This window comes from Mesorhizobium sp. WSM4850, from assembly GCF_055811735.1.
The window spans coordinates 1-55,058 of record NZ_JBVVPV010000036.1 but is presented as its reverse complement, the minus strand read 5'-3'; the positions used below and the strand labels follow the sequence as shown (position 1 = coordinate 55,058).

The window sequence follows — 55,058 nt, the reverse complement described above, 5'->3', positions numbered from 1 at the left end:
GGCCGCGTTGATCATCGGGCCGATCTCAGTGCCGTCGTCGGTCCCCGCGCCAACCTTCATCCGCGTCACGCGCTGGCTCAGCTTTTCGGCGAAAGCGTCGTAAACGCCTTCCTGCACGAGAATCCGGTTCGCGCAAACGCAGGTTTGACCGCCATTACGGAACTTGGATACGATCACACCTTCAACTGCGTTATCCAGATCGGCGTCGTCAAAAACGATAAAGGGCGCGTTGCCGCCAAGCTCCAGGCTCAGCCGCTTGATGCTGTCGGCCGCGCCACGCATGAGCAGCGCGCCGACGCGGGTCGAACCGGTGAACGAGATCTTGCGCACCGTTTCGTTGGCCATCAGCTCTTTGCCGATCTCGCCCGGCATGCCGGTCACGATGTTGATAACGCCTGCCGGGATGCCCGCCCGCTCCGCCAGGACACCGAGCGCGAGCGCCGAAAAGGGTGTGAACTCCGACGGCTTGATGACAACCGTGCAGCCGGCGGCCAGCGCCGGTGCTACTTTGCGCGTGATCATCGCGTTGGGGAAATTCCACGGCGTGATGATGGCACAGACGCCGACTGCTTCCTTGAGAACCAGAATGCGTCGATCGGCGGTGGGTGACGGAATGGTCGAGCCACCGATGCGGCGCGCCTCCTCCGCAAACCATTTCACGAAAGATGCGCCGTAGCGGATTTCCGCCGACGCCTCGGCAAGCGGCTTACCCTGTTCCAGCGTCAGCAGAAGCGCCAAATCCTGTTCGTGCTGGCGAATGAGGTCGTGCCATCGCTCCAGCAATCTCGCACGCTCGGCATGGGTCGTCTTCTTCCAGCTTTTGAATGCCTCGGCCGCAGCAGCGATAGCGGCCCTGGTGTCGTCGCCGCCCATATCGGGAACGCTGCCAAGAACGGCCAGGGTGGCAGGGTTGGTGACCTCGACGGCGGCCTTTGTATCCGCTTCCCGCCACACACCGCCAATCAACGCCTGCTGGCGGAACAGGTCCGCATCGTCAAACGTGCCAATCTTGGTTATCGCATTCATGGTCTTTCCTCTGCCCTTTCAGCTCAACGCCGCAAGCACGGCTTGCGTGATTGTTTCAGTCCGGTCCTTGCCTGCGATCGTGCCAATGCCCCGCGCGGTTATGGACTCGATTGCCGACATCACTTCTGCCGCAGCATGCCCCTCGCCCAGATGCTCGAGCATCATCGCACCGGACCAGATCGCGGCGATCGGATTGGCGACACCGAGATGCGCGATGTCGGGCGCCGAACCGTGGACCGGTTCGAACATGGAAGGCGCACTGCGATCGGGATTGATATTGGCGGAGGCGGCGTAACCCAGCCCGCCCTGAATGGCCGCTCCAATATCGGTGAGGATGTCGCCAAACAGGTTCGAGGCGACGATCACGTCGAGGCTTTCCGGCGCCAGCACCATGCGGGCGGCAATGGCGTCGATGTGGTAGTGCGAGACCTCGACATCGGCATAGTCCTTCGCCACCTCACGCGTGACCTCATCCCAGAAAACCATGGAATGCTTTTGGGCGTTGGATTTGGTCACGGATGCGAGCTTCTTGCCGCGCGCCAGCGCCTGTTCGAAACCGAAACGCATGATCCGTTCGACACCGGCACGCGTGAAGATTGACGTCTCAATCGCGACCTCATTGGCCGTGCCGGAATGCACGCGCCCGCCGGCGCCGGAATATTCGCCTTCCGTATTCTCGCGAATGCACAGGATGTCGAAACCATCGGAGCGGAGGGGCCCCTGAACGCCCGGCAACAGCCTGTGCGGCCGTATGTTGGCGTACTGCGTGAACCCTTTCCGGATCGGCAGCAGCAGTCCGTGAAGCGATACTGAGTCGGGTACTTCCGCGGGCCAGCCTACAGCGCCGAGATAGATCGCATCGAATTTTCGGAGTGTCTCGATGCCGTCTGGCGGCATCATTGCGCCGGTTTCCAGGTAGTAGGCGCACGACCATGGGAAGCGTGTGCCATCAAGGGCGAAACCGCCCCGTTTGGCCGCGGCCTGCATCACCTGCCATGCCGCCCCGGTCACGTCCTTGCCGATGCCGTCGCCGGGGATGAGCGCTATGTCATAGGTCTTCATCGATCGAGGTCCTCATTCGCACTAGCGGAACCATAGCGGACCGCGTGCCGCATTTTTCGTCGAGAATGAGCGGCCCGACAGCGTCGAATCGCGTCGGGCCGAACTTGGATAGTCGATTGTTCTGGAACCGCCGCGCGCTCTACTCGGCCGTACCTTGAGCACTGAACTCAGTCGTAAACGCAGACGTAGATCTTGCGCACGGTCTCGATCGTGCGCCAGACACCCACGAAACCGGGCTTCATCACGAAACTGTCGCCGGCGCGGTAAGTCTTGGTCTCGCCGCCCTTCTCCTCGATTTCGATGAGGCCCGAAAGGATATGGCAAAACTCGTAGGTGGTGCCCTTGATCGAATGCGTCTCGCCGGGGGTGGCTTCCCAGACGCCGGTCAGAACCTTCTCACCTTTCGAGGCATCCTGCGCCCAGCTCTTGAAGGATGGAGTGCCGGAAATGAGCCGCTCAGGCAGCGGCAATGCCTCCTTCGGCGTGAAGGCGGGATTTGTGTCAATCGTGGTCAGCAGTGACATGTGGGTCTCCTGGTTAGTAGCCGAGTGTCCGATCGATGAGGCCGATCAGTTCTTCGCCGGCGCGGTGGCGCCGGACGTTGTCGACGGCGGCTTGCGCCGCCGTATGTGGTTGTGTCACCGAGGCAATGTGCGGCGTTATCATCACCTTCGGATGCGACCACAGCGGATGGTCTTCCGGGAGCGGTTCCGGATCAGTGACATCAAGCATCGCCGCGGATACGTGGCCTCTGTCGAGCGCGTCGATCAGCGCGGCCTGGTCGAGTTGCGGACCCCTGCCGACATGCAGCAGGCGCGCCCCTGCTGGCAGCAAGGAGAAGAGTTTTGCATCGAGAATGCCGCTGGTTTCCTGCGTCAGCGGTAGCAGGCAGACGAGAATATCCGTCTGCTTCAGAAAGCGGGGCAACTGATCGGCGCCGTGAAAACAGGTGACTCCCTCTATCCGCTTTTCGCTGCGGCTCCACCCGGCAAGCGGAAACTGGAATGGCTTCAGGCGCTCGATAGCCGCCTGCGCCAGCATGCCAAGACCAAGAAAGCCGACCCGGCGCTCGGCCGCCTGTCGAGCGGCAATCGGCTGCCAGAGGCACCTTTTCTGCTGCTCGAGATAGGCGGGCATCTCCCGGTGGAGCGCCAACACGCCAAGCGCGACGTATTCCTGCATCATGCGGATGATGCCGTCCTCGACCATGCGCACCAGCTTCACATGGCTCGGCACGACGTCCTGCTTGAACTGGTCGACGCCGGCTCCGATCGAAAACAGCACTTCCAGATTGCGATAGCGGGAGATGTCGTCCGGCACCGTCCATGTGATGAGATAGCGCACCTTCTCCGGCTCCATCTCCTCGCCGGAATGGAAGAATTCCAGATCCGGGAGTTCGCGCGCGAAGATCTCGCGGAACACCGCGGCACGCGCCACATCGGAATTGAAAAGGAATGCCATGGAACCCGCCTCTAGTTCACGCCGCGAGACGCGCGCCGAGATCCTCGATCATGCTCTGGCAGGCAGCAAGCTCACCGATCTCGATGTATTCATTGGGACGATGCGCGCGGGAAATTTCGCCAGGGCCGCAAATGATCGCATCGATACCGGCCTGCTGATAAAGTCCGGCCTCGGTGCCGTAACTGACCGCTGTGAGCGGCTCCTGCCCGGTCAGCTCGGTCAGAACGGCCGCCAGCTTGCTCCCATCCGCCGGCGCAAGGGCAGGATAGGAACTCAACTCGTGCCAAGCCACCTCGAAGCCGCTGTCGCGTAGATCGAAAAGCCGTGCTTTGACCGGCTCGAGCAGGGATGCCGGAGAAACGCCCGGCACGGCACGCACCTCGATATCGGCTGTGCAGTGGCCAGCGATGATGTTGACGGCTTGTCCACCGGCGATGACGCCCACCTGCAAGGAAGAATATGGGGGCTCGAAATTGTGATCGAGCGGGCCGCCGGCGAGGGATTGGCCGTATGCCACCGCGTGCGTGATGACGCCGGCCATGGCGTGCACGGCATTGAGGCCGAGATCGGGGCGTGACGAATGACCGGATCGCCCGATCACCTCGAGCCGCGCGGCGGCCTTCCCCTTGTGCGCGCGCACAGGCTGCATCCGGCTCGGCTCGCCGACAATCGCGCCAAGCGGCCTCTCGCATAGGCTCGGCAACGCAGCCAAGAGATGCGGCACACCACGGCACCCCGCCTCTTCGTCATAGGAGAATGCGAAATGAACTGGCTGCCGCAGGTTCATTGCCGCAAGTCCTGGCAGCGCGGCCAATGCGCAGGCGAGAAAGCCCTTCATGTCGGTGGTGCCGCGGCCGTAAAGCCTGCCGCCCTCGCGACGCAGGACGAACGGATCGGAGCTCCATTCCGGCTCGCCGGCCGGCACGACATCCATATGTCCGGAGATGACGTAGCCCCGACCGGCACGCGGGCCGACCGTGACGAACAGGTTGGACCGGTCGCCCTCGGGACCGGGCAGAACCGTCACCTCGGCTCCGGCTGCCTGACAGTAGTCGCGGATCCAATCGACGATCTCACCGTTTGGCGTGCCCACAACTGAGGGAAACGCAATCAGGGTCGCGAGGATTTCTTCCACGTTCATGGCTGTCCGCTCTGCTTGCACACTGTAGGTTGCGACCAGCCTATCCCTGAGCAGCAGTGTTCCCTGCCGAATCGCGTCGTGCTTTGGCTGAAGATTGCGAAAAAACGCCTCGAACCAGCGAAACCTGCTGGCGTTCCCGTGTAATGCTGCTGCAAATGAGGCCTGTCGCAAACATGGCTATCGGCGCCAGGATTTAACACCGCGTGCCCTGGGCATTCGTTGAAAGACATTCGTTGAAGGAGCGGATCGACTGAGATGCAGAGATCAGTACGCCTGAAATCCTTTGAACTGGTCGCGCGAGACATCAATGATGTCGATGTTGATCTGCTGCATGCACTGTCGATTTCGGTCCGCTGGCCGCATCGCCCAAAAGACTGGGATCTGTTGCGCCGCGCCGGCCACGGCATCGTCGCCGTTGACGGAATTGGGCGCGTCTTCGGAAGCGCGATGTGGTTTCCCCAAGGGGACGATTTTGCCACCATCGGCCTGGTGATCACGACGCCTCGCGCACAGGCGCAGGGAGGCGGCCGATGGCTCATGGACCAGGTCCTCGAGCAGTGCGGGGATCGCAATCTGGCCCTGAATGCCACCCATGCCGCCTATCCTCTGTATGTGTCGCTCGGCTTCACGAACGAGGCGATCGTCTACATGCGCCAGGGCGAGATCCCACAAAAACTCCCGCCAATGCCAGCTCCGGATGGTGAATTAAGTGATCTGCCCAGCGGCAGACTTCGCGAGATCACCGAACTGGACGCGCGCGCATTCGGGACCAACCGTGCAAGGCTGCTTGCGTTGCTCTCGGAGGATGCCTCGATCGCCACTTTGAGTCGCGGCGGCGAGGTCGTTGGCTATTCCATGTGTCGCGAGTTCGGGCGCGGCCATGTGATTGGTCCCACAATAGCCCGAAACGACCAGGACGCGGTCCACCTCACAGCCGTCCATCTGAACAAGCTGGCAGGTCGATTCGCCCGCGTCGATACGCGCGAGAAGGATGGCGTGTTTGCCGAGTTTCTGCAGCAGAGCGGCCTCGGCATTGCCGAGACCGTGACGACGATGTCCAAAGGCCGCCGCTTTCTGAACCGCGAAAGCAACGGGCCCTGGGTCTATGGATTGGCCAGCCACGCCTGGAGCTGAATGCAAGCACGCTATCGCCGTCAAGCAGCAGAGGTGCGGGTTCGCGTTGCGCAACGCGATCTGAACGAAGCTTGTCGCCCAACGGGCCCTACGCCCTCACAACGACTCCAGCGCCCTGGACATGCGTTCGAGCCCTCTGCGCAACAGCGGACGAGGGCAACCGACATTGAGGCGAATGAAGCCTTCACCGCCGGGCCCATAGACGCGCCCGTCGTACAAATTGACCCCGGCTCGGTCGACGAAAAAGCGTTGAACGCCTCCGACCCTCCGATCGAGCCCGCGCGCATCCAGCCACACCAGGAAGGAAGCGTCCGGCCGCATCGGTGTGATGCCCGGCAGGCGATCCTCGGCGAACTTGAGGACGAAATCGACATTGCCGCCGATGTAGCGCGTCAGCTGATCCAGCCAAGGCGCGCCGGTGCTGTAGGCGACCTCTAGCGCCAGCCGTCCAAAGAAGTTGGCATTGACCATGAACGATGCCTGCATGGTAGCCAGAAGCGCCTCGCGCCGCTGCTTGTTGACAACCGACACGGTTGCGGAGGGCACGCCGGCCAGATTGAAGGTCTTCGTTGGAGCCGTGCAGATGAATGACTTTTCCGCGGCATCCTCCGAGAGGGACGAGAAGACGATGTGCGGGCGATCCGACAATCTGATATCGCAATGGATGTCATCGGATATGACAAGGATGCCGTAGCGCTCGCAGACATCGTTCAGCGCCGTCAATTCCCCGCGCGTCCACACCTTTCCAGCTGGATTGTGCGGATTACACAACAGGAAGGCCTTGGCGCCGGCTGCCAGTTTCGCGAAGTTCTCCAGGTCGAGTTCATATCGGTTATCCTGCAACCTTAGCCTGTTGACCAGCAGCTTCCTGCCGTTCCCCTGAATCACTTCGAAATAGGGCGAGTAGATGGGAGACTGCACGATCACCCCGTCCCCGGGCTTCGTGAAGGTCCGAAGCATCGCGGCTACCGACGGCATGATCGCAGGCGCCGGCAGCAGCGATTCCAGTGCCGGCGACCAGCCGTGCCGACGCGCGAACCATGATTGCACAATCTCGTAGTGACGGGGGTCGCGGCGGGTATAGCCATAGATTCCATGGTCAGCCGCTTCGCGTAGCCGCGCGATGACGGTTTCAGGCGCGCGAAAATCCATGTCCGCGGTCCACAGCGAAAGCAGATCTTCGCCCTCGACCCGAGGCGAGAATTCGTCCCACTGATTGGCCCATTTGACTGACCCAAACTGGTGGCGATCATAGATCCTGTCGAAGTCGATCATTCCAACATTTCTTTCCGCAACCGTCGGTTGCGATGCATCTACACACGTCATTGCCTGGTTTCCGGTGTGGTTTTTGCCGCTCGCGGCTGCTCGAACTTTTGGCGGGCTATTAGAGGATTTGCGCCGCGTGCCTCGCTGCTGAAACTGCCTGTCGCACATCCGCTTCCTAGCTCTTGTGGCCGCGCGCCAACGCGCGCTCCATCGACTGCGAGTACCGGGACATTCCGAAGCAAAAAATCCAGTAGACCAGCCCGGCGAAAAGATAGCCGGTCGAGGAGATCGTCGGCCCGGCCCAGTTCGGATCGACTCGCGCCGTTTCGACGGCTCTCAGGAAGTCCGCAATGCCGACGATCGCTACCAGCGTCGTGTCCTTGAACAGCCCGATGAAGGTAGAGACGATGCCTGGGATAACGATAGTGAGCGCCTGCGGCAGGATGATCAGACGCATCATGGTGAAATAGCTGACGCCGAGCGCCTTTGCCGCCTCATTTTGCCCCTTCGGGATCGCCTGAAGGCCTGCGCGCACCACCTCGGCCATGTAGGCCGACGAGAACAGCGCTATTGCAATCAGCGGACGCAGCAGCCGATCGGGCGTCAGATAGTCGGGGACGAAGAGCGGCATCATGAAATTCGCCATGAACAGCACCGTGATGAACGGCACACCCCTGACGACCTCGATGAAGATCACACACACTGCCCTGACGAAGGGAAGCTCCGATCGTCGGCCAAGCGCGAGAAGCACGCCGAGCGGCAGCGAGAAGACGATGCCCACGATCGACATGAGCAGCGTGATCAGCAGCCCACCCCACAAGACGGTATCGATGACCGGCAGATTGAAGGACGCGACACCGCGCAACAACGCGAAGGCGACGACCGGGTAGGCAACAAAGAACAGCATAGCCGCCACGTTGCGCCGCGGCGCCCGTTTCCACAGCAGCCAGGCGATCAGCACGGCGCCGATCGCCAGCGTCAGGTCCACCCGCCAGCGCTCGGAAACCGGATATGCCCCGTAACGGAAATAGTCGAATTTCTCGACGATGAACGGCCAACACGCGCCCTCAGGGTTGGCGCGGCATTCTTCCTGTCCGCCGGCCCAGACTGCATCCAAGACTGTAAAACGCACGAACTGATGCAAAAGCCATGCGGCGAGAACTGTGAAGCAGATCGTCAGAACGCCGGAGAACGGCGTCGAGAACAGGTTCTTTCTGATCCAGGTCGCCGGGCTCGGCCGGATTCCACAAGGCGGCGCCATAGGCGGCAGAAGCGGAGCGCTAACGAGGTGCGGATGCAGGGACTGGCCGCTCATGCATCACCTCTCGACAATCGCGAAACGTTGATTGAACGCGTTCATGGTCATCGACATGACGAGGGAGATCGCGAGGTAGACCGACAGCGTAATCGCCATCACCTGGACGGCGGCGCCAGTCTGGTTGAGCACCGTTCCCGCGAAAACCTGAACGAGATCGGGGTAGCCGATAAACACGGCGAGTGAGGAATTCTTCGTGAGATTCAGGTACTGGCTGGTCAGGGGCGGTATGATGATGCGCAGTGCCTGCGGAACAATGACCAGGCGAAGCGTTTTGCCCGGCGCAAGCCCGAGCGCATGGGCGGCTTCGGTCTGGCCTTTCGGCACAGCCTGGATCCCGCTGCGGACAATTTCCGCGATAAAGGAAGCGGTGTAGACGGACAGACCGATCAGAAGAGCCGCGAACTCCGGATAAAGCTGGTGTCCACCGCGGTAATTGAACCCTTTCAACTCTGGCGTCACGAACGACACCGGCGAACCGACCAGGAGGAAGACGATCAGAGGCAGTCCGATCAAGGCAGCGAGGCTGACCCAAAGCACGGGCAGCTGCTTTCCGGTGCGGTTCTGTGCGCGTCTGGCGTAGGACCAAAAAGCGACGCAGAAGAAGCTGGCCGCCAAGAATGCAAGTCCCACGGTACCTGCTCCTGCGTAGAGCTGGATTTCCGGAATGATGAGACCGCGATTGTTCAGATAGATGCCGCCGGGGAGTTCGATCGACGCCCTCGGCGCAGGCAGCGCTTTCAGGACTGCATTGTACCAGAACAAAAGCTGCAGCAATAACGGGATGTTGCGTATGATCTCTACATAGGAGGCCGCGACTTTTGAAACGATCCAGTTCGGTGACAGACGGGCAATGCCGACGACAAAGCCCAAGATTGTGGCCAGGACGATTCCAAGCAAGCTCACATAGAGCGTGTTGACCACGCCCACCCAGAACGCTTGGCCGTAGGTGGAGAGCGTGTCGTAGGGGATCAGCGTCTGATTGATGTCAAAGCCGGCGGCCTCGTTCCAGAAGCCGAAAGACAGCGGAATCCCGCGTGCCCTCATGTTCGACGCAGTCTGAACGGCAATGCCCACGGCCAAAGCCAGCAGGCTGGCCGCTAGCAAAAGTTGATAGATGACGCCGCGGACCTTGGCGTCGTGCAGGGACAGGCTCCTGCGCGAGGGCGCGGCGAGCAGCACGTCGGACATGACCCTGTTCCTGTGTTGATGTGGACTTAGACGCCGGCGCAATCGCTGGCGTCTTGTGGACCAACCCAGCCTAGCGGATCGGCGGGGCGTACTGGAGACCGCCCTCACTCCAAAGAGCGTTCAGGCCGCGCTCCATCTTGAGCGGCGAGGCCTTGCCGATATTGCGATCGAACACTTCGCCATAGTTGCCGACCTGCCTGATAACGTCCACGGACCAGGTATCGCCAAGCCCGAGATCCTTTCCGAGGCTGCCCTCCGCTCCGAGCAGCCGGCGAATGTTCGGGTTGTCCGACGACTTCATTTCATCGACATTCTGCTGGGTTACGCCCAATTCTTCGGCTGCGACCATGACAAGGAGCGTCCATTTGGCCACGTTGAGCCAATGATCATCGCCCTGCCGCACGGCTGGCCCAAGCGGCTCCTTGGAGATGAGTTCGGGAAGCACGATGCTGTCGTCGCCCTTCGCCATGCGCTGGCGCGATGCATTCAAAGTGGACGTATCGGCGGAGAGGACGTCGCAGCGACCTTCGTCGTATGCCTTTACGACGGCTTCTTCATCGGCAAACCCGACGGTCGAGAATGTCATCGAATGCGACCGGAAGTAATCGGCGAGATTCAATTCTGTCGTCGTGCCCTGGGTGACGCAGATGGATGCGCCATCCAGATCCTTGGCCGAACCGACGTTCTCCGCTTTGCGGACCATAAAACCCTGGCCATCGTAGAAATACGTGCCCGCAAAAAGTATTCCGAGAGACGTGTCGCGCGATGATGTCCAGGTTGCGTTATGTGCGAGTATATCGATCTCGCCCGACTGAAGCGCGGTGAACCGGTCCTTCGGCGTAAGCGGAATGAACCTTACCTTCTGCGCATCGCCCAGAACCGCTGCTGCAACAGCGCGACAATAGTCGACCACGAACCCGGTCCATTTGCCCTCATTGTCTGGAAGGCTAAATCCGGCCGTCGCTGAGTTGGTTCCGCAGGTCAGAACTCCGTTCTTCCTAACATTGTCGATCGTCGCGGCGGACGCGTTGGATACAACGAGCCCTACCGCTGCTCCGACCAGACTCTTGAGAATTGCTCGCATCTTGGTTCCCCTTATTTTTTGTGGAGCACAAAGGTTGCGCAGGCCTCATTATTGGTCAAATTCATTCTCGTCATGTTGACTATGAGGTCTGCTCATACAATGGCTGCACTCGTAATGGTTTCAGCCGTGTGTCTCCTGTTTATTTCTTCTGTTCTCTCTCAGAAACAATTTCTCTCTTTTTAATCTGTGACTCAGAGTAGATGTTTGAGAGAACTTCTTTGAGCCAGATCGTCCCTGGGTCCGTGGCCATCTGCGGATGAAGGAGCAACCACGCGCTCACGTTTGGGATCGGCAGGGGCGGCGAAAGGAGAGTCACTTCACTCGCTTTATCAAGGATTTGGAGGATTCCGTCACCACAATGAGCAACAAGTTCGGTGCCTCGCAAGACCCACGGAAGTGCCAGATAATTCGATATCGTCGCGACCACGTTCCGCCGCAAACCAAGCTCCTTGAGCGCGGCATCCGCAAGTCCGCTGGAAACACCATCGGCGGAAACCTGCAAGTGAGACGCTGACAGATATGTCTCCAATGACATCGCCGAACTTGCGATTTGGCTGCCGCTCCAAACTGCGCAGAAGAGACGATCCTGGCCCAGTTCGATCTTCAAAAGGCTTGGGTCATCCTTGATCACTGCTCCAGTCAATGCACAGTCGATCTGTCGAAGATGAACCGAGGACGGGATATCGAGCCCGTTCGCTGGAATAATATTCAAGGTGGCACCGGGCGCCTGCCTGGAAAACTCCCGCAGAAGACGGGGTATGATTATCATCGCATGGTAGTCGGTGAGTCCGACACGAAAGTTCCGCCGCGTGGTTGCGGGATCGAAAGTTTGATGGCGATCAATCGAGGCTCGAATCGTTGCCAATCCGGCCGAAATGTCTGGCAGAAGCTCAACCGCGCGCGGGGTCGGCCTCATAACGCCTCCATCGCGCGTGAACAGCTTATCGCCGAAAAGGTGCCGCAGCCTGGACAAGGAATGGCTGATCGCAGATTGCGTTCTTCCCAATTCGCATGCCGTACGCGTGACGCTTCTTTCGCGCATCATGACGTCGAACACGCGCAGCAAATTCAGGTCGAGGTCATCGAAGCTCATGAGCCGAAAAGGCCTTGGTTTTTCATCATGAGACGAGAACGTCCACGTGGCGTTCGAACACGCAATCCTCGTTCCGCTTCTGGCGCTGGTCCATCCGTTCAGCCACAACGCTTCCTAAGCCGCTCGAGTTCGGGCACATCGACCTGGGTCACTGCGCTGATTGCAATGACTTTCTCCGCGCGGAGCCTGGACAACTGCCGCGAGACGGTCTCGATGGTCAGCCCGAGAAAATCGGCAACGTCACCGCGCGTGAGCGGCAGAATAAACTTGCGGCCCTTCTGCTCGCTGTCCGCTGAGGGATCGAGGTGCGTGGCGATGAGATAAAGGAAGCTGGCGACCTTCTCGGCAGCCGTCTTCCGCCCCAGCGTGACCATCCATTCGCGGGCTTCATCGAGTTCCCTGAGCGTCTGCTCCATCAACCGACGCTCCAGTTTGGGATTCGCCGCGATCAACCGTTCCAGACCGCTCTTCGACACGCGGCAGAGATCGACGTCGGACGCAGCTTCGGCAGTTACGGCACTGTCAGGCGTGAAAAGTCGCCCGAGGAAATCCGGGGCGAACTGCAGCCCGACGATCTGCTGGCGGCCGTCTTCCAGCACCTTGGTCAGCTTGACTACGCCCCGCATTACATTCGCATAGGACTCGACGGGCATGCCCTCCGCGGCGAGTTCCTCTCCGGCAGAATGCCGGGCCAGGCGCGTGTGGCGCGAAAGCGCAACAAGCGCGGCCGAATCGAGCACGCCGCACATTCCCTTGTGCCGGGCCTCGCAGCTCCGGCAAAGCACGGGAATGTCGGAGTTGTGTATGTCCTTGCGGTTCGTGTCCATGGCGCTGTCGGGAATATCGGACACTCCGGCGCCGAATGCCAGCGTGGCGTACACAAGGTTCGCATATTGCCGCAGACGCAGCCGATCCAGAGACTCGTCCGCAGGTTTGATCCATGTCAAGAGAGCTCCGGCCGTTGCCGGATAACGCTGGCGCAAGGGAGGCGCCTGGTTCTTCTGGGCAATTGACAGAGGGTTCGACCGAAGCGGAGATAGCCCTGCCAACGCAACCCCGACGTACACGTACCTGATCCAGGAACTGAAAGGCCTGATCCAGGAACTGAAAGGAAAGAGTCGGGATTTGGGAGGATAGCATGGGCGAGGTTCTACCCGGTCATCATGCCGACCGCATACAGGCCGCAATCATTTCGGATGCCGCTGCGAAGTCGGCGCTGGTCGCTTCATGGCGACGCTCGTCTAGGTTGCACAAGCTCGATCCAACCGATCCCAAACCGCCGCGATACCTGACTGAAGCCGAATTTATCGATGCCAGGCAACGGATCGAACCGCTGATCCGAGCTGCCCAATCAAGCCTCGACAGACTCTACCTGGCGGTGGGAGGTGTTGGATGCTGCGTACTTCTCGCTGACCGTGAGGGCGTGCCGGTCGAACGACGCGGTGCACCTGCGGATGACGAGACGTTTCACAGCTGGGGGTTGTGGACAGGCTCGGTCTGGAACGAGGAGAGCGAGGGCACCAACGGCATCGGCACCTGTCTTGTCGAGCAGCGCGTGCTGACGATCCATCGCGACCAGCATTTTCACACGCGCAACACAGCGCTGAGCTGCATCACCGCGCCCATCTACGATCACGAGGGAGACCTCGTCGCCGCCCTCGACGTGTCTTCCTGCCGGGCAGATCTAACCGAAGCCTTCGCCAATCTTATTTCGGTGGCCGTGGTCGACGCCGCGCGACGCATCGAGGCGGAGAACTTCAAGATGGCATTCCCGAAGGCGCGCATTCTGCTCGCGCCAATAACCGACAAAGGTTCGGGCGGGCTGGTCGCGGTCGATGCGGACGACCTTGTGGTCGGCGCGACCCGCTCAGCGCGACTGGCGCTGGGAATCACGCAAAAAAGCCTTCGCAAGCCGCTCCCCGCGGCCGATCTGCTTGGCGGGGCGCGGAAGGTCACCGAAGCCCTCGCCGAGGCGGAGCGCGGGGCTCTGCAACGGGTGCTGGCACGGACAGATGGAAATGTCTCGGCCGCGGCCGCAGCACTTGGGATCAGCCGTGCGACGCTCCACCGGAAGCTCAACCGCCTCGATCTCCATAGATCGCACTGATCTTTTCGAATCCCGGCATGACTGTCGCAGTTCTGCGACACGTCCTGCGGGTCCACTGTCCTCACCATCGTGACAGCGAGCGGGCAGATGCGGCAAGTCTTTCCGCCGAAGCGCCGCATCCCGCGGCGTTGTTTCGGGAGGTTGATATGAACAAGGTTGAATTCTCACGCTCCGTCAAGGCGCCCTTCGACAGGCGTTACGGCAATTTCATTGGCGGCAAATGGACCGAGCCGCTGTCCGGCAAGTATTTCGAGAATTTCTCGCCGGTAAACGGTCAGCTTCTCTGCGAAGTCGCCCGTTCCGACTCCAAGGATATCGAGGCCGCGCTCGACGCGGCCCATGCTGCCAGGGACGCATGGGGCCGCACCAGCCCGGCCGAACGCGCTTTGATTCTCAATCGCATTGCTGATCGCATGGAGGAGAACCTCGATCTCCTCGCGCGCGCCGAGACCTGGGACAACGGCAAGCCGATCCGTGAGACGACCGCCGCCGATCTGCCGCTGGCCATCGATCACTTCCGCTACTTCGCCGGCGCGATCCGCGCCCAGGAGGGCAGCCTCTCCGAGATCGACCACGACACCGTTGCCTATCACTTCCATGAACCGTTGGGTGTCGTCGGCCAGATCATCCCGTGGAACTTCCCGCTGCTCATGGCGGTTTGGAAACTGGCCCCCGCGATCGCGGCCGGCAACTGCGTGGTTCTGAAACCCGCAGAGCAGACCCCGGCGGCGATAATGCTCTGGGCGGACCTCATCGGCGACCTGCTGCCGCCGGGCGTGCTCAACATTGTCAACGGCTTCGGCCTCGAGGCAGGCAAGCCCCTCGCCTCCTCCAACCGGATCGCAAAGATCGCCTTCACCGGCGAGACGACCACTGGCCGGCTGATCATGCAGTACGCCAGCCAGAACCTGATCCCGGTAACGCTCGAGCTCGGCGGCAAGTCGCCCAACATCTTCTTCCAGGACGTCACCGCCGAGGACGACGATTTCTTCGACAAGGCGATCGAGGGTTTCGTCATGTTCGCACTCAACCAGGGCGAGGTTTGTACCTGCCCGAGCCGGGCGCTGATCCATGAAAAGATCTACGACCGCTTCATGGAGCGGGCGCTGAAGCGCGTCGAGGCGATCGTCCAGGGCGACCCGCTGGATCCGGCGACGATGATCGGCGCGCAGGCCTCGTCCGAGCAGCTCGAGAAGATCCTGTCCTACATCGACATCGGCAAGCAGGAAGGCGTAATAGCCGCCGGCGAGATCGCCCGGCAGCTCGTTGCGCGCGCCGCCAGTGAGCACTTCGGCCGTCAAGCCGACGGTGTTCAAGGGTCACAACAAGATGCGCATCTTCCAGGAGGAGATCTTCGGGCCGGTGGTTTCGGTGACAACTTTCAAGGACGACGACGGGCCTTGTCGATCGCCAACGACACGCTCTACGGCCTCGGCGCCGGCATCTGGAGCCGCGACGCCAACCGGCTCTACCGCTTCGGCCGGGCGATCCAGGCCGGCCGCGTCTGGACCAACTGCTACCACGCCTACCCGGCGCACGCGGCGTTTGGCGGCTACAAGCAGTCCGGCATCGGCCGCGAGACCCACAAGATGATGCTCGACCATTACCAGCAGACCAAAAACATGCTGGTCAGCTACAGCCCCAAGAAGCTCGGCTTCTTCTAAGGACTGCCTCACGGGGCGCGGGACGTTCCCGCGCTTCGCTTTCCGGAGGAGGATGGAATGCACGACAAGGTGAGCGCCACGCCGGCGGCGCTGGAGTTCCTGGCGGAGATCATCGCCGAGCATGGGCCGGTGCTGTTCCACCAGTCGGGCGGCTGCTGCGACGGTTCCTCGCCAATGTGCTACCCCCAGGGTGATTTCGCTCTGGGGGACAGCGACGTATTGCTCGGCGAGATCGGCGGCGCGCCGTTTTACATCGGCGCGGCGCAATACGACGCGTGGAAGCACACCAACCTCGTCATCGATGCTGTGCCCGGACGCGGTGGCATGTTCTCACTCGACAACGGCAGGGAGAGACGCTTCCTGACGCGGTCCACGGTGTGCCAGGTGGGAATCTGAATTTCGAGCACCAGCGGACGTCCAGCCTCGGCCACACTGGACGGGAGATCGTCGCGGATCGGACCGTTCTCGCAGCCTACATAGCGGTTACATTGGGAGCTGTCCTGCGGGTCGCGGCGCCGTTGGCAGGAGACTGGCACGCGCACTTACTGATCTGCGGCGGTGCGCTGTGGAGTGCCGCCTTCCTGCTGTTCGCCATTCGCTATGCGCCTGTCCTGTGGGGGCGCAGGGCCAACGCTTGAGATGGGCGGATACTCCGAGCTTCGAAAGCAAATGACGTCATCCATCAACCGTCGTGATCTACTTAAGGCGCACGCGGAGCCGCTCGCGGCGGCGTCGGCCGGGATCGTTCTCCCGGCCACGGCGCAGCCCGTTCCCGGTGGCGTCGAATCCGGGCCTAGTGCGTCACCCGCGCCTCGCCCGAACGCTCAGCCACCGATCATTGGGCTTTCCGATGCATCGACGTATCTCGCTGACGATCCAGCCGGCGTCTGTGAGTGCGGACCGCAGGGCAGGCTCGCGCCAGTACGTCTCGACGTAGCGCCGAGGCGCTGCAGCGCAGCCGTGTGTGGACACATCCTCGCCATCGCCCTCTCTAACCGAGGCGTGCAGTCGACCACCGGGCCGGGTTGCCTCGGCAAGCCGTCCAAGCACCGTGCCGAAATCCTCGCGCGCGACGTGAATCAGGCAGGCACAGGCCCAGATCCCGTCATACGGCGTGCCGGGACGCTGCGGGTCGGCCAGGTCTTCGGTCAGCGGGTCCAACAGGTCGGCCTCGAAGCCACTCTCGCGAAGCAGTTCGACGAAACCCTTCGAAATGTCGGTGCGCCGGACGCTGATCCCCCGCTTCTCAAGCTCAAGGGCATCTCGCCCGCCACCGCTTCCGATCTCCAGCACCCTGCCAGAGCCACCCAGCTCGGTCACGAACGCATCGATCTCGGTCGCGACCCATTCTGGCATCGCCGCGGCCTCGGCAGCGTACTCCGCCGCGACCGCATCATAGGACCGCACGGTATCCCGGTCGGTGCTCATCCTGGCGCTTCTCCTTCAAGACAAGAGGCTCGATGAGCGAGAGGCCCATAAGCCCGTGGAAGTTGTCACCGAGGGACATTGATCTGAGACAACGACGATTGTGTGCGATGCGCGCATTGTGAGACCTCGATGAGGAGTTCCGCCATGATAATTCGACAACTATCCCTCGCCCAATGCACCGCCCTGATTTCTGAGAACCGGCTCGCGCGGCTCGCCTGCTCGTCCGGTAACCAGCCCTACCTTGTGCCAATCTACTACGCCTACGACGACAGATGCACCTATTCCTTCACTATGCCGGGCCGAAAGCTGGACACCATGCGGGGCAACCCTCAAGTGGCGCTTCTGGTCGAAGAAAAAGGTGAGGCCCGTTCCTGGAAGAGCGTCGTCGCCGAAGGCCGCTTCGAGGAGTTGCCCGACCGCATTGACATCAAACGAGAGCGCGACCGGGCCTGGTCCCTGCTCAGCCAGCACGCCAACTGGTGGGAACCCGGCGCGCTGAAGCCCGTCATTGCACCGCTCGTCGACCATGCTTCGCACGTCTTCTTTCGAATCCATGTCGAGCGGATGTCCGGGCGCGAGGCCCATGAGAAATGAGGCGGGGCGGTGGATGCGCGTCGACGTCGAGCGTCACAGGAGCTGCTCGACCGGCAGGGCGAACGCTTTCCTGACGGCTGTCCCAGTGCGGTTGGCGCCAGACGCACTATCTAATCAAGACAAGCAGCGTCATCCGGCCAGCGTCATCCGGCGCGGCAGCTGCCACGAAACCAAAATGGGAAGCGTTCAAGCAATAGCAGTCCCGTCACGGCTCCGCTTGAACGGCTCTCTCTCTGGATCACGTTCGGCGCTGGTCGCGCTTGTAACCTAGGCTAGGAAGGTAGCCCAACGTCCTGGATGCGAAGCTTCGCGGATGAATTAGGCAGGCCTTCGCAAGAGATCAGCAACGAGGCTTGGCGCGGCCTCCGGCCGCTCGCCGTTCTGCAAGAGCCGCCGGTCCTCCTTGGAAAGGAAGACCGGCGGACGAGGTCGGCGAAGTCGTGGCCCGGGTGGCAGCGGCCATATCGCCGCGACGTTTCCTCCCGGATCGCGGGATCGTGGTTCGGCGCGCCTTGGTGCCAAGCCTGCCTGTCCGCTCGGTCCATCACTTACGTCTCCTTGACGCGGCCCCCGCCGTCCGCGCCAATTCGCGTCTGTTGACCCGCGCTACCTGGCCGCCACGGCCTGGCCGAAGAGTTCGGCGAACACGGCTTTGGCCTTGCCGGTCTGCTTGACGGCCTTGGCTGCGTCGAGGTTGACCGGCTGGCTTACCTCGATCAGCGCGACCATCCCCATTCCGTAGTGCGGCGCACACTTGACGCCGTAGACGCCTTCCTTGTCGAGCGTTACCGTGAAGACCTCGTTGAACTTGCTCTTGAAGGCCTCGGCGCCTTCCGGGAGCATGCCTTTGATCGTTTCCACGTTGTGGCCCTTGTCGGTCGGCACGAAGCGAATGGTGTCGCCGGGGGCGGCGCTGACGAAGTCGGGTTGGAACACCATCGCACCCTTCTCGCCCTTGTTCAGCATCGTGACCTCGATTTCGGCTGCGCCAGCCGCGCCTGCGACCGCAACCGCCGCGCCTAGCGCCAGCGCTGCGATGAGCTTCTTCATTTTCCTGGTCCTTTCCTGGTATGCGGCTCCATTGCCGTTGAAGGCTTTATAGTGCGTGACGCCAACAGGCAGTTTGCGCTGGCGCAAATAGCCGCTAGAAATCGAACAGGAGCGAGGAGGCCACGTCCTTCTTCCTGCTCCTGTCGGGTCATATCCGCGTCGTCCGCACCTCGCCCGAAGGGCATCAGGTGATCGCTCGATACATCACCGAGGGTGAACTCTTTGGCATCGCCATCGCCATGGGCAGGACGACCTATCCGGCGTCCGCGGTCGCGGCGGTTGATTGCGTCGTCCTCGCCTGGCCCAATTCCGCGTGGGCAGAACTGCAATCGCGTTTCCCGACGTTCGGGGCCAGTGCCTACCGCACGATCGGTTCCCGCCTCCAGGAAACCCAGGCGCAGGTCATGGAGATGTCGACCCAGCAGGTCGAGCAGCGCATCGCCCACGCGTTGCTGCGTATCGTCAGCCAGTCCGGACGAAAGACGCCAGAAGGGATCGAGATCGACTTTCCAATCACGCGTCAGGACATCGCGGAGATGACCGGAACGACGCTGCATACGGTCAGCAGGCGGCTCAGCGCCTGGGAAGACCAGGGTATTGTAAGGAGCGGGCGCCAGAAGGTCACCGTGACTACCCGCATGCGCTCATGCTGGTGTCTGAGAACAGGCGCAAGGGGCCGGCTGCATAGCGCCGCCGTCACGTCGCTGGCAGGAAAAGGACGCGTTCAATACGAGCTTTGTAGAAAGGGAGTAAACCGGGGTTCTGATAAAGTTCCCACCGTCGATTCTCGTCGAAAGCCGACTTCTACGAAACGGGCCAGGTGAATATTGGCCAACTCCGGACGCGTTCTCGCAAACTTTGATCTGGATCAAGGCGCATTCAGCAGCGAGCGGCAATCGACATCAGCCAACGTTTGGAATTCCAATGATCTCGGTGACAGATCCGCCATTTTGCCAACTGCCTCTCCAGGTGGAGCGTGCCGCACGCGGCGCATGCGGTTCAAAGCGCCGCGATGCCGCCACCGAGGACGGCCGACGGCGCGTTCGCAAGCGGATCGCTGCTTATCGCCTCGAGAAGTTCCTGGGAGAAGGATTCCAGGTCGACCCGATGGGCGTGGCATGCGTCGGCGACCGTATGGAAGATTCCGATCGGACAGCCGATGCAGAGCATTCTGTTTCGGATCATCACCCTTATGGTTGCCGGCCATCGCCGCATGATCTCGTCGACCGTCATATCGGGATCGATGGTTTCAGGTTGGTTCACGATAGTCGTCTCCAAAGAAGGCCATCTAAACCGTCCGCCTCGCCCGGAACTTTGCGCAGGCGCAAACAAATGGCGGAACGAGCGGGCTGGGACGAATTGAGCGCTTGCCGTGCGGAAGTCAGGCACCTAAAAGTAGCAGACACAATACCACTTTGTGTGCTGCGATGAATTCTGCTGTTTACGATCGCGCCCGCCCGCAGGCGGAAATGCCGCTGTCCCACCCGTTGGTCGACCGCGGGTTCATTGCCGCGCTTGTCCGCGATTTCTACGTCCGCGTCAGGTCGGATACTCGCCTCGGACCAATCTTCGCTGCGGAAATCCACGGCGACTGGGAACCGCATCTGGAGAAGATGACCGACTTCTGGTGTTCGGTCATTCTGAAGAATGGCGCGTACAGCGGCCGCCCCGTGCCTGCGCACCTTAAGCTGAAGCAGGTGCGCGAGGAGGATTTCGACATATGGCTCGGTCATTTCCGCAAAACCGTCGAAGAGCGATGCCCGCCTGAGGTAGCCGAAGTGTTCGTCGACCGCGCCGAAAGGATCGCGCGGAGCCTGAAGGTCGCCATGTTTTTCCGGCCTGATCGCCCGACCGCGGGGGCGACGGGATGATAAACGCGGAAGGGCAGGCTTTTCCCGCCGAGACGACGGCTTTCCTAGCGTGGGCGGGCATGCTCGCGCTGACGTCGCATTTTCGTCTAGCTGACAGCCTGCTAGGGTGGGTTCTTTCTGCGATGAGAACCAGGAATCCGCGGGATGCGTCTCACCTTTCAGACGGACTATGCGCTCAGGATGCTGATCTACCTGGCGGTCCACCGGGAAAGACCGTGCCGAGTGACCGACGTGGCCGCGGCATACGGGATATCACGCAATCACCTCCTGAAAGTGGCTTTCAGGCTCGGGCGACTGGGTTATCTCACCACGGCTCGGGGGCGCACCGGCGGCATAGCGCTCGCCCGGCGGCCGGAGGACATCAACTTGGGTGAGGTCGTGCGGCACATGGAAGACGACTTCGCTCTGACGGAGTGTATGCGCAGGGATGGCGGCTTGTGCGTCATATCCCCTGCCTGCCGGCTCGAGGGCGTCGTCGTCAAGGCGCTGCAGGCGTTTCTCGCTGTCTTCGACGGCTGTACTCTGGCTGACATAGCCGCAAACAGATCCGAACTGGTGGAGTTGTTTGAAATGCACAGAGTTTCTGGGGAAGTTGCCTGAGCGAATGCCGTACCTGGAGGGAATGCATGATATCGAACCTCAAATCCTCTGAACGGCAGTACGCCTTGCTCATCGCGGTGGCAGTAGCGCTCGCGGGTCTGGCCATGGCCGCCCTCGGACGCTCGGACACTCTCGGGGTGCACGGCGTCATCGTCATGCTTTTCGCGGGCGTCGTAATCTACCTCCTCATGTCGTCGTTCTACGGCGCCGAACCGACCGAAGACCGAGCAGTCTCCTATTACGACGATCCCATCAAGGTCGGGATCGTGCTGTCGATGGCCTGGGCTGTCTTCGGCATGTTCATGGGCGTGTGGGTGGCCGCGCAGCTCGCCTGGCCAGACCTCGCCTTCGATGCGGCCTGGTCCAGCTTCGGGCGGCTGCGGCCCACGCATACGTCCGGCGTCATCTTCGGGTTCGGCGGCAACGCGCTGATTGCGACCTCTTTCCACGTCGTGCAGCGCACGTCTCGGGCGCGGTTGGCCGGCCAGATAAGTCCTTGGTTCGTGCTTCTCGGCTTCAACCTGTTCTGTGTTCTGGCCATTTCCGGATATCTGCTCGGTACCACCCAGTCGAAGGAGTACGCGGAAGCCGAGTGGTATGCGGACTTGTGGCTGGTGATCGTCTGGGTGACCTACTTCATTCTTTACATCGCCACGATCGCGCGTCGCAAAGAGCCGCACATCTACGTCGCCAACTGGTACTTCATGGCCTTTATCCTGGTCGTGGCCATCCTGCACATCGTCAACAACCTCGCGCTGCCGGTGTCGTGGGGGCACGCCAAGAGCTACACGATCTGGCCGGGCGTGCAGGACGCGATGGTGCAGTGGTGGTATGGCCACAACGCGGTTGCGTTCTTCCTCACCGCAGGTTTTCTCGGCATGCTCTACTACTACCTGCCGGTCCGTGCGCAGCGACCGATCTTCTCCTACCGTCTCTCGATCCTGAGCTTCTGGGGCATCACCTTCTTCTACATGTGGGCGGGTTCCCACCACCTGCACTACACCGCGCTCCCCCACTGGGTGCAAACGCTCGGCATGACCTTTTCCGTGATGCTTCTCGTGCCTTCGTGGGCATCCGCGGGTAACGCGCTGCTGACCCTCAACGGCGCCTGGCACCGGGTCCGGGACGATGCGACCCTGCGATTCATGATGGCCGCGGCAGTCTTCTATGGGCTCTCCACCTTCGAGGGTTCGTTCATGGCGATCAGACCGGTGAACTCTCTCTCGCACTACACTGATTGGACAGTCGGCCACGTCCATGCCGGAGCCTTGGGCTGGGTCGCGCTCATCACCTTCGGCTCCGTCTACACGCTCGTCCCGGCGCTCTGGAAACGCGAGCGGATGTATTCGGCAGCGCTCGTCGAGGTCCATTTCTGGCTCGCCATCGCCGGAACGCTGATCTACGCCTTCGCGATGTGGAATTCCGGCATCATCCAGGGGCTGATGTGGCGAACCTATACCGACGAAGGCGCTCTCGCCTATTCGTTCGTCGATTCACTGGTGGCGATGTATCCATACTATATCGCCCGCGCCTTCGGCGGACTGCTGTTCCTGCTGGGCGCGCTGGTCGGCTGCTACAACATCTGGATGACGGTCCGTATGGTGCCGCTCGCGGCAGCCCGTGAGACCGACGCACCCGTCATCCCCGCCGCAGTACCGGGAGAATGACGGATGCCTGAACTCTTCCATCGCAAGCTCGAGCGGTCCGCGATCCTCTTCGTACTTGGAATAATAGCTGCGGCCAGCGTCGGCGGCATCGTCGAGATTGCTCCCCTGTTCACCATCGACGAAACCGTCGAGCAGGCGCCCGACATGCGGGTTTACACCCCGCTGGAGCTCGCGGGCCGCAACATCTATGTCCGTGAAGGCTGTTACGCCTGTCACAGTCAGATGATCCGCACCCTGCGCGACGAGGTCGAGCGCTACGGTCCGTATTCGCTCGCCGTGGAATCCCAATACGACCGGCCGATGCTCTGGGGGTCGAAGCGGACCGGACCCGACCTTGCGCGTGTTGGGGGAAAATATTCGGATTTCTGGCATGTCGCACATCTGACGAATCCACGCGACGTCGTGCCGGAATCGAACATGCCCGCCTATACCTGGCTTGCCCGCACGACGCTGAAGACGGACGACCTGCCGCAGCATCTGGCGGCCCAGCGGGCACTCGGCGTACCCTATACCGAGGCGATGGTGGAAAACGCTGCCCGCGACGCCTACGGGCAGGCGACCCCCGACACTGATTTCTCAAGCGGGGTGACTGAGCGGTATGGTGACAAGACCCAGGTGAGCGCATTCGACGGCGTCACCACACACGTCACCGAGATGGACGCGCTGGTGGCCTACCTGCAGGTGCTGGGCAGGCTGACGGGAGCCGCGTACGAGGATACGGCGGCGCCGGAAAAGAAGCCGGACCCGGAAAGCTGACGGGAGGACCGATGATGGATTTCGACCACGACACGCTCGTTGCCCTGTCCAAGAGCTGGGGCCTTTTCTACCTGATGGGCTTCTTCCTCTGTGTCGTTGTCTACGCCTTCTGGCCGTCCAACCGAAAACGTTTCGACAGGGCCAAGACCAGCATCCTCGATCGGGACGACAAGCCATGGAAGTAAGCGAACGCGATCCCGCTACCGGCCGCGAAACGACTGGCCACGAGTGGAACGGCATCAAGGAATTGGACACGCCGGTCCCGCGCGGGGTCCTGATGTTCCTGATCGTCACGCATATCTGGGCGCTCGCATGGTGGTTCCTTGTGCCGGCATGGCCGTTGGGAACGACATACACCAAAGGGCTTCTAGGCGTTGATCAGCAGACGACGGTTGAAGCACGGGTGATTGAAGGCCAGCGCGAGCGCGCCGCCTGGACGGCCCGGCTCGAATCCGAACCTTACGACGCCATCATGGCGGACGAAGCTCTGATGCAGACCGTCCGTCACACCGGGCAGCAGCTGTTCGGCGACAACTGCGCCGCCTGCCACGGACGCGACGGCAAGGGCGGCGCGAACTATCCCGATCTCACGGACGACGACTGGCTGTGGGGCGGCGGTCCCCAGCTGATCGAGCAGACGATGCGCGTCGGCATCAACACCGCCCATCCCGAAAGCCGTATCGGGCAGATGCCTGCTTTCGGCCGCGACGACATGCTCGACCGGAACCAGGTGCGCGACGTTGCCGCCTATGTCTACTCGCTGACAAATCCCGACACCTCGACACCGCAGAACCTCGGCCGCATCAACGCCGGCAAGGAAGTCTTCGTGACGACATGCGCGGCCTGTCATGGCGAGAACGCGCAAGGCAATCGCGAGGTCGGAGCGCCGAACCTGACCGACGCGTACTGGATCTACGGCGGAAGCATGGACACCATCATCGCTTCCGTCCACGGTGGCCGGCAAGGCCACATGCCGACCTGGGACGAGCGGCTGACCACCGCGGAAATTCGGACACTTGCGCTTTTTGTCCATGACCTGGGGACGCGCCAGCCATGACCCCCCGCAGAAGCACTCGCCTTCCCGGCGGATGGATCCTCTGGTTGCTCGTCCCGGCGGGGCTGCTGCTCTTCGCCGGCGCCAACGCGCATCTTGTCTACGTGGCGTTCCAATCGCAGCCGGACTGCGTGGCGCACGTGAAGGATACCAGCGACGGCGGCGGATATCGCGCCGCCAAGTCAGCCTGCTGAAGGAGAAAGACATGGGCGAGGCCGACGAATCCTACTGGCTGCTGAGCGAGACATCCGGCATCGGGGAAACCCGGGATCCCAAGCTTCAACGCCACCTTCCGGTCCTGGAAGGATTGCGTTGGCTCGCTGAGGGCTGGCGCGATTTCTGGACCCGCCCCGCCTCCAGCCTCGCTTACGGTGTCGGCGTTTTCGTGCTTTCGGTGGCGTTCGTGTGGACCCTCGTCGAGTTCGGTCGCGACTATATCCTGTTCCCATCGCTTGCCGGCTTCCTGATCGTCGCACCGTTCCTGGCGATCGGGCTTTACGAGAAGAGCCGCGCGATCGGCGAAGGCCGCGAAATCGGGCTTGCTTCGATGCTTCATGTGCGACCGAGAGCGGGCGCGCAGATCTTCTTCACGGGCCTGCTTCTCTGTCTCCTGATGCTGCTCTGGATGCGGGCGGCGGTTCTCCTGTGGGCGCTGTTTTTTGGCGTGACGGCGTTTCCGGGCCTCGACAATGTGATCGGGATACTGATTGGCACGCCGTCGGGATGGGCGATGTTGATCATAGGAACGGCGATCGGCGGTCTGTTCGCATCCTTCGCGTTTTCGATCAGCGTGTTTGCCGTTCCTATGCTGCTTGACCGGCGCGTCGATGCTCTGACCGCGATGGCCACGAGCATGAAAATGGTGTGGAACAACCTGCCGCCGATGATCGCCTGGGGTGCCATGGTGCTCGTGCTTTTCGGCATCTGCGTCGCCACTGGCCTTATCGGCATGATCGTCATCTTCCCGCTGCTCGGACACGCGACATGGCACGCCTACCGGGCAGTGGCCCGGCCGGAGGCCTGATCGATGAGTTGCTGCGCGCCGGGATCCGAGGCGGCCCTGATGATTGGGCCCGGGCGGCGCGAGATCGTCTCGCAAGAGGTGGTCTTTGCGAGCCGAGATCTCGACGATGGTACGATTCAGACGGACTTTTCCGTCCCTCAGGTGCATTGCGCAGGCTGCATCGGCGCGATCGAAGGCTTGCTCAGCCAAGTCGAGGGCATCGTTTCCGCACGGGTGAACCTGACCGCAAAACGTGTCGTAGTGAAGTGGCGGCGGGACGGCGCCGTGCCGCCGATGATCGAAACGCTTCGAAAAGCCGGTTACGAAGCAACACTCGCCGAGCCTGAGAACGGAGACGGCGATCCGGAGATGGGCCGCTTGCTGCGCGCCACGGCCGTTGCCGGCTTCGCCGCCATGAATATCATGCTTCTTTCCGTCTCGGTCTGGTCGGGAGCGGACGCCGGCACGAGGCACGCATTCCACCTGATCTCCACGGCCCTCGCGTTGCCGACGCTGGCCTATTCGGGCCGGATTTTCTTCGCTTCCGCGTGGAGCGCCCTGCGCGGCGGCCGGACGAACATGGACGTGCCGATCAGCGTCGGCGTGCTGCTCGCATTCGGCCTCAGCGCATACGATACGGTGACGGGCGGAGCCCATGCTTACTTCGATGCGGTGACATCCTTGCTGTTCTTCCTGCTGGCTGGACGCGCTGTGGACCAGGCGATGCGCGGACGCGCTCGCGAAGCGGTCAGGTCGCTCGCGCGGATGATGCCGCGAGGCGCCACGGTGCTCACGCCCGATGGCGAACGCGAATATCGCGACGTATCCGCTATCCGCAGCGGCGAGACTGTCCTTGTTCTCGCGGGAGAGCGCGTGCCGGCCGATGGCACCGTAATTTCCGGAAACGCCTCGCTCGACCTGTCGGTTGTGACGGGCGAGTCCGCCCCGGAGTCGGTCCGACCGGGGGCCAGCGTGCTGTCGGGATCGCTCAACCTCGACGGGCCGCTGACGTTGCGTGTCGACCGACCTCAGAAAGAGTCCTTCCTTGCTGACATGATGCGGTTGATGGAGGCTGCCGAAGGCGGCCGCGCCCGTTATCGGCGCATCGCCGACCGGGCCGCCTCGCTTTATTCGCCGGTGGTCCATCTGCTTGCCTTCGCCACCTTTGCAGGGTGGATGATCACCACCGGAGACTTGCACCGATCACTGACGGTGGCGATCGCCGTCCTCATCATCACCTGCCCATGCGCGTTGGGCCTGGCCGTGCCGATGGTCCAAGCCGTCGCTGCGCGGCGTCTCTTCGCTCTCGGTGTGACCCTCAAGGACGGCGCGGCTTTGGAACGGCTGGCCGAAGTCGATCACGTCGCACTGGACAAGACGGGTACGCTCACCTCAGGCCTGACAAAAGTGGCGTCTTTCACGGTGCCGGACGACGAGATCGAAGCGGCCTCCGCGCTTGCCCGGTTCTCTCGGCATCCTGCCTCGCGAGCGGTGGCGGCGCTGCATCCGGCCGGGCAGGCTGCCGTCGAGCAGATTCGGGAGGAGCCCGGAAACGGCATCGAAGGCACGGTCGGCGGCCGCGTTTACAGGCTCGGCCGCCAATCTTGGGTCGACGCCCGCTCCACTGCCGGTTCCGCCTCGGCCGAAGCCTGGTTGTCGGCTGACGGCCGCGTCCTCGGCGCGTTCCGGATTTCCGACAGCCTCCGTCTCGGAGCCGCCGCCGCTACAAAGCGCCTGCGCAGTCTCGGCCTCGGCGTCGAGATCCTGTCCGGAGACGTGGAAACGGAGGTAAGGAAGGTGGCAGGCATGCTCGGCGTAGCAGCAGCCACTGCCGGGATGCTTCCTCGCGACAAAGTCGCGCGGTTGGAAGTCCTGCGCGCGCAGGGCCGCAAGGTGCTGATGGTCGGTGACGGCCTCAACGACGCGCCCGCATTGGGAACGGCTCACGTGTCGATGGCGCCCTCCTCGGCCGCGGACGTCGGGCGCAACGCGGCCGATCTCGTGTTCCTGGGCTCCAGCCTGGACAGCGTTCCGAAAGCGATCACCATTGCCCGCAAGGCCAGGCAGCTCGTCACCCAGAACATTGGGCTCTCCATCCTTTACAATGCGCTGGCCCTCCCGCTCGCGGTTACAGGCCACGTTACGCCGCTGGTCGCGGCGGTGGCGATGTCCACATCATCCATCCTGGTGGTTGCCAATGCGCTTCGTCTTTCGGGTCCGAGCCGAGATCCGCAAGGAATACAAGGTGGCGTGACGTCCACTCATCTCGCGGAGGCTGCATGAGCCTGCTCGCCTGGCTGGTCCCCGTAGCACTCGGCATGGGCCTGGTTGGGCTTCTCGCCTTCCTCTGGTCGATGAAAAGCGGCCAGCTCGAGGACCTGGACGGAGCAGCGGAGCGGGTGCTTCTCAACGAGGCGGCCGACACCCCGCTGCCGGATGTGGAACAGCCATCACCGAACAGGCGTTGATCTCTAAGGGAAGCGACAATGGGCGAAACTGCCGACAGAAAATTTGACTGGATAGCGGGGCTGGCGACTGTGTCCGGCGTTGCGGTGATGGTTCCAAGCCTTGTCGCGCTTGCAGTCGCCCTGATCGCGGTGATAGCCGCTTTGTTCTAGGCAGGAAACGACGGCCACAGCCCGGCATCACGGCCGCACGGCCGGCGTCTCGACCAGAAGGCCGCGGGCCCGCTCCGTCAGATGGAGCTCCAGGTCGACGAGTTCGGCTGCGCCGAATTCGAAGGGCTCGGCTCTGACCCCGATCATGCAGTTGCGCAGGCGCCGCTGCAGCGAGCCGACCGTCTGCCATTCCAGGCGGTAGAGCGGATAGCCGGTCGGATGCGCCTGCGGGATGACACTGCCGCCAAGCCGTTTGCCCCAATTGTCGTCATGGCAGGAGGCGCAGGAAAGCTCGAGCTGTCCGATGCGGCTCTGGAACAGACGCCGGCCGTTGTCGCGAAACGGCGCGAGCCGGGCGTCGGTCGCCGGTGTGATTGGCATGCCGCGCGACTGAGGCGTCACATAGGCCGTCAGGGCGAGCAAAGCGTCGGACTCCGGCGCCAGCGGCTCGGCCTGCTGCCGCTCCGCTCGACAGGAGTTGATGCGCCCGGCAAGGTCGATCGGCCGGCCGGTCGCCGCGTCAAAGGCCGGGTAGCGCGCGGCAACGCCGCGCATCGTCTGGCGGGCATCGTCATGGCAGCCGGAGCAGGCGACATCCGCCCTGCCCTGCGCCTGTTGCCAGAGCTGTTCGCCCTGCAGCACCCACAGCATGCCGGGATTGCTCATGTCGTCGGCCTGCAGCGCCTGCGTCTGCGGCGTCATGAAGTCGAAGCCGAAGCGCTTCTCGACGTCTTCGATGTCGGCGGCGATGGCAATGCCGCAGACGACCGCCGCGATAATCCCCACCAGGCCCGCGAGGGCGCGCATCAGCTCACCGTGATCGTCGCCGACGCCGTTTGGGTCTTCCCGGCATCGTCGGTCCAGGTGAAGTCGATCGTGCCGCTCGTCGTGGCAACGAGCGTGAAGGCAATGAACGGATTGGCCGATACCGCTGGAAAGAGATCGGCCGAAAACACCTCCTCGCCATTGTAGGTGCAGGTGAAACGGCGGATGATGTCGCGGGGGATGTTGGAGCCGTTCGGGCCGATACGATAGCCGGTTTCCATGGGATGGGCGATCATCGCCTTGATCTCGACGACTTCGCCCTGCCTGGCCACATTCGGCACATTGACGAGCGCGCGCGCCATTATGAAAGGTCCTCGATACAGGCGGCCAGCGTGACGATGGCGCTCGCCCGGCTCGACCAGAAGCTGCCGTCGCTCATCTCAGCGACCGCGACAACGACCTGCGAGGTCGCGAGCCGGATCCGCGTCGAGACCATGGCGCGGCCGGAGCGCGCCCCGAGGTGCAAAACCGCGACATTCGCCTCCGGGTTTTTCTCGTTGAAGACCGCGATGCGCCGGACATGGTCGTCTTCGGTCATCGGGCTCTCGGCGACGACTGTGATCCCGACCGCGTTGCCGTTCTCTACCAGAGGCGGCAGGTCGAGCCGGACGCGGCCATCGAGAACGTTGGCGCCCCCGGTGAAGGTCCGGATCGCTTCCTCGAGGCTCGGACGGGCAACGGCCCAGCGCGGCAGGCTGATCGCCAGCAGGCCGGTCATGCCGGCCCGAAGAAACTGCCGCCGTCCGACCATGCCTGCGTAAACTCCCGGGCCTGCGTAAACTCGAAGCGGGTCTTGGTGCATGATCACCCCTTCAGCGTCGTGAGATAGGCGACGATATCCTCGATATCGGCGCCGCCCAGGATCGGCTTGCTGCGCCCGACGGTGGCGACGCGCCGGCCCTGCTCATCCGCTACCCGATAGTAGGAAGGCATGATCGTGTTCGGCACCAGCCGCTTCATGTCGACGACGCGCAGCCGGATCTGGCCTTCCGAAAGTCTTGCCCCGACGCCGGTCAGGTCGGGCGCCAGCGTGCCGTGCAGATGCGCGTCGGGAAACGGCCCGCTGTGGCAGAGCGTGCAGAGGCTGCGCTGCCGGTCCGCGATCAGCGCGGCGCCGCGCGTCGGATCACCCTTGTCGACAATCAGAGGTTGCATGATCGCATCGCCGGTCACGACATAAGACCCCGTCTCCTCGCCGGCACCGGGCGAGGCCGCAAGCTGCAATCCCATCAGAGCCAGAAAAGCCACCCTCATCATCCGAACACTTCACTGGTGATCGTCCGGAACCAATCCTGCGCATAGACCGCTTCCAGTTCGCGCACGGAAAGCGGCGCTTCGAGCGGGCTGGTGCCGCCCGCTCCCTCCACTTCGGCAAGCAGGCCGTCACGCGGCTGGTAGACGCCGGCGATCGAAATGCCGTAACCGGGCGCGACCAGGCTGTAGCAGGTGTTGATGAGCTTCGGCTGCGCCGGCTGCCGCTCCCTGACCAGGGCGGCGACCGCGGCGGCGCAAGCTTTTGCCTGGGCGTTGGCGCTGAAGGCGGATTTCGGCATCGCCCCGCCGATCGCCGCATCGCCGATGACGTGGATCGCCGGCTGCAGGCGGGACTCGAAGGTGACCGGGTCGATCGGGCACCAGCCCGTCTGGTCGGCAACGCCGGCCGACTGCGCAATCGCGCCCGCACGCTGCGGCGGGATCACATTGGCGACATCCGCCTTGTGATCGCCGAACTCGGTCAACAGCGTCTTCGTCGCCGGGTCGACTTCCGTCACCCTGCCGCCCGACGACAGCGGCACCCATTCGATCAAGCCGGGATAGAGTTCTTGCCAGGCCGCTTCGAACAGCCGCTGCTTCGAAAAGGCGTCCTTGGCATCGAGGATGATCAGCTTGGAACGTGGTTTGCTGGTCTTGAGATAATGCGCGATCAGGCTTGCCCGCTCGTAGGGACCGGGCGGGCAGCGAAACGGATTGGCTGGCGCGGCGAGGATGACGACCCCACCGTCCGGCATCGCCGCGAGCTGGTCGCGCAGCAGCAGCGTCTGCGCGCCAGCCTTCCAGGCATGCGGCATGATCGCCGCCGCCGCCTCGTCGTAGCCCGGCAAGGCGTCGAAGCGCAGGTCGACGCCGGGCGCCAGCACCAGCCTGTCGTAGTCGATGTCCGTGCCATCCTCCAGCCGGACGCGCCGGCGCTCGGCATCGACGGCGACAGCCCGCTTGCGGATCAGCGCGATGTCGCCGAACTTGTCATAGCTGAAAGTCTGCGCCTCGATGCCGCGCAGCCCGGCAATCACGGCATTGCTGAACGGGCAGGCCAGATAGGCGGCCTCCGGCTCGATCAGCGTCACGGCAAGATCGCGATCCAGCCATTTCAGCGCGCGGGCGCAGCTTGCCCCGGCAAAGCCGCCGCCGACGACGATCACGCCGGGCTGCGTCTGTGCGCGCACCTGCGGCGCGGCAAGAACGGCCGCGGCGACGCTGGCCGCCACGCCGCCGATCAGGGCTCTACGGCTGGGCATGGCGTGCCGCCTCCGGCTTGGCGAGCCATTCGGCGATGGCGCGCGTCTCCTCCTCGGTAAATCCGCTGGCGATGCGGTCCATGACCGTCGCCTTGCGCTCACCGGAACGGAAGGCTTGCATCTGGGCGACGATGTCGTCTGCCGCATGGCCGTCGAGCGAAGGGATGGCTGAGCCGAGCGCCGCCGGCCCGTGACAGCCGGTGCATGCCGCGGCGCCTGACGCCGCGTCGGCCCATGCCGGCGCGCTGGCTACCAGCGCCGCAAGCAGGACAGGCGCGAGCGATCGTCCGCCGCGCCTGTCCTTCGCGCGCCTCATATCATGCGAGGTCATGGTTCTTCAGCGGCAGTGTGCGGATGCGTTTTCCGGTGGCGGCGAAGATCGCATTGAGGACAGCCGGCGCGGCGACTGCGATGGTCGGCTCGCCGACGCCGCCCCAGAAGCCGCCGGACGGCAGGATGATCGTCTCCACATCAGGCATTTCGGCCATGCGCAGGACCTCGTAGCTGTCGAAGTTTTCCTGCTCCATGCGGCCGCCATTGACGGTGCATTCGCCGTAGATGCAGGCGGAAAGGCCATAGACGAAGGAGCCCTCGACCTGCCGCTCCACCTGTGCTGGGTTGACGACATGACCCGGGTCGGTGGCCGCCACGATGCGATGGATCCTGAGTTGCCCATCGGTGACCGAAACCTCCGCTGCCGCCGCCACATAACTGCCGAAGCCCATGATCTGCGCCAAGCCGCGGTGAACGCCGGCCGCGGGCGGGGTGTCCCAGCCGATCCGTTCGGCAACCGCCTCCAGCACGGCGAGATGTTTTGGATGTTTGGCCATCAGCTTGCGGCGGAAGGCGAGCGGGTCGACGCCGGCCGCATGGGCGAGTTCGTCCATGAAACACTCGACGTAGAGCGCGTTCTGGTTGAGGTTGACGCCGCGCCAGAAGCCTGGCGGGATCGGCGGGTTGCGCATCGCATGGTCGACAAGCAGATTGTCGACGGTATATCCCAGTGTGCCTTCGGTGCCGCTGAGGACGAGGCCCTGGAAGACCACCGGGTCCATGCCGTTCTGCATGCCCTGCGGCCGCACCGCGGCAAGGATCGACTGGCCGGATATGCGCATGTGCAGAGCGGTCAAATTGCCGTCCGCGTCGAGTGCGCCCGTCAGCCGGCATCGGGTGGTCGGGTGATAGGCGCCGTGCAGCATATCCTCCTCGCGCGACCACATGAGCTTTACCGGCGTTCCCGGCACCTGCCTGGCAATGCTGACCGCCTGGCGCACATAGTCCTGGAAGTTGCCGCGCCGGCCGAAGCCGCCGCCGAGATGGATCTTGTGCACCTCGCATTGCTGCACCGGCAGGCCGGCGGCCTCGGCCGCTGCAGCAAGGCTCGCCTCGCCATTCTGGGTCGGCACCCATACCTCGCAGCGCTCCGGCGTGTAGAGCGCCGTCGCGTTCATCGGCTCCATGGTCGCGTGGTTCTGGTAGGGGAAGGCATAGGTCGCCGTGACCGTCCGGCCGGCGGCGGACAGGACAGCACCGGCGTCACCTTGCCTGGCGCCGATGAAGGCGTCGTTTGCGGCGAGCCCCTCTTCGAGCATCGCCGCGATCGAGGCGCTGGTGACCTGCCTGTTGGGGCCTTCGTCCCAGACGATCGGCAAGGCATCGAGAGCGGTCTTCGCCCGCCACCAGGTGTCGGCGACAACCGCAACGGCGGTCTCGTCGACCTGAACGACAGTGCGCACGCCCGGCATGCCCGCCACCGCCGCCGCGTCGAAACTCTCCACCTTGCCGCCGAAATACGGGCAGGCCCGGATCGCCGCGTTGAGCATGTTCGGCAGCTTGAGATCGGCGCCGTAGACCTGGCTCCCGTTAAGCTTGTCGGCCGTGTCGAGCCGCGGCAGCGGCTTGCCGGCTATGGTCCAATCCTTCGGGTCCTTGAGCGTGACATTGGCGGGCGGCGTCATTCGCGCGGCGGCGGCAGCCAGCTGTCCATAAAAGGTGGCGCGATCCGACGCTGCATGCGTGACCATGCCCATCCTTGCGGTGCATTCGCTGGCCGGGACGCCCCATTCGGCGGCCGCGGCGGCGATCAGCATCTCGCGCGCAACGGCGCCGCCAATGCGCACATACTCGTGCGACTCGCGGATGCCGCGGCTGCCGCCGGTCGAGAAATTGCCCCACACGCGGTCGCGCGCCAGGTTCTGGGCCGGCGACGGGTATTCCGTCGTGACCTTGGACCAGTCGCAGTTCAGCTCCTCGGCGACGAGTTGCGCAAGGCCGGTCAGTGTCCCCTGCCCCATCTCGGAGCGGGCAATGCGGATGACCACCGTATCGTCGGGCCTGATCACCACCCAGGCATTGATCTCCGGCGCCGCCTCGCTGCCATCGGCCAGTGCCGGCTTGATGAACGGCACGTTGAATCCGAGGGACAAGCCGCCGGCTGTGGCGGCCACGCCAATGATGAAGCTGCGGCGGGAGAGGGAAATTGTGGCGTTCATGACTGCTCTCCTCAACCGCGTTGCGTGGCTTCGCCGGCCTTGGCGGCCAGCTTGATCGCGGCGCGCACCCGGTTGTAGGTGCCGCATCGGCAGATGTTGGTGATCTCGGCGTTGATGTCCTCGTCCGCGGGGTTCGGGTTCTGCATGAGCAGACCCGCCGCAGCCATGATCATGCCGGCCTGGCAGTAGCCGCATTGCGGCACGTCGAGCGCCAGCCAGGCCTGCTGGACCGGATGCGAGCTGTCCGGCGAAAGCCCCTCGATGGTGGTGATTTGCTGGTCGGGCTCGACCGCGCTCACCGGAAGCACGCAGGAGCGCGTGGCGACGCCGTCTATATGGATGGTGCAGGCGCCGCAGGCGGCAACGCCGCAACCGTACTTCGTTCCGGTAAGCCCGATCTGCTCGCGGATCACCCACAGCAGCGGCGTGTCCGGATCGACCTCGATGTCACGTGGCGTGCCGTTGATGATCAATCTGGCCATTGTGCAATCCTTTCGATCAAAGGCTGGCGAGGATCGAGTCTGGATGCCGCCCCTGGCGACAAAGACCGGACGTCCCGGCTAGCGACGGGGCCAAGTTAGGCGGGAGCTGTCGCAGAACCTTGTCCCGAACACCGGCAGTTCATCGCAAGTTGTCGCGGGCGCAGTGCTCTGATACATTTCGTTACACTTCTCACGCTTTGTTGATGTCGGGCGAGATTGCCGCCATGGCGCGGAAGGTGATCATCCGTGTAGACGCAAACTAGATATCGTCGATACTGACCGACTATTCAGCGGCGACCTTGGGAGCATTGCATGGAAGTGGCGCAGCACATCGCGGTCGTCGACGACCACAGGGACATCCGCGATCTCGTGGGGAAATACCTCACGCAGCAGGGTTATCGCGTCAGCGTCGCCGACAGCACGGCCGCGCTCAAGCGGCTGCTCGACCGCAGCCTGCCCGATCTTATCGTCCTCGACGTCATGATGCCTGGCGAGGACGGCATTGCCGCCTGCCGGCACGTGCGCGGAACGGTCGACGTTCCGATCATCTTCCTTACCGCCATGGCCGAGGAGGTCGACCGGATCGTTGGCCTCGAGATCGGGGCAGACGACTACCTGACGAAGCCGTTCAATCCGCGGGAATTGCTGGCGCGGATCAAGGCGGTGCTCAGGCGCGTTCACAGCCTGCCGCCGCAGCGTGGTCGGCTCAAGTCGAACGCGCTGCGCTTCGACCGCTGGACCCTGAATGTCGGCCGCCGTGAACTGGTCGGGCTCGACGGCGTGGCGGTCGCGCTCAGCACGGCCGAATTCCGCCTTCTCACCGCTTTTATCGAGCATGTCGGGATCGTGCTCAGCCGGGATCAGTTGCTCGACCTCACCGTCGGGCGCTCGGCCGACGGTTTCGACCGGGCCGTCGACAACCAGGTGAGCCGGCTGCGCAAGAAGATCGAGGCGGACCCGAAGAATCCGATGCTGATCAAGACGCACTGGGGCGGCGGCTACTGCTTCACCGCCGAGGTGGCCCAAGCATGATGCTGTTATGGAGACGCAGCTTGGCGGCCCGCTTCCTCATGCTGGTGCTGCTTGCGCTCGCCCTGTCGCAGGCGATCACCTTCCTGATCTCATGGGACGAGCGCGGACAAGCCCTGCACGCAGCGGCCAAGGGCGAGTTCGTCAGCCGCACGTCCTCGCTTGCCATTTTGCTGGACACGACGCCGCCCTCGCTTCGACCCGACATCCTCACCGTCAGCGGCACGGCCTATACCCGCTTCTGGACCTCGCAGTACGGGCCGAGCAATCCCCTCGCCTGGCAACAGGAGGCGCTGACGCAACTCGCCAAGCCGCTGCCCGGCATTGCCGCCAAATATGCAGCCTATATGAACGGGCAGGCCTCGAACGCGGTCGCTGCCGCCGATCCTTCGGTGCCGCCGCGCATGCTGGACCTGTCCGGCAGTGGCAGCCCGTTCACGCGACCTGCCAAGTTTCTTTATCTGGACGGCGCCCCAAACGGCATGGGGCTTTCCGTCCGCCTTGACGACAGCACCTGGCTGAATGCCGCCTACGCCAAGGTGATGCCGAGCGCCTTCTGGACCGCGCAATCGGCGATATCGCTGGCGCTCACCGCGCTCATCCTGTCCGCCATAGCGATTTTCGGGGCGCAGGCAATCGCGCGTCCGCTGCGACGGCTCGCCAATGCCGCGGAACTGTTCGGCCGCGGCGAGGCCGTGCCACGGCTGCCGGAATCAGGGCCGGACGACATCCGCCAGACCGCCGAGGCGTTCAACCGCATGCAGGAGCGCCTGCAGCGCTTCGTCGAGGACCGCACGCGCATGCTGGCGGCGATCAGCCACGACCTGCGCACGCCGCTGACCTCGCTGCGGCTGCGCGCCGAGTTCGTCCAGGATCACGATCTTCAGGAAAAGATGCTGAAGACCATCGAGGAAATCCAGACGATGACAGAAGCGGCGCTCGCCTTCGCGCGCGAGGACGCCGCGGTGGAGGAGACGCGAACTGTCGATCTTTCGGCGCTGGTCGGCAGCCTCTGCGACGACCTCGAGGAGCTGGGCCAAAACGTCACCGTCAGCGACGGGCCCAAGGTGCTGTATCGCTGCCGGCCGGACTCGCTGCGCCGGGCGATCCGCAACCTCGTCGAAAATGCCGTCCGCTATGGCGAGCAGGCCAAGGTGAGCCTGGACAGGCGCACCGACAGCCTGGACATCGTGGTCGAGGACGCCGGGCCCGGCATTCCGCAAGCCGACATGGAACAGGTGTTCGCGCCCTTCTTCCGCCTGGAGCAGTCGCGCAACCGGGAGACTGGCGGCGTCGGGCTCGGCCTGTCAATTGCCCGCGCCATCGCCCGCCACCACGGCGGCGACATCGTGCTGGAAAACCGGAGCAACGGCCTTCGCGCGGTCATCAGGCTGCCGCTCATCGACATGGCCAGGCAGCTTGCCCCGGCGCCGGTGCCTGAGACCAGCCCTCCGACCGGACTGCGATCCTTGCCGGCTTGACCGAAAGCCGTCCCGCGATCGCGCCAGGCCCGCTGCATAGGCTCAACGGGTGATAGATTGGCCCGAGTTCGTCCCACCCGCGAGAGACTCGCCTCCGTCAGCGACCAGTGCATGGCCGGTCATGTAGGACGACTTATCGGACACCATGAACAGAATGACCTCGGCGATCTCGTCGGTCGTTGCGAAGCGGCCCATCGGGACGATGTTGGCGATCGCGTGCTCCAGCGCTCTGCGGCCGCCGAGTTGGTCCGTGTAGGGATCGTTGAACGGCGTATCGACCCAGCCGGGGCAGAGCGAATTGATGCGGATGCCGTAACGCGCGACATCCAGTGCGATCTGGCGGGTCATGGTGATCGATGCGGCCTTGCTGGTGATGTAGGCGGTCATCGCTCTGTCGAGGAAGACGCCGGAGTTCGACGACGTATTGAGGATGACGCCGCCGCGCTGTCTCTTCATGACCGGTAGGACTGCTTGGCAGGCGACGAACTGGGCATGCACGTTAACCGCCCAAGAGTGATCGAAACCGGCGCCGTCGATCTCCTCGACGCTGCCCGCGACCTGCACACCGGCATGATTGTGCAAGATGTCGATGCGCCCATGTCGATCGGCCACGTCCTGGATGACGCCGACGACGGCTGCATCGTTGGTGACGTCGACTCGGATGGCCTCGCCGCGCCCGCCGGCGGCGGCGATGGAGTCGACCGTGCCACGCGCGGCATCGAGATCGCGATCAGTGACGATGACCGTCGCGCCCTCGCGCGCCATGGCCTCCGATCCGGCCTGACCGATGCCGGAGCCGGCACCGGTGACGATGGCGATCCGCCCCTGAAGTATCATTCGATTTTCCCCTAGTACCGGCGGCGAAACAGATTGCGGCGCTCGTAAACGGCGACCGCTTCGTCGATCAGCGCCGCGATGGTGTGCGCGCCGTATTCGCGACGCAGCAGCTCGGCGCGCTCTTTGAGCAGATGGGCTTCGGGAATTCGGCCCGGCCGCAACATTTCATAGGTGTCCAGAATGAGGTCTTGCGGGACGGGGACGAGGTCGGCGGCGCGTTCGAGATTGAGCGCAAGCCGGTCGCGACCCGCATCGCGGGCGATCGATGCCTGAAGTCTGAGCACGTCGGCCGAAATCCGGATGTCTTCGGCACCGATCCGTTCCGAAATCACTGCGTCGAGCGTCAAATCGGCAAGCGGCATGCCCGACGCCGACACCGCCTGATCGGGCGCGTTCTCGGAGATGGGATAGAGGTCGAGAGGGGATGTCACGGACGAAGCCCTCCTTGTCCGATTGCAAACGCGACATCGAGCGGCGGGGCATCCGGCACTACCAGCCCGGTCTCTATAGCGTAGAGCATGGCGACGCGCACATGGTAGCGGGCGCCAAGGGCCTGACCTTCGGTCGGCACGATGACGGGTTCCGGCGCGAGCCCCAGCGCGTGGAGCGCGGCGTTGCGGCCCATTGCGCGGTAGTGGTCGAGCGTCGTGATCGGTGCATTCGAGAACAGTTCGATGTTCATGTGCGGCAGCCGGTCGGCGCGGTGGATGACTGCGGTGCCCTTGGCCTGGATGCCGATGGCATAACCCGAGCCGGAGAGGCGCGCCGCGGTGAGGCCGAGGAAGGACGTGTCGGCGGTATGTCGGATGCGGACGAGGCGCGGCACGCCGCCGCCCTCGCTCACACCATCGGTCAGGGCCAGCACCACGTCGATCAAGTCGTGGCCGGCTGTCGTTTGCGTGAGCTCGTTGCCGAATGCGGGGCTGAGGCCAATCACCACCTCGCGCGGATCCGTGCCTTTGCCGGCCTCGCCGCCTGGAATCAGCCATGGCTCCGAGGTCGGGTCGACGCGACGCTCGCTCTCCAGCACCTTCTCGCGTGTCTGAACATCGCGCACGCCTCGGACCGCTTCCCATCTAGCTTCGGACATCCGATATCCGCTGCCCGGCCCCCGGTAGTCGTTGGGATCGTTGAGCGCGCTGATGACCTTGCCGTCGCGCAGGATGGCCGACGTCTGCAGATAGTCGCCGGAGATGCGCTGGCGAAGCATCAGCAATAGGTTCTCGGCCTCGCGCCCGAAGCCCCGTTTGTGCAGCGCCCGCACCACATCCACCGCCGTTAGTCCGCGATCGCGAATGGCTTCGCTGATGCGCGTGACCTCGCCTGTCGAGAAGGTTTCGGTATCGAGCGAGCCCGAGGCGGCGGCGACGGAGAGCATCCAGGCTTCCGGCACTTCGGCGAGGCCAAGCTCCTGGAAGACGGCGGCCAGCGCCTTGATCGCTTGCATGCGGAGCTCGCGGATATTGCTCTCCTCTATGGGCGTCAGCCCACCATCCGCCTCGAGGTCACGCTGCAGAGCGAGGAAGTCCTCGACGTCCTCGCCGTTGAACAGGGATGGGTTGAACGAATTGTCGTATTTGCGGATCGATCCCATGCCGGAACACAACAGGTCGGAGCCGGCCATGAGGAAGGGCGTGATCTTGGCGCCAACCCGGATCTCGGACTCGCTGACGCGGGTGTCGTTGCCGGAGGCGCATTCAAGGCCGAGCCAGACGGCGATGAGGTTTTCGGCCATGAGCTCGCGCATGCCCCCCGCCATCGAGACGGTCAACGGCGCGCCGTCGATGCCGCCGTTCTGCGTTCCCTGTACGCCCATGGCGCGCTGCAGGCAGAGGCAACGGGCTTCCAGGTAGAGAACGGACTGATGTTCGTGAAAACCCATCAGCAGCTCGGAGGATGCGCCAGACGTGCAGCGTGCCTTGATGCCGCGCGAGGCGTAGGCGGCGGTGAGGAAAGCCTTGGACCAGGGTGTGTCGTCGCCATCGACGAACGCAGCTTCCGTGCCATAAACCGATACCGTCTCGGCATAGGAAGTGAAGCCAGCCATGCCGATGCGCAGCTCTTCCGCTTCCTCGATCGAGCACTGGAACAGCACGCCGCCACGCCCAACCGACGCGCCGACGGCGCAGGCGACGGCGTTGGCCCAGGAGTTCGACGCAACGCGCATCGTCGTCTCGATCTCGTCGAAGCCGAGCGCCACGGCAACGGCGGCGTCTGCTGCAAGCTGCAGAGGATCATCCTTAGCGTTGGTGACGTGCGCCTGGTTTCCCGGCGTGCGGCGCTGCCGCATTTTGGAATAGGCGAAGGTGATCTCCAGTGACGACAAGTGCGACACGACGGAAGCCAGCTTCGCCGGCGTCATGCCGCGAGCCAGCCGCTCGAGCCTTTCGCGCGGCACGTTGATGTCGACCAGCATGCGGGCGACTTCGCCCGAATCCATCGCCATCGCCTCGTCGATCACGTCGAGATCGAGATGATGTGCGGCGATGAAGGAATCGAGGATGTCGAAGTCGGCTTCCGGCTTACCGTCGATCTCGACCACGCGTCCGTTCTCGACTCGCGCCGACGGCGCGGGGTCCCACGGGCTGTGAAAGGTGGCAAAGCCCGCTTCCGGATCCTCCGCGGCAAAGCGGTCGTGCCGCAGCGGCCGCGTGTCCCATTCATCGAAGCGGCGCCAGCGCGGGGGCGAAGTCATTGCGTCCCTCCCATATGTCGAGCGCTCAGAACCATCGCAGCCACACAAGCTGGATGAGGATTAGCACGATCACGTCCCAAAAGATCACCTCGCCGATCGTGAACCAGCGCTTCATGCGGTTGACGCGCCAGAAGCCGAGCCAGACGATCGCTGCCAGGATGAGCGGGACAAAGCTGGCGGCGGTCACTCGACCCTCTTTCCCGTGGCAGCGTCGAAATAGTGCAGCGCCTGCTTCGGGAAGGAGACGCTCACCGGCTGTCCCGGCTCGATCGCATCGCAATTCGTCTGCGTCCGCAGCGTGATTGCCTGCCCGCCCGCGTTTTGGAAGATCAGCAGCGTGTCGGGTTCGATCGCTTCTTTCACGTCCACGGTGAGCGTCATGGCTGCCGGTGCATTCGACGCCATGAATTCGATCTGCTCCGGCCGGATGCCGAGCGTGACCGGCCCGTCGGGGCGATCGACCGAGCAAGCCACCGCGCCAGCCTTGAATATGCCGCCTTTGACCACTCCGTCGATCGTGTTCATCGCCGGGCGGCCCATGAACTCGGCGACGAAGCGGTTGGCGGGCCGGCGGTAGATCGTCTTCGGCTCGTCGAACTGCACTAGCCGGCCCTCCTTCAGCACGGCGATGCGCGTCGCCAGTGTCATCGCCTCCTCCTGGTCGTGCGTGACGAAGACGAAGGTTTTGTCGAGCTTGCGATGCAGGCGGTTGAGCTCGGTGCGCATATGCAGGCGCAGCAGCGCGTCCAAGTTGGAAAGCGGTTCGTCCATGAGGCAGATCGCCGGTTGCCAGACCAGCGCGCGCGCTACGGCGACACGTTGCGCTTGGCCGCCGGAGAGCTGCGCCGGCTTGCGCTGCAGATAGTGGGCGATGCGCAGAAGCTCGGCCATGTCCTTCACCGAACGCTCGATTTCCGCGGCGGCCACTTTGCGGATACGCAGGGGATAGGCGATGTTCTCGAAGACGGTCTTGTGGCTGTAGAGTGCGTAGTTCTGGAACACCATGCCGATGCCGCGGAAGCGCGGCGGCACGTTGGTCACGTCCCTACCTTCGATCTCGATGCGGCCGCTCGACGGCTGCTCCAGCCCGGCGAGCAGGCGGCACGCAGTTGTTTTGCCAGAGCCCGAGGGCCCAAGCAGCACGATGAATGCGCCGAGATCGAAGTCGAGATCGAGCCGATCGAGCGCGACGGTGCCGTCCGCAAACCGCTTCGTCACTTCCTTGAACGAGACTGCCATTGGATGCTCCGCTGGTCCTTAGCCCTTCACCGCGCCGAAGGTCAGGCCGCGCACGAGGTGCCTCTGGACGAGAAATGTGAAGACAATGATCGGCAGGGTGGCGACCACTGCCACCGCGGCGACCTGCCCCCACAGGGTGCCGTGTGGCGTGATCAGGCCGGGAATGCCGACCGTCAGCGGCCGCCCCTCGAACGCCACGAGGATGAAGGCGTAGAGGAACTCGTTCCACGACATGATGAAGCAGAGCACCGCCGTTGCCGCGAGTCCGGGCGCGGCCAGCGGCACGATGACACGCACGAATGCTCCGAGCTTCGAGCGCCCGTCCATCATCGCCGCTTCGTCGATCTCCTTCGGTATCTCGGCGAAGAAGCCGCGCATCATCCAGACGACCAGCGACAGATTGAAGCTCGTATGGGCAATCACCACGGCGTAGATCGTGTCGGTCAGGCCGATTGTCGTGAAGAACAGGAAGAGCGGCACCGCGATCGCGATCGGCGGCGCCATGCGCGTCGTCAGGAAGAAGAAAAACAGGTCTTCCTTGCCGGCGAAATCCGTGCGCGCGAACACATAGGCGGCCGGCGCGCCAATCAGGATCGACAGCGCAGTCGATCCCAGCGAGATGACCAGCGAATTGAAGACGAGGGGGAGATATTCCTTATCGATGAAAACCGCCGGATAATTGGCGAAGGTCGGCATGAAAAACCAGGTCGGCTGCGTCGAGAGGATATCGAGGCGGCCCTTGAAGGACGTCAGCAAGATCCAGACGTACGGCGTGAGCGCAAGCACCAGGACGCAGGCGAGGATTCCGATCGCGAGGATCTTCCAGGATTTGCTCATGGCCTAGCCCCTTGGTCCGCCGACTTCCAGTACACGGCCTTGTAAAAGACCGAGCACATGATCAGCACGACGAGGTAGACCATGAACGAGACCGCGGCGCCGTAGCCGAGGTTCCAGGTCTTGAAGTTGACGCGGTAGGCGTAGATCGAGAGCAGTTCCGAGACGGTACCGGGGCCGCCGCCGGTCATGATGAAGACCTTGTCGAACTCTTTGAAGGCGTCGATGCCGCGCAGCAGAAGCACCAGCGCGATGATCGGGCGCATCAGCGGCAACAGGATGTCGGTGAACTGCCGCCACGGCCCGGCACCGTCCATTGTCGCTGCCTCGAAGGGCGAGCGCGGCAAGCTCATCAGCCCGGCCAGGATGATCAGCGTCACGAAAGGCGTCCACTGCCAGACGTCGATGGCGATGATGGTGGGCATGACGAGGCTGGGCGACGAGAAGACGGCGCTGGATTGCGACAGCAGGCCAACGGCCCGCAGATAGTGCGTCGCCATGCCGAAGTCGCCCTGCAGCAGCAGGCGCCAGATCAGCCCGACAGCGACAGGAGCTAGCATCATCGGCACCAGCAGCAGCGTCGTCAGCAGGCGCTGCCGCTCGATGTAGCGCCAGATCAGCCATGCCAGCGCGAAGCCGAGCAGGAACTCGATCGACACCGCGACCAGGACGAAGCGGATAGTACGCCAGAAGGAGCCCCAGAAGATTGCATCCTCACGCACCAGCCTGCGAAAATTGTCGAAGCCTATGAATATGCCCTTCTGGTCCGGATTGGCGAAACTCAAGTCGGTCATCGCCGTGTAGACCATGTAATAAAAAGGCCCCACGAGGAAGACGAGGACGAGCAGCGCCGCCGGCAGGATCAGGGGCATAGATGCGCCGCGGTCGAGCAGGAACTGTCCGCGCGAAGGTCGAGTGCCTTTGGTCATGATATGCCCGGCGTTCTCCCGGGGGTTGTCCCCACGGGATTAGGATAGCAGCCCTTACTGCACCGGATATTTCATCGGTGCGCAGGCCCCGAGCAGCGCCGAGATCTCCTTGGCCGACTCATCGAGCGCCGCCTTTGCTTCCTTCTCGCCGGCGAGATAGGAGGACAATTCGCGCACTAGGATGTCGGTCATCTCGCTCGCCTGCGGGATCGTAGGCTTCGGCTTGGCCACCTCATTGGACGCCATCGATGCCTTGGCATACGGCAGCTTCTGCACCTCGGCGGATGCATAAACATCTGGCCTTGCGGAAGCGCCGCCATTCAGATGCTGGTTGAGCTGCTGTTCGTACTCCAGCATCCACTGGATGAAGAGGTATGCGGCCTCCTTGTTCTTGGACGCCGTTGGAATGAGGTATGACCAGCCCTCCACCTGAGCGACCTTGCCGCCTTCACCCTGCGGCACGATGTCGAAACCCATCTTGCCGACGACCGTCGACACATTCTCATCGACGGCGACGGCGTAGGTCGCGTCGTTCCACATGATGAGCTCGGCGACCTTGCCCTGCTGCATCAACGCCATGACGTCGTCCCAGAAGTAGTTGAGCGTGTCCGGTGGCGAGAAGGCCATCAGGCTCTTGTAGTATTCGGTCGCGGCAATGGCCTGCGGGCTGTTGACGATGACCGGGCCGCATTCGGAGCCCGACTTCACCTCCAGCATGTCGCCGCCGAAGGAGTAGAGGAAGTTCAGCCACTCGTACCACAGCGCTTCGTGGCGCTTGCCCTGCAGTGCGGTGCCGTAGAGACCCTGGTCAGGGCGGTTGAACCATTCGGCGATGTCGCGATACTGCTTCCAGTCCTGCGCCGGGCCGAGGTCGTAGCCGTACTTGGCCTTAAAGCCGTCCATCTCCTTGGCGTCGGTCAGGAGATCGGACCGATACCAAGCGTACATTGTGAGCGCGGTGAACGGGAAGCCATAGGCCTTGCCCCCGTACCAAGAGATTTCCTTCCAGAGACCCTGGTACAGCTGTTCCTCCGGCTTGAACTCGGGGTCGCGCAGCGTCGCCGAGGCCATAAACTGCTCGATCGGCTCGACGTGGCCGTTGGTGACGAACTTGCCGACATTGCGGTGCTGCTGGAGGATGAAGTCGTAGCGGCCGCGCTTTGAGTTGAGGTCGAGCATCACCTTGCTGGCGGTCTCGGACGCCTCATACATCTCGATCTCGACCGTGATGCCGGTGCGCTTCTCGAACTCGGGCGCCAGCTTCTTCATCGCCTCGAGCGGCGGCAGCGCCTCGCCAATAGTGCGGATCGTGGTGCCCTTGTACGGCGCCGCCGCTTCCTCCAGCGTCCAGGCACCGGCCTGTCCGGCAATGCCGAGCGTCGCGAATGCCGCGAGCGCCGGTGCCGTTATCAGCATGCGTAGGCGTGAACTGTCTCCAAACATCGAGATTCCCCTTTGGTTAATTGTCGTTGCGGTGCTGTCCAACTTGGCTGGGCTTGAATGCTGGTCCGCCGGGGGATCGGGCCGTGCCCGGGCCGCCCGTGAGATCTATGGCGTGTTGGCGGCGATCCGCCATTCAAGTCCTCCACCACTGCGCGCGGAATCGCCCGACTTGTCCGCGAGGCCTCAGGTCCGCAAGGCCTCAGGGTGTCAGTATATGCTATCGACGCCTGCCTGCGTAGCTCTTGGTACGAAGAAGGCATATTCCACAAACTAGACAAAGCCTATAAGAGCATGCCGATCATGGGATATTTCCCTTACAGTGTAATCCAAAACGCATATGCATTTGGGGATAGGAGCGACGGTGAGGGACGAAGCCTCTGCAGCAGCGTCAGGCAGGCGCCTGCTGTCGCATCCCGAATGGTTTGACGCCCTTGGCGAACTTCTCGCGCAGGTGGGATCGCACCAGTTCCCCGACGCATTCGCCAAAACCATCCATCGTCTCGCACCATTCGACTACACGGTGAGTTTCGCCTATAGCGGCCCGGGCAAGCCGCTGTGCGTGCACCACACCTTCGCCCCGAAGCAGTTCGACATCCACGTTCGGGAATACGAGATCGGGCCTTACCTACTCGATCCGTTCTATAAGGCGACGGCGAACGGCACGCGGTCGGGAGTTTACCGGCTGTCCGACCTTGCGCCCGACCAATTCTACAAGAGCGAATACTACAAGTCCTATTATGTGCAGACCGGACCGGTCGACGAGATCGCCTTTTTCTCCCCCGGCAAGGACGGGTGGATCGTAGCGACGTCGCTGATGCGCGCGCCCAGCCGCCAGAATTTCACCGCGCACGACCTGCGCACGCTGCGTATCGTCGAGCCCTTGGTCCGGCGCATCGTTGAGATGCACTGGCGCACCGACGAAAGGCTCAAGACCGCGACGCCGGTCGAAGACGACAAGGCAGTGATGCGGCGCACCGTGCAGGATGCATTGGAGGCACGCGGCATGCCGCCGCTGACCCCACGAGAACTGCAGGTCGTCGGCCTCGTTCTTGAAGGTCACTCCTCCGAGTCGATCGCCAACCTGCTGGGCATCTCAGCCGGGACCGTCCGCATCCACCGCAAGAATATCTATGCCAAGATGCGAATATCCTCGCAGCGCGAACTATTTGCAATCTTCGTCAAGGCGCCGGCGACCACCTCGTGGCCGGTCACGTCTGGGTAGGCTGGTGCGGCTGGTGCCGCTATTTCGCGGCCGATCGACGAGCCAGGAAGATGGATGCTCCAACATCCCCTCTTGGATGAAGGGAATGTCGGCCTCTGCTGCCGAAATGAGGCGCCTTTCGGACGACGGCCTTGCGGCTGCTGGCAGACGGACGGGGCCGTCAGCTGGCGGGCGGCTTTCGGGAATGAGGTGGAGCATAGTTGCCGTTCACGCATTAGAGTCGCCCGACGACGACATATAGGCCCTAAACGGATCTGGCCCATCGACGCTGCCCCTTCCCCGCCGCCAGCACCTGGCCATGATCACCTCGTCCAACTCCTTGGGGTCGACGCCTGCCCGTGCGAGCGCCTCGCAGTGGAGCTTAGCCAAGAGGGGCCCGGTGACCTCGTGGCTGCGGCCGTTTCATATTGCGGCCCTGGTGGGAAGGTCGCGAGGTCGTCCACTGGCCGGGGGGTACTTCACCCCTTCCTTTTCTTTTGTGCTGGCGGTGTCTTGGCAGCCGGCGCTGCCTTCTTCTCTTCAGTGCGCAACCCTCGGCCTTCGTCAGCGTCAGCTTGATCGTGCCGCTATCGCCGAACGCGCCAACCGGCGTGGTGATCTTCCACGCCCCGGTGAGCGCCATCGCGCCTCCGCCACTATCGAGCGAGACCGTGTAGTTGCCGGCACCCGACCAGGGCACGCCGGCGGCCATGCCGCCAACCGTGAAACTGCCGCCGTCGCCTTGGGGAGCTAGCGAAAAGAGGATCCCCGCCGATGCCCCGGTGCCTGGCAATTCGAATGGTTTGGTCAGGTCGCACACTGTGTGATCGATGGTCAGATCATTGTATCCGCCCTTCGCTCGATAGGCCTTCTTCTTGCAGAGCTTGTCGAACAGACTCCTGGCGATCGCCTCGGCCGCCTCCGCCACCTTGTCCTCGCCGAGAAATCCCTTGTCGTCGGCAATCAATTTCCCGTCGCCATCGGTGACCTGCATGATCCAGGTCACGTCGCCGTCACCGATGCCGACCACCCCGTCGATGAACGTACCGACGCGCAGCTCCTCGATCACGAGGTTCTTTGGGGCATAACCTTCATCCATGAGCTTCTTTTCGGTGGCGCGAGCCTCGGTTATCGTGCTGCCGATATCGACGATGACGGCCTCGCAGCTTCCTTCGGCCTGCGCTTTCTCGACCAGCATAACGAGTTCGGAGCCGACCAGATGCTGAATCTGTTTGGCAACCAGTTCGGAGGCCGGGTTGGCGGGCAACACCTCACGTACGGCAATGCGCTGCTCGCCGACGGCTGGCATCGCGCCAAGCGACAGGGCCACCGCCAGGATAGCGGCACGGATACTAACGGGGTACATCGGCTCTCCAACGGGGCGACGCCATGTCCCCGGCAACCAATTATGTATCATGTTGGACACTCCGGATTGATGCGATTTCTTAGCACTGCCCGTTGTTGGAAGGAGTCACTTCTCAGGCAGACGTTCGCACTGCGATCGCACGACATCAGCCAGCGCCTCTACTGTCAGAAGCGACAATGACCTTCCCTACTTAATGGGAGTAGCGTCCAAATCGACAACGCACCCTTCTTACCCTTCCACTCCCGCCCGACCGCGATGAAGCTCGGCCCAACTTTGACATGACAGAACCCCGCACGATTCAGCCTGAAGATACAACGCTCTATGCACGGCTTGGTAGGCGTGACTTTTGTCATCGCCTGATGAGAGATCACCGACCGCAGCTCATGGCATCACACGGTCCAACTCCGTCCCGTCGGCGAGCCAGGTGAGCCGGCCGCCGCGCATTCCGTGCTCCACCCGTATCTCCAGCATCACCTGCCCCTCCGGCGGCCGAATCCACGGGTTCCCGCGCGAAAACGTCAACCTAAATATATAGCCATCGGGCAGGCCCACCGCCTCAAACGTGCGAGAGACGAGGTCGAAAATCACTTCCGCGCTGTAGCCATCGAGCGCATCCAGGGTGAACCAAGTCCCGTCCACCCCGCCATGGCGCCCGCCTCCAATGGAGGACACGGAGATTTCGTGCGCGGTGATGCTGAATTCCCGCGACAGCGTCAGGTCGCCCCCGTCGACGGCATGGGCCCTACCGCCTTGGGGATCGAGCACGATCTCGCGGAAGGGATGGCGGACCGGAAAGGTGGAAACGAGCCGGTCGATCACGTTGCGCAGGTTGGCGGGCGTCCACCAGTCCACTGCCGGGCGGCGGCCGGGGGGAAGGATTACCCGCAGAATCTCGCCGGCAGGACTTGCTACGACCTGCCATGCCTCGCCTTCGGTCCGGGTGATCCAGTTTCCCTGCTTCGCCGGGTCGCCGACGGTAAGCGTCCAGACAAGCCGCGGCGCGCCGATGCCGGTGATCGGACGGTTTGCCACGATCTTGAGCACCTGCGTGCCGGGCTCGTTCACCTTCTCCAGCACCGCCGCCTTGAGCGCGGGCAGCATGGCGAAGTCGATATCAGTGAAGGCGAACACATCCTCGGTCGGCGGCCGCATCGTGGCGGGCATCTCCATAAGCGGCGCGTTGACGCTCAGGCCGTTCAGCGTCCAGCGCATGCCCGTGGCCCGGCTGCGGCTCTGCGGGTCCATGTAGCTCACGTCGATGTCTCGCGGCTCGATCTCGACTCGAACGATGCTGCGGAGGGAGCCAAGGAACGCGAGATCCTGCGCCGCCATCGGCAGATGCCAGTCGTCCCGCGCTATGTCGAGGCCGCGGGCGCGAAAGGTGCCCGAGACATCGGCCGTGTGGATGCTGCCGTCCATGTTGAGGTAAACGTAGGAGCTTTCGCGCCCGGTGTTCCAGTGGACCATGATCCGCGCCTCGCCCAAGCGGGTGCCGCCCACGAGCAGGAGTTGCCGCTCGATCCGAATGGACTGCGGAAGTGCTGGCTCTTCAAGCATGGCGCGGGGCGAGATCCGGTCGATCAGTGCGGGCAGGTCGTCGAGCGGCAGGCGTTCGAGTGGAAAAAGGACGGTTGTCGGGTCGAGCGTCGCTACGAGCGGCTGGGCGATCTCCGGGCCGCGGATCTGCGTCGTCATGCCCATGATCAAGCCGCGGCCGCGTATCCAGGTCCACTTGTCGAGATGATGGGGGCGCGCGCCCTGCACATGCACAGTTATCTCAGAGCCCCGGATATCCACCAGCGCGACCCGCGGCTCGCGCCCGATGCGCTCGGCGATGGCTTTCAACGCCTCGGCGGCAAGACCAGGAGTGTCGAACAGCGGGGTCAGAGCGGGGCGGTTCTGGGCGCTGGCGGGATGCGCGCCGAGAAGAAGGATGAAAAACAGGGCGACAAGCCGATGGAGAAACCTGGCGTGCATCTGCTCCGACATCGGTACTTCCATTGCCTGATCCTAGCGTGGAGCTTAGCGCCGCTGGGGTTTGTTGACAACGACGGTGAGAGTAGCCAGCAGAGCACGATGCTGAATGCCTCCCCCGTATCGCGTCGAGGAGCGACGAGGCAGGCCAGCGGAGTGTGTCAGTTCGTCAGAGTCCTGAGGCACGCGATACCCGTTTGCAGGCGCATACGAGCGTGGGCGAATTCCATCCGGCTTGGATTGGGGCTAGGCTGCACGTTGCGGAAGACACCATCGTCGATGTCGAAGCATCCGGGCTCTGGCCCGGTAAGGTCGTGACCGAGGTGGTGCCGGTCAGCGATTTCTGGGAGGCCTAGCCGGAGCATCAGGACTACCTCGAGCGCTATCCCAATGGCTACACCTGTCATTTCCCAAGACCAAACTGGAAGCTTCCGAAGCGAGAGGAAATTCGCCGCGCGGGGTAGGCCGCTGCACTTTACAACTCCTTCTCGGCCAGTTCGCGGAATCCGTCGGGGACCGAGCACGGACCGTCCAGTGCTGTGGCGGCGTAGCCCATAGCGTCACGTCCAAAGCGGTCGCGAATAATTCACTGACGCTGCCGAGAACATGACAGCCCAAGCCCGCAGGTCGAGAGTCTCGTCTCAAATGCAGTTAATTTGAGAATCAGATCACCTGGATCCCACAATTAAATGCCAAGGCTCAACCAAATCGCCGCATTCTTACAATTAACTGCCAAGCGACAACAATAGCCAATGCTGGGTGATCCGATATACCGCATCGCTAACTATCGGTGCCGCGACTTGGTATCCCGGGAGTTGTCCATGACGATCTGACGCGCAGGCACAGCCGGGGTCCACGGTCATCGTCGCTGGTAGCCCGTCATCTCGAGATAGCCCTTGCCAGGGTGTGTGCCGGCCACCCGCACCGGACCTTCCCAATAGGGGATGCTGAGACCCATCCAAGCCTGAGAGTTGATCGCGCCGACGGTGACGTCGAGCGTACGGTCGGGCAAGACGAGACGCCAGCGCGTAGGAATTTCGCGCCCCTCCACCCAGCTCGTCTCCAGCGGGGTCGCAACGAGCTTGCCGTCGCCGTAGGGCGTCACGGCACCGTCCGCCGCGATCCAGGTGGCGGAGGTGAAGCCGCTGCCAGCGGCATCGCGCAGGCGGAAACCCATCAGCTTCTCGCCTGTGTCAAAGGAAAGCGAGAACCAATCCCAACCGTTTTGGTCGTCCGCCAGCGGCTGCGACGACCATTCGCGATCGAGCCACGCGGTGCCGCGCACCGGGATCTCACCTTCCGGCAGACTAATCTTTCCCTCAACTGAGAAAAAGGGCTGGGAATAGTAGTAGCTCGCCTGCCCTTTCGCCGACTTGACCGAGTAGCCGCCGGCGCCGTGGAAGACGAGCGGGCCTTCGGCATGCATCGCGATGTCGTAGGCGAAGTCATTGCCGGTCGCGCTGAGCTGAAGTCGGTCCAGGCTGTCGCCCTCCATCTGCCAGGCGTCGATCCAGGCCGCGAAGGGCTTGGCAATCACACCCGCCTGGCCGATGCCGCCGCGCGCGAAACGCTCCGTTGAGAGGTGGGTCGCGGCGCTGGTCACAGCGGCATGGCCGAACCACACCTGCGGGCTCTCCCATCCCTCGGCCTCGCCCGGCGCGAGCGCCGAGCGGAACAGCGTCCATTGCAGGCCGTAGTCCGCGCCGTCGGGCCCGGTGAGGTTCGCGGTCAGATACCACCACTCGATCCGGTAGTCCGGATGGGCTCCATGATCCTGCGGGAACTCGAACCGCTTGCCCGGTTCCGGAACGGCGAAGCCTTCGGCGTCTGTGCCGAGCCCGGCAAAGCCCTGGGCGAAGGCATTGCCGACACCCAGCAGCAGGAAAATGAGCGCCCTAGCGTTCATTGGCGAATATCCTCAGCAGCCCGGTCGGCTCCATGCGCGACAGCCGCCACGCTGGCCAGAGCGCGGCGAGCAGCGCGGCGGCGAGCGCGAAGAGCATCAGGCGGATGTATTCGACTGGAAACAGGTACATCGGCAGGCGCCAGCCGAACGCCTCGACATTGACAATGGCAAGCAAGACCCAGGCGAGCGCCAGGCCCAGCGGCAAGGCCAACACGGCCGTGATCGCGGCAAGCAGGACGGTACGCAGGATTTCTAGCCCGGCAAGCCGGCGCTGGGTGGTCCCCATCGCCCATACGGGCGCCATCTGCGGCAGTCGCATCGCCGCCAGCGTGAGCAGGCTCATCAGGATTGCAAACGCGGCAACCGCCAGCGTCAGCACGTTCAGCGCATCAGTCACGGAGAAGGTGCGCTCGAACACCGACAGCGAGAACGCCTTGATCGCCGCCTGGTCGATGATGCGCGCGGGTGGAACGTCGAACGCCTCCGTGAGCGCCCGGCGCAGGCCCTGAGGATTGCCGGTGCGAACGCCATAGCGGCTCGGCTCGATGGCTGGGAACGTCTGGCGAAACAGCGCCTCGCCGACGATGGCCTGGCCGATGGGATTTCCGTAATCGCCGACGACGCCCGCGACCGGCAGCGACAGCCCGGGGCCGAGCGCCAGCGTGTGGCCGACGTGCAGCGCGGCGCGGCGCGAGAGCTGCTCGTTGATTACGACCGCCCTGCCCGCTTCGATCTCGTCCCAGACGGCGGGGATTGCGTCGAGGAAGCGCCAGTTTTCGCGGTAGGTGTAGCCGACACGCACCCCGAAAATCTCCGCCGGCAAGCCGGCGAGCGTCGCTTCGACCGACATGATCGGCAGCACGGCGTCAGCGTGCGCTTCGAGAAAACGTTCCATAGCCGCCCGGTCCGCGACCGCGTCCGCATCGACGTACAGTTCGGCTGACAGGCGCTGGTCGAGGAAGCCGACAAAGGTCAGGCGGAAGCTCGAGACCATGGTGGAAACGCCGACATTCGCAGCCATGGCTAGCAGCAGGGCCATCAGTGCAAGCCCGAGGCCGGGCAGTTGCTGACGCGTATCGGCCCAGAACCATTGCGCCATGGCGCGAACGGCTTGTGCTTCGCCAAGACGAAGGATTGCCGCCAGGCAAGGCGGCAGTGCAAGTGCTGCGCCGAGCAGTAGACAGGCAAGCAGCGCGAAGCCGGCGGCCAGCCCGCCCCCAGTGACGGCCAGCACGCCCGCCGCCGCGAGCAGCACGACCGCGGCTGCAGCCTGGAGCGTTCGCGTCCGTCCCGAGCCCAGCGCCCAGGCGCGGCCGCCGGCGCTCGCAACGACTGGCATCCGCGCCAGCCGCCACAACGCGCTCGCGGCGGCGAGCAATGCGCCGCCGAGCGCCATGCCGATTCCCGAAAGCCACCATGCCCGGCGGATCTGCAGCGTGCCTGCAACGTCGGCGCCATAGAGGCCCCGTATCGTCGCGGCCACGTCCGGCAGCAGGAGCGCTGCGATGAGATAGCCGAGCGTGATGCCGAGCGCGCCGGCAAGCGTCGCCAGCACGACAAGCTCGGCGATCATCAGGACGACCAGGCGGCGGAGCGGCACGCCGAGGGCGCGCAGGGTGCGGATCACGCCACGCCGCTGCTCGAAAGCAAGGCCGATCGCACCGTGGACGATGAAGATGCCTACCGCGAAGCTGAGGAAGCCAAACGCCGTGAGGTTGAGATGGAAGCTGTCGGTGAGCCGGCCGACATCGGTCGCACCGTCCGCACGCTGGAGTAAGAGGTCCGGTGCGATATCCGCCAGCGGCTGTTGCCGTAAGGGCTGCTCCGGCAGGACGATCAGGCGGCTGATGCGCCCGGCGCGGCCAAGCAACTTCTGGACGACGCCGATATCGGCGAGCACGCTGCCCGGCGCGACCGCCTGATCGACCAGAACCGGGTTGGGCATGTTCGCCTCAAGGAGCGCGGCCATTTCCGGGCCGGCGACCAGCGTTTCCGCGCGCAAGAAGCGGTTGAGGTCGGTGCGGGCCAGTGCTTCGCTTGCAGCGGAACTCGGCGGCGCGGTCAGCGGATCGACGCCGACCAGCCTCACGGCGGTGCCGCCGACGCGCAGCCTTCCCTCCACCACCGGACTGACCAGCCAGCCGGCACGGCGCAACGCGACGAAAAGCGCCTGGGGCATGGAATCCCCCTCGCGCGGCATCAGCTGGTGGAACCGGCCTTCGGCCAGCGTAGCGGCAGCTGCATCATAGCTCGCGCGTGCCTCGGCGTTGATCGCCTGCACGCCTGACCAGAGGGCCGTCGCCAGCGCGAGGCCGAGCACCAGCGTCAGCAATTGAAGCCGGTTGCGTCGCCAGTGCGAAGCCAGTGCCTCGAGGACAGCGCCGGTCATGCAAGGCGGCCCTGGCTGAGATGCGCCCGGCGCCCGAGACGTGCCGCAAGACGCGGGGAGTGGGTTACCATCAGGAGCGCTGCGCCGGTCTCCGCCACGAGCGCGAGGAATTGCTCCATCACCCCGTCCGCTGTCGCCTCGTCGAGGTTGCCGGTCGGCTCATCCGCGAGGATCAGCTTCGGCCGCGCCGCGAGCGCGCGGGCGATCGCCACGCGCTGCTGCTGGCCGCCGGACAACTGCTCGGGGTATTTCCGCAGATGCGGCTCCAGGCCCAGTGCGTGGGCGAGTCGTGAAAGCTCCTGCGGTTCCGGCGTGCCGATCAGACGTGCCTGAAAGGCGATGTTGGCGGCGACGTCCAGGGAGGGGATGAGATTGAACTGCTGGAAGATAATGCCCACCGTGCTTCGCCTGAGCCGGGCGCGACCACTGTCGTCGAGCGCGGTGACCTCCTGCCCATCAAGCCCTACGCGCCCGCCGTCGGCAGCGTCCAGTCCTGCCACGAGGTGGAGCAGCGTGCTCTTGCCCGAACCGGATTCGCCGGTCAGCGCCAGCGTCTCGCCGGCGTCGAGCGAGAGTGTCACGCCCCGCAGGACCGGCACCGGGCCTTCCGGGCCGGAATAGGATTTCAGCAGGTCTTCGATCGAAAGCAGCATGCACCACAGCTACAGTCTGTGGCGAAAAGGAAAAGCGCTGCAGTTGATAATTCCCAGAGGAAGCGCTGGATGGAACAGATCGACGAGGCCGAGCTACCAGCTTTCAGGCGAGCAGCCGTCGAGGGCAACTGGCTGGCGCTGATCAACCATGCTCGGGCCGCTGCAAAGATGCAGCTGGACTTGGGCATCTAAACTTCCCCGGGCGGGGTCAGTCTATGCCCCAAGTTCGTGGCCCTGCCCGGGTTAGAACCGATCATAGCTCTGCGAACGGCGAGCGCCGGATTTGCCATTCGCGTAATTGAGCCTATGATCTGACATCGGCCGTCAATGCTTCGGATGCAGCCGACAGTGAGAGGGTACCTGCTCTTGCCCGTCTGGGAGAGAGCTATGTCCCAAGTCCTCCTGCGCAACCGCGTGTTGAAAGCCCTCTCCCCAGAAGATTTCGCGCTGTTACGGCCGTCAATGCATCGTGTCGAACTTGGTATCAAAGCCCAGTTGGAGATTGCATATCAGCCGATTGAGCAAGTGTATTTTCCAGAGGCGGGTATCGCTTCGGTGGTCGCCACCATGACCGGAGGGCGA

General features: G+C 63.4%; 55 protein-coding genes and 5 pseudogenes (1 of these 60 running past the window's edge). 25 read left to right on the top strand and 35 right to left on the bottom strand.

The features are described from left to right. The 5 genes from AC0L2Z_RS26350 to argE form a co-directional block, all read right to left on the bottom strand. Positions 1–1,026, bottom strand: the 5' portion of a protein-coding gene (locus tag AC0L2Z_RS26350) for an NAD-dependent succinate-semialdehyde dehydrogenase (protein ID WP_473629696.1). It extends 453 nt beyond the left edge of the window; only the first 1,026 of its 1,479 coding nucleotides appear in the window; it begins with the start codon at positions 1,024–1,026; the stop codon falls past the left edge of the window. Positions 1,027–1,044: 18 nt separating this feature from the next. Next, positions 1,045–2,088, bottom strand: coding sequence for a tartrate dehydrogenase (locus AC0L2Z_RS26345; RefSeq protein WP_473524927.1), 1,044 nt, complete (start codon positions 2,086–2,088; stop codon positions 1,045–1,047). 167 nt (positions 2,089–2,255) lie between these two features. Further along, positions 2,256–2,612, bottom strand: a complete 357-nt coding sequence (locus tag AC0L2Z_RS26340; RefSeq protein ID WP_023798459.1) for a cupin domain-containing protein — start codon at positions 2,610–2,612, stop codon at positions 2,256–2,258. Positions 2,613–2,625: 13 nt separating this feature from the next. After that, a complete protein-coding gene (locus tag AC0L2Z_RS26335) occupies positions 2,626–3,549 on the bottom strand; it encodes a 2-hydroxyacid dehydrogenase (RefSeq protein ID WP_473524926.1) in 924 nt (307 codons plus the stop codon). Positions 3,550–3,565: 16 nt separating this feature from the next. Continuing rightward, entirely contained in the window at positions 3,566–4,690 is a 1,125-nt protein-coding gene (argE, locus tag AC0L2Z_RS26330) for an acetylornithine deacetylase (protein WP_473629695.1), read from the bottom strand. Positions 4,691–4,945: 255 nt separating this feature from the next. On the opposite strand from argE, the gene AC0L2Z_RS26325 reads away from it, so the two are divergent. Beyond that, positions 4,946–5,824 (top strand): GNAT family N-acetyltransferase, encoded by an 879-nt coding sequence (locus AC0L2Z_RS26325; RefSeq protein ID WP_473629694.1) that lies wholly within the window; start codon positions 4,946–4,948, stop codon positions 5,822–5,824. A 96-nt stretch (positions 5,825–5,920) separates the two neighbouring features. Here AC0L2Z_RS26325 and AC0L2Z_RS26320 read toward each other — a convergent pair whose 3' ends face one another. From AC0L2Z_RS26320 to AC0L2Z_RS26295, 6 genes are all read right to left on the bottom strand, one after another. Further along, positions 5,921–7,099 (bottom strand): MalY/PatB family protein, encoded by a 1,179-nt coding sequence (locus AC0L2Z_RS26320; protein ID WP_473516665.1) that lies wholly within the window; start codon positions 7,097–7,099, stop codon positions 5,921–5,923. Between the two features lie 166 nt (positions 7,100–7,265). Next, positions 7,266–8,405 (bottom strand): amino acid ABC transporter permease, encoded by a 1,140-nt coding sequence (locus tag AC0L2Z_RS26315; protein ID WP_473516666.1) that lies wholly within the window; start codon positions 8,403–8,405, stop codon positions 7,266–7,268. 3 nt (positions 8,406–8,408) lie between these two features. Continuing rightward, positions 8,409–9,596, bottom strand: a complete 1,188-nt coding sequence (locus AC0L2Z_RS26310; protein WP_473516667.1) for an amino acid ABC transporter permease — start codon at positions 9,594–9,596, stop codon at positions 8,409–8,411. 70 nt (positions 9,597–9,666) lie between these two features. Further along, positions 9,667–10,680, bottom strand: coding sequence for an amino acid ABC transporter substrate-binding protein (locus tag AC0L2Z_RS26305; RefSeq protein ID WP_473629693.1), 1,014 nt, complete (start codon positions 10,678–10,680; stop codon positions 9,667–9,669). Positions 10,681–10,819: 139 nt separating this feature from the next. Beyond that, on the bottom strand, positions 10,820–11,773 hold the full coding sequence (locus tag AC0L2Z_RS26300; protein WP_287122213.1) for a LysR family transcriptional regulator: 954 nt from the start codon (positions 11,771–11,773) through the stop codon (positions 10,820–10,822). Positions 11,774–11,871: 98 nt separating this feature from the next. After that, on the bottom strand, positions 11,872–12,720 hold the full coding sequence (locus AC0L2Z_RS26295; protein ID WP_473629692.1) for a Crp/Fnr family transcriptional regulator: 849 nt from the start codon (positions 12,718–12,720) through the stop codon (positions 11,872–11,874). 191 nt (positions 12,721–12,911) lie between these two features. On the opposite strand from AC0L2Z_RS26295, the gene AC0L2Z_RS26290 reads away from it, so the two are divergent. From AC0L2Z_RS26290 to AC0L2Z_RS26270, 5 genes and pseudogenes are all read left to right on the top strand, one after another. Next, positions 12,912–13,880 carry a GAF domain-containing protein gene (locus AC0L2Z_RS26290; RefSeq protein ID WP_473629691.1) on the top strand — a complete coding sequence of 323 codons (969 nt, stop codon included), beginning with the start codon at positions 12,912–12,914 and terminating at the stop codon, positions 13,878–13,880. Between the two features lie 146 nt (positions 13,881–14,026). After that, positions 14,027–15,544 (top strand): annotated as a pseudogene (adh, locus tag AC0L2Z_RS26285) (aldehyde dehydrogenase). 57 nt (positions 15,545–15,601) lie between these two features. Beyond that, positions 15,602–15,940, top strand: coding sequence for a DUF779 domain-containing protein (locus tag AC0L2Z_RS26280; RefSeq protein WP_473516671.1), 339 nt, complete (start codon positions 15,602–15,604; stop codon positions 15,938–15,940). Then, positions 15,922–16,182, top strand: a complete 261-nt coding sequence (locus AC0L2Z_RS26275) for an NnrS family protein (RefSeq protein WP_473629690.1) — start codon at positions 15,922–15,924, stop codon at positions 16,180–16,182. The genes AC0L2Z_RS26280 and AC0L2Z_RS26275 overlap by 19 nt, the downstream gene beginning before the upstream one ends. A gap of 31 nt (positions 16,183–16,213) precedes the next feature. Beyond that, a pseudogene (locus tag AC0L2Z_RS26270) lies at positions 16,214–16,333 on the top strand (twin-arginine translocation signal domain-containing protein); the annotation flags it as partial. 12 nt (positions 16,334–16,345) lie between these two features. Here the strand turns inward: AC0L2Z_RS26270 and AC0L2Z_RS26265 are convergent. Then, a complete protein-coding gene (locus AC0L2Z_RS26265; RefSeq protein WP_473629689.1) occupies positions 16,346–16,972 on the bottom strand; it encodes a class I SAM-dependent methyltransferase in 627 nt (208 codons plus the stop codon). A 144-nt stretch (positions 16,973–17,116) separates the two neighbouring features. On the opposite strand from AC0L2Z_RS26265, the gene AC0L2Z_RS26260 reads away from it, so the two are divergent. Beyond that, positions 17,117–17,566, top strand: a complete 450-nt coding sequence (locus AC0L2Z_RS26260) for a pyridoxamine 5'-phosphate oxidase family protein (protein WP_287322789.1) — start codon at positions 17,117–17,119, stop codon at positions 17,564–17,566. Positions 17,567–18,172: 606 nt separating this feature from the next. Here the strand turns inward: AC0L2Z_RS26260 and AC0L2Z_RS26255 are convergent. Continuing rightward, entirely contained in the window at positions 18,173–18,616 is a 444-nt protein-coding gene (locus AC0L2Z_RS26255; protein WP_473516675.1) for a pseudoazurin, read from the bottom strand. A 116-nt stretch (positions 18,617–18,732) separates the two neighbouring features. Here AC0L2Z_RS26255 and AC0L2Z_RS26250 point away from each other — a divergent pair. After that, positions 18,733–19,304: pseudogene (locus tag AC0L2Z_RS26250) on the top strand (Crp/Fnr family transcriptional regulator); the annotation flags it as partial. A 311-nt stretch (positions 19,305–19,615) separates the two neighbouring features. Here AC0L2Z_RS26250 and AC0L2Z_RS26245 read toward each other — a convergent pair. After that, positions 19,616–19,879 carry a DUF1858 domain-containing protein gene (locus tag AC0L2Z_RS26245; RefSeq protein WP_473629688.1) on the bottom strand — a complete coding sequence of 88 codons (264 nt, stop codon included), beginning with the start codon at positions 19,877–19,879 and terminating at the stop codon, positions 19,616–19,618. Positions 19,880–20,043: 164 nt separating this feature from the next. Here AC0L2Z_RS26245 and AC0L2Z_RS26240 point away from each other — a divergent pair, with 164 nt between their 5' ends. From AC0L2Z_RS26240 to AC0L2Z_RS26190, 11 genes are all read left to right on the top strand, one after another. Further along, positions 20,044–20,487: a group III truncated hemoglobin gene (locus AC0L2Z_RS26240; RefSeq protein ID WP_473629687.1), complete on the top strand. Its 444-nt coding sequence runs from the start codon at positions 20,044–20,046 to the stop codon at positions 20,485–20,487. Positions 20,488–20,631: 144 nt separating this feature from the next. After that, on the top strand, positions 20,632–21,087 hold the full coding sequence (locus tag AC0L2Z_RS26235; RefSeq protein WP_473516677.1) for an Rrf2 family transcriptional regulator: 456 nt from the start codon (positions 20,632–20,634) through the stop codon (positions 21,085–21,087). A gap of 104 nt (positions 21,088–21,191) precedes the next feature. After that, positions 21,192–22,754, top strand: a complete 1,563-nt coding sequence (gene ccoN, locus AC0L2Z_RS26230; RefSeq protein WP_473629704.1) for a cytochrome-c oxidase, cbb3-type subunit I — start codon at positions 21,192–21,194, stop codon at positions 22,752–22,754. 3 nt (positions 22,755–22,757) lie between these two features. Beyond that, positions 22,758–23,510 carry a cytochrome-c oxidase, cbb3-type subunit II gene (ccoO, locus tag AC0L2Z_RS26225; RefSeq protein ID WP_473629686.1) on the top strand — a complete coding sequence of 251 codons (753 nt, stop codon included), beginning with the start codon at positions 22,758–22,760 and terminating at the stop codon, positions 23,508–23,510. A gap of 14 nt (positions 23,511–23,524) precedes the next feature. Continuing rightward, positions 23,525–23,695 carry a CcoQ/FixQ family Cbb3-type cytochrome c oxidase assembly chaperone gene (locus AC0L2Z_RS26220; protein ID WP_023798493.1) on the top strand — a complete coding sequence of 57 codons (171 nt, stop codon included), beginning with the start codon at positions 23,525–23,527 and terminating at the stop codon, positions 23,693–23,695. Continuing rightward, entirely contained in the window at positions 23,686–24,567 is an 882-nt protein-coding gene (gene ccoP / locus AC0L2Z_RS26215; protein ID WP_128168224.1) for a cytochrome-c oxidase, cbb3-type subunit III, read from the top strand. The genes AC0L2Z_RS26220 and ccoP overlap by 10 nt, the downstream gene beginning before the upstream one ends. After that, entirely contained in the window at positions 24,564–24,758 is a 195-nt protein-coding gene (locus AC0L2Z_RS26210) for a hypothetical protein (protein ID WP_128168223.1), read from the top strand. The genes ccoP and AC0L2Z_RS26210 overlap by 4 nt, the downstream gene beginning before the upstream one ends. 11 nt (positions 24,759–24,769) lie before the next feature. Continuing rightward, a complete protein-coding gene (locus AC0L2Z_RS26205) occupies positions 24,770–25,588 on the top strand; it encodes a DUF2189 domain-containing protein (RefSeq protein WP_287228108.1) in 819 nt (272 codons plus the stop codon). A gap of 3 nt (positions 25,589–25,591) precedes the next feature. Continuing rightward, positions 25,592–27,850 carry a heavy metal translocating P-type ATPase gene (locus tag AC0L2Z_RS26200; protein ID WP_128168221.1) on the top strand — a complete coding sequence of 753 codons (2,259 nt, stop codon included), beginning with the start codon at positions 25,592–25,594 and terminating at the stop codon, positions 27,848–27,850. After that, positions 27,847–28,035: a cbb3-type cytochrome oxidase assembly protein CcoS gene (gene ccoS, locus AC0L2Z_RS26195; RefSeq protein ID WP_128168220.1), complete on the top strand. Its 189-nt coding sequence runs from the start codon at positions 27,847–27,849 to the stop codon at positions 28,033–28,035. Before AC0L2Z_RS26200 ends, ccoS begins: the two co-directional genes overlap by 4 nt. 18 nt (positions 28,036–28,053) lie before the next feature. Further along, positions 28,054–28,185: a hypothetical protein gene (locus AC0L2Z_RS26190; RefSeq protein WP_023798499.1), complete on the top strand. Its 132-nt coding sequence runs from the start codon at positions 28,054–28,056 to the stop codon at positions 28,183–28,185. A 27-nt stretch (positions 28,186–28,212) separates the two neighbouring features. On the opposite strand, the gene soxA is transcribed toward AC0L2Z_RS26190, so the two are convergent. From soxA to AC0L2Z_RS26150, 8 genes are read right to left on the bottom strand one after another with little or no spacing between them, the layout of a single operon-like run. Next, complete coding sequence (gene soxA / locus AC0L2Z_RS26185) at positions 28,213–28,992, bottom strand: sulfur oxidation c-type cytochrome SoxA (RefSeq protein WP_473629685.1); 780 nt, start codon at positions 28,990–28,992, stop codon at positions 28,213–28,215. Then, positions 28,992–29,312: a thiosulfate oxidation carrier complex protein SoxZ gene (gene soxZ / locus AC0L2Z_RS26180; protein ID WP_473629684.1), complete on the bottom strand. Its 321-nt coding sequence runs from the start codon at positions 29,310–29,312 to the stop codon at positions 28,992–28,994. The genes soxA and soxZ overlap by 1 nt, the downstream gene beginning before the upstream one ends. Next, on the bottom strand, positions 29,312–29,761 hold the full coding sequence (locus tag AC0L2Z_RS26175) for a SoxY-related AACIE arm protein (RefSeq protein WP_128168218.1): 450 nt from the start codon (positions 29,759–29,761) through the stop codon (positions 29,312–29,314). Before AC0L2Z_RS26175 ends, soxZ begins: the two co-directional genes overlap by 1 nt. A gap of 53 nt (positions 29,762–29,814) precedes the next feature. Then, entirely contained in the window at positions 29,815–30,264 is a 450-nt protein-coding gene (soxX, locus tag AC0L2Z_RS26170) for a sulfur oxidation c-type cytochrome SoxX (protein ID WP_128168266.1), read from the bottom strand. Then, positions 30,264–31,526, bottom strand: coding sequence for an NAD(P)/FAD-dependent oxidoreductase (locus tag AC0L2Z_RS26165; RefSeq protein ID WP_287228112.1), 1,263 nt, complete (start codon positions 31,524–31,526; stop codon positions 30,264–30,266). Before AC0L2Z_RS26165 ends, soxX begins: the two co-directional genes overlap by 1 nt. After that, positions 31,513–31,857: a c-type cytochrome gene (locus AC0L2Z_RS26160; RefSeq protein WP_287228113.1), complete on the bottom strand. Its 345-nt coding sequence runs from the start codon at positions 31,855–31,857 to the stop codon at positions 31,513–31,515. The genes AC0L2Z_RS26165 and AC0L2Z_RS26160 overlap by 14 nt, the downstream gene beginning before the upstream one ends. Beyond that, entirely contained in the window at positions 31,844–34,018 is a 2,175-nt protein-coding gene (locus AC0L2Z_RS26155; protein WP_128168216.1) for a xanthine dehydrogenase family protein molybdopterin-binding subunit, read from the bottom strand. The genes AC0L2Z_RS26160 and AC0L2Z_RS26155 overlap by 14 nt, the downstream gene beginning before the upstream one ends. A gap of 11 nt (positions 34,019–34,029) precedes the next feature. Next, positions 34,030–34,500, bottom strand: a complete 471-nt coding sequence (locus tag AC0L2Z_RS26150) for a (2Fe-2S)-binding protein (protein ID WP_023798506.1) — start codon at positions 34,498–34,500, stop codon at positions 34,030–34,032. Positions 34,501–34,812: 312 nt separating this feature from the next. Between AC0L2Z_RS26150 and AC0L2Z_RS26145 the strand changes: the two genes are divergently transcribed. After that, on the top strand, positions 34,813–35,532 hold the full coding sequence (locus tag AC0L2Z_RS26145) for a response regulator (RefSeq protein ID WP_023798507.1): 720 nt from the start codon (positions 34,813–34,815) through the stop codon (positions 35,530–35,532). Next, positions 35,529–37,010 (top strand): ATP-binding protein, encoded by a 1,482-nt coding sequence (locus AC0L2Z_RS26140; protein ID WP_128168215.1) that lies wholly within the window; start codon positions 35,529–35,531, stop codon positions 37,008–37,010. Before AC0L2Z_RS26145 ends, AC0L2Z_RS26140 begins: the two co-directional genes overlap by 4 nt. Positions 37,011–37,052: 42 nt before the next feature. Here AC0L2Z_RS26140 and AC0L2Z_RS26135 read toward each other — a convergent pair whose 3' ends face one another. From AC0L2Z_RS26135 to AC0L2Z_RS26100, 8 genes are read right to left on the bottom strand one after another with little or no spacing between them, the layout of a single operon-like run. Continuing rightward, positions 37,053–37,847: an SDR family NAD(P)-dependent oxidoreductase gene (locus AC0L2Z_RS26135; protein WP_128168214.1), complete on the bottom strand. Its 795-nt coding sequence runs from the start codon at positions 37,845–37,847 to the stop codon at positions 37,053–37,055. An 11-nt stretch (positions 37,848–37,858) separates the two neighbouring features. Beyond that, positions 37,859–38,278 carry a diol dehydratase small subunit gene (locus tag AC0L2Z_RS26130; RefSeq protein ID WP_128168213.1) on the bottom strand — a complete coding sequence of 140 codons (420 nt, stop codon included), beginning with the start codon at positions 38,276–38,278 and terminating at the stop codon, positions 37,859–37,861. Then, a complete protein-coding gene (locus tag AC0L2Z_RS26125; RefSeq protein ID WP_128168212.1) occupies positions 38,275–40,542 on the bottom strand; it encodes a propanediol/glycerol family dehydratase large subunit in 2,268 nt (755 codons plus the stop codon). The genes AC0L2Z_RS26130 and AC0L2Z_RS26125 overlap by 4 nt, the downstream gene beginning before the upstream one ends. A 25-nt stretch (positions 40,543–40,567) precedes the next feature. Beyond that, the gene (locus tag AC0L2Z_RS26120; RefSeq protein WP_023798512.1) at positions 40,568–40,729 is read right to left on the bottom strand and encodes a hypothetical protein; all 162 of its coding nucleotides are present in this window, start codon (positions 40,727–40,729) and stop codon (positions 40,568–40,570) included. Beyond that, on the bottom strand, positions 40,726–41,781 hold the full coding sequence (locus tag AC0L2Z_RS26115) for an ABC transporter ATP-binding protein (protein WP_128168211.1): 1,056 nt from the start codon (positions 41,779–41,781) through the stop codon (positions 40,726–40,728). Before AC0L2Z_RS26115 ends, AC0L2Z_RS26120 begins: the two co-directional genes overlap by 4 nt. Positions 41,782–41,799: 18 nt before the next feature. Beyond that, a complete protein-coding gene (locus AC0L2Z_RS26110; protein WP_023798513.1) occupies positions 41,800–42,618 on the bottom strand; it encodes a carbohydrate ABC transporter permease in 819 nt (272 codons plus the stop codon). Next, positions 42,615–43,544 carry a carbohydrate ABC transporter permease gene (locus AC0L2Z_RS26105; protein ID WP_473629683.1) on the bottom strand — a complete coding sequence of 310 codons (930 nt, stop codon included), beginning with the start codon at positions 43,542–43,544 and terminating at the stop codon, positions 42,615–42,617. Before AC0L2Z_RS26105 ends, AC0L2Z_RS26110 begins: the two co-directional genes overlap by 4 nt. Before the next feature lie 54 nt (positions 43,545–43,598). Then, the gene (locus tag AC0L2Z_RS26100) at positions 43,599–44,987 is read right to left on the bottom strand and encodes an ABC transporter substrate-binding protein (protein WP_473629682.1); all 1,389 of its coding nucleotides are present in this window, start codon (positions 44,985–44,987) and stop codon (positions 43,599–43,601) included. Between the two features lie 361 nt (positions 44,988–45,348). Between AC0L2Z_RS26100 and AC0L2Z_RS26095 the strand changes: the two genes are divergently transcribed. Beyond that, a complete protein-coding gene (locus AC0L2Z_RS26095) occupies positions 45,349–46,209 on the top strand; it encodes a helix-turn-helix transcriptional regulator (protein ID WP_287064528.1) in 861 nt (286 codons plus the stop codon). Between the two features lie 361 nt (positions 46,210–46,570). On the opposite strand, the gene AC0L2Z_RS26090 is transcribed toward AC0L2Z_RS26095, so the two are convergent. After that, entirely contained in the window at positions 46,571–47,497 is a 927-nt protein-coding gene (locus AC0L2Z_RS26090) for a hypothetical protein (protein WP_473629681.1), read from the bottom strand. Between the two features lie 438 nt (positions 47,498–47,935). After that, positions 47,936–49,555: a hypothetical protein gene (locus AC0L2Z_RS26085; RefSeq protein WP_473629680.1), complete on the bottom strand. Its 1,620-nt coding sequence runs from the start codon at positions 49,553–49,555 to the stop codon at positions 47,936–47,938. A gap of 230 nt (positions 49,556–49,785) precedes the next feature. Here AC0L2Z_RS26085 and AC0L2Z_RS26080 point away from each other — a divergent pair. Continuing rightward, positions 49,786–49,992 (top strand): annotated as a pseudogene (locus AC0L2Z_RS26080) (peptide-methionine (S)-S-oxide reductase); the annotation flags it as partial. Positions 49,993–50,387: 395 nt separating this feature from the next. On the opposite strand, the gene AC0L2Z_RS26075 reads toward AC0L2Z_RS26080, so the two are convergent. The 3 genes from AC0L2Z_RS26075 to AC0L2Z_RS26065 are packed head-to-tail and all read right to left on the bottom strand — an operon-like array spanning position 50,388 to position 54,476. Next, the gene (locus AC0L2Z_RS26075) at positions 50,388–51,434 is read right to left on the bottom strand and encodes a lipocalin-like domain-containing protein (RefSeq protein ID WP_473629679.1); all 1,047 of its coding nucleotides are present in this window, start codon (positions 51,432–51,434) and stop codon (positions 50,388–50,390) included. Next, positions 51,424–53,823 carry an FtsX-like permease family protein gene (locus tag AC0L2Z_RS26070; protein ID WP_473629678.1) on the bottom strand — a complete coding sequence of 800 codons (2,400 nt, stop codon included), beginning with the start codon at positions 53,821–53,823 and terminating at the stop codon, positions 51,424–51,426. The genes AC0L2Z_RS26075 and AC0L2Z_RS26070 overlap by 11 nt, the downstream gene beginning before the upstream one ends. Continuing rightward, positions 53,820–54,476, bottom strand: coding sequence for an ABC transporter ATP-binding protein (locus tag AC0L2Z_RS26065; RefSeq protein ID WP_473629677.1), 657 nt, complete (start codon positions 54,474–54,476; stop codon positions 53,820–53,822). Before AC0L2Z_RS26065 ends, AC0L2Z_RS26070 begins: the two co-directional genes overlap by 4 nt. A gap of 69 nt (positions 54,477–54,545) precedes the next feature. On the opposite strand from AC0L2Z_RS26065, the gene AC0L2Z_RS26060 reads away from it, so the two are divergent. Both AC0L2Z_RS26060 and AC0L2Z_RS26055 read left to right on the top strand, forming a co-directional pair. Next, positions 54,546–54,668, top strand: a complete 123-nt coding sequence (locus tag AC0L2Z_RS26060) for a hypothetical protein (protein WP_288141874.1) — start codon at positions 54,546–54,548, stop codon at positions 54,666–54,668. A 195-nt stretch (positions 54,669–54,863) separates the two neighbouring features. Further along, positions 54,864–55,058: pseudogene (locus tag AC0L2Z_RS26055) on the top strand (Crp/Fnr family transcriptional regulator); the annotation flags it as partial.

Excerpts from the sequence above, each read along its gene's own strand:
- AC0L2Z_RS26345 (WP_473524927.1), bottom strand. The coding sequence starts at position 2,088 with ATGAAGACCTATGACATAGCGCTCATCCCCGGCGACGGCATCGGCAAG.
- AC0L2Z_RS26340 (WP_023798459.1), bottom strand. The coding sequence starts at position 2,612 with ATGTCACTGCTGACCACGATTGACACAAATCCCGCCTTCACGCCGAAG.
- AC0L2Z_RS26335 (WP_473524926.1), bottom strand. The coding sequence starts at position 3,549 with ATGGCATTCCTTTTCAATTCCGATGTGGCGCGTGCCGCGGTGTTCCGC.
- argE (WP_473629695.1), bottom strand. The coding sequence starts at position 4,690 with ATGAACGTGGAAGAAATCCTCGCGACCCTGATTGCGTTTCCCTCAGTT.
- AC0L2Z_RS26325 (WP_473629694.1), top strand. The coding sequence starts at position 4,946 with ATGCAGAGATCAGTACGCCTGAAATCCTTTGAACTGGTCGCGCGAGAC.
- AC0L2Z_RS26320 (WP_473516665.1), bottom strand. The coding sequence starts at position 7,099 with ATGATCGACTTCGACAGGATCTATGATCGCCACCAGTTTGGGTCAGTC.
- AC0L2Z_RS26315 (WP_473516666.1), bottom strand. The coding sequence starts at position 8,405 with ATGAGCGGCCAGTCCCTGCATCCGCACCTCGTTAGCGCTCCGCTTCTG.
- AC0L2Z_RS26310 (WP_473516667.1), bottom strand. The coding sequence starts at position 9,596 with ATGTCCGACGTGCTGCTCGCCGCGCCCTCGCGCAGGAGCCTGTCCCTG.
- AC0L2Z_RS26305 (WP_473629693.1), bottom strand. The coding sequence starts at position 10,680 with ATGCGAGCAATTCTCAAGAGTCTGGTCGGAGCAGCGGTAGGGCTCGTT.
- AC0L2Z_RS26300 (WP_287122213.1), bottom strand. The coding sequence starts at position 11,773 with ATGAGCTTCGATGACCTCGACCTGAATTTGCTGCGCGTGTTCGACGTC.
- AC0L2Z_RS26290 (WP_473629691.1), top strand. The coding sequence starts at position 12,912 with ATGGGCGAGGTTCTACCCGGTCATCATGCCGACCGCATACAGGCCGCA.
- AC0L2Z_RS26280 (WP_473516671.1), top strand. The coding sequence starts at position 15,602 with ATGCACGACAAGGTGAGCGCCACGCCGGCGGCGCTGGAGTTCCTGGCG.
- AC0L2Z_RS26265 (WP_473629689.1), bottom strand. The coding sequence starts at position 16,972 with ATGAGCACCGACCGGGATACCGTGCGGTCCTATGATGCGGTCGCGGCG.
- AC0L2Z_RS26260 (WP_287322789.1), top strand. The coding sequence starts at position 17,117 with ATGATAATTCGACAACTATCCCTCGCCCAATGCACCGCCCTGATTTCT.
- AC0L2Z_RS26255 (WP_473516675.1), bottom strand. The coding sequence starts at position 18,616 with ATGAAGAAGCTCATCGCAGCGCTGGCGCTAGGCGCGGCGGTTGCGGTC.
- AC0L2Z_RS26240 (WP_473629687.1), top strand. The coding sequence starts at position 20,044 with ATGAATTCTGCTGTTTACGATCGCGCCCGCCCGCAGGCGGAAATGCCG.
- AC0L2Z_RS26235 (WP_473516677.1), top strand. The coding sequence starts at position 20,632 with ATGCGTCTCACCTTTCAGACGGACTATGCGCTCAGGATGCTGATCTAC.
- ccoN (WP_473629704.1), top strand. The coding sequence starts at position 21,192 with ATGGCCGCCCTCGGACGCTCGGACACTCTCGGGGTGCACGGCGTCATC.
- ccoO (WP_473629686.1), top strand. The coding sequence starts at position 22,758 with ATGCCTGAACTCTTCCATCGCAAGCTCGAGCGGTCCGCGATCCTCTTC.
- AC0L2Z_RS26220 (WP_023798493.1), top strand. The coding sequence starts at position 23,525 with ATGGATTTCGACCACGACACGCTCGTTGCCCTGTCCAAGAGCTGGGGC.
- ccoP (WP_128168224.1), top strand. The coding sequence starts at position 23,686 with ATGGAAGTAAGCGAACGCGATCCCGCTACCGGCCGCGAAACGACTGGC.
- AC0L2Z_RS26210 (WP_128168223.1), top strand. The coding sequence starts at position 24,564 with ATGACCCCCCGCAGAAGCACTCGCCTTCCCGGCGGATGGATCCTCTGG.
- AC0L2Z_RS26205 (WP_287228108.1), top strand. The coding sequence starts at position 24,770 with ATGGGCGAGGCCGACGAATCCTACTGGCTGCTGAGCGAGACATCCGGC.
- AC0L2Z_RS26200 (WP_128168221.1), top strand. The coding sequence starts at position 25,592 with ATGAGTTGCTGCGCGCCGGGATCCGAGGCGGCCCTGATGATTGGGCCC.
- ccoS (WP_128168220.1), top strand. The coding sequence starts at position 27,847 with ATGAGCCTGCTCGCCTGGCTGGTCCCCGTAGCACTCGGCATGGGCCTG.
- AC0L2Z_RS26190 (WP_023798499.1), top strand. The coding sequence starts at position 28,054 with ATGGGCGAAACTGCCGACAGAAAATTTGACTGGATAGCGGGGCTGGCG.
- soxA (WP_473629685.1), bottom strand. The coding sequence starts at position 28,992 with ATGCGCGCCCTCGCGGGCCTGGTGGGGATTATCGCGGCGGTCGTCTGC.
- soxZ (WP_473629684.1), bottom strand. The coding sequence starts at position 29,312 with ATGGCGCGCGCGCTCGTCAATGTGCCGAATGTGGCCAGGCAGGGCGAA.
- AC0L2Z_RS26175 (WP_128168218.1), bottom strand. The coding sequence starts at position 29,761 with ATGGTCGGACGGCGGCAGTTTCTTCGGGCCGGCATGACCGGCCTGCTG.
- soxX (WP_128168266.1), bottom strand. The coding sequence starts at position 30,264 with ATGAGGGTGGCTTTTCTGGCTCTGATGGGATTGCAGCTTGCGGCCTCG.
- AC0L2Z_RS26165 (WP_287228112.1), bottom strand. The coding sequence starts at position 31,526 with ATGCCCAGCCGTAGAGCCCTGATCGGCGGCGTGGCGGCCAGCGTCGCC.
- AC0L2Z_RS26160 (WP_287228113.1), bottom strand. The coding sequence starts at position 31,857 with ATGACCTCGCATGATATGAGGCGCGCGAAGGACAGGCGCGGCGGACGA.
- AC0L2Z_RS26155 (WP_128168216.1), bottom strand. The coding sequence starts at position 34,018 with ATGAACGCCACAATTTCCCTCTCCCGCCGCAGCTTCATCATTGGCGTG.
- AC0L2Z_RS26150 (WP_023798506.1), bottom strand. The coding sequence starts at position 34,500 with ATGGCCAGATTGATCATCAACGGCACGCCACGTGACATCGAGGTCGAT.
- AC0L2Z_RS26145 (WP_023798507.1), top strand. The coding sequence starts at position 34,813 with ATGGAAGTGGCGCAGCACATCGCGGTCGTCGACGACCACAGGGACATC.
- AC0L2Z_RS26140 (WP_128168215.1), top strand. The coding sequence starts at position 35,529 with ATGATGCTGTTATGGAGACGCAGCTTGGCGGCCCGCTTCCTCATGCTG.
- AC0L2Z_RS26135 (WP_128168214.1), bottom strand. The coding sequence starts at position 37,847 with ATGATACTTCAGGGGCGGATCGCCATCGTCACCGGTGCCGGCTCCGGC.
- AC0L2Z_RS26125 (WP_128168212.1), bottom strand. The coding sequence starts at position 40,542 with ATGACTTCGCCCCCGCGCTGGCGCCGCTTCGATGAATGGGACACGCGG.
- AC0L2Z_RS26115 (WP_128168211.1), bottom strand. The coding sequence starts at position 41,781 with ATGGCAGTCTCGTTCAAGGAAGTGACGAAGCGGTTTGCGGACGGCACC.
- AC0L2Z_RS26110 (WP_023798513.1), bottom strand. The coding sequence starts at position 42,618 with ATGAGCAAATCCTGGAAGATCCTCGCGATCGGAATCCTCGCCTGCGTC.
- AC0L2Z_RS26105 (WP_473629683.1), bottom strand. The coding sequence starts at position 43,544 with ATGACCAAAGGCACTCGACCTTCGCGCGGACAGTTCCTGCTCGACCGC.
- AC0L2Z_RS26100 (WP_473629682.1), bottom strand. The coding sequence starts at position 44,987 with ATGTTTGGAGACAGTTCACGCCTACGCATGCTGATAACGGCACCGGCG.
- AC0L2Z_RS26090 (WP_473629681.1), bottom strand. The coding sequence starts at position 47,497 with ATGCCAGCCGTCGGCGAGCAGCGCATTGCCGTACGTGAGGTGTTGCCC.
- AC0L2Z_RS26085 (WP_473629680.1), bottom strand. The coding sequence starts at position 49,555 with ATGGAAGTACCGATGTCGGAGCAGATGCACGCCAGGTTTCTCCATCGG.
- AC0L2Z_RS26075 (WP_473629679.1), bottom strand. The coding sequence starts at position 51,434 with ATGAACGCTAGGGCGCTCATTTTCCTGCTGCTGGGTGTCGGCAATGCC.
- AC0L2Z_RS26070 (WP_473629678.1), bottom strand. The coding sequence starts at position 53,823 with ATGACCGGCGCTGTCCTCGAGGCACTGGCTTCGCACTGGCGACGCAAC.
- AC0L2Z_RS26065 (WP_473629677.1), bottom strand. The coding sequence starts at position 54,476 with ATGCTGCTTTCGATCGAAGACCTGCTGAAATCCTATTCCGGCCCGGAA.
- AC0L2Z_RS26060 (WP_288141874.1), top strand. The coding sequence starts at position 54,546 with ATGGAACAGATCGACGAGGCCGAGCTACCAGCTTTCAGGCGAGCAGCC.